This is a genomic window from [Flexibacter] sp. ATCC 35208 (genome assembly GCF_001975825.1).
Taxonomy (GTDB): Bacteria; Bacteroidota; Bacteroidia; order Chitinophagales; family Chitinophagaceae; genus Chitinophaga.
The window spans coordinates 1-57,671 of the sequence record NZ_MTKN01000020.1 but is presented as its reverse complement, the minus strand read 5'-3'; the positions used below and the strand labels follow the sequence as shown (position 1 = coordinate 57,671).

Annotated in this window: 52 protein-coding genes (1 of these 52 running past the window's edge); 30 read left to right on the top strand and 22 right to left on the bottom strand. The window is 43.7% G+C overall.

The window, feature by feature from the left end; all coding sequences use genetic code 11:
* Together BW716_RS14500 and BW716_RS14495 are read left to right on the top strand one after the other, a co-directional pair.
* Window positions 1–136, top strand: the 3' end of a protein-coding gene (locus tag BW716_RS14500) for an Rne/Rng family ribonuclease (RefSeq protein ID WP_083723289.1). Its footprint begins 1,415 nt before the window's first position; the window shows 136 of its 1,551 coding nt (coding positions 1,416–1,551); the start codon falls outside the window, past its left edge; its stop codon occupies window positions 134–136.
* Between the two features lie 119 nt (window positions 137–255).
* Complete coding sequence (locus BW716_RS14495) at window positions 256–1,908, top strand: murein L,D-transpeptidase (protein ID WP_179091136.1); 1,653 nt, start codon at window positions 256–258, stop codon at window positions 1,906–1,908.
* 99 nt (window positions 1,909–2,007) lie between these two features.
* Here the strand turns inward: BW716_RS14495 and BW716_RS14490 are convergent, their stop codons facing one another.
* Entirely contained in the window at window positions 2,008–2,388 is a 381-nt protein-coding gene (locus BW716_RS14490; protein ID WP_083723287.1) for a RidA family protein, read from the bottom strand.
* 50 nt (window positions 2,389–2,438) lie between these two features.
* Here BW716_RS14490 and BW716_RS14485 point away from each other — a divergent pair, with 50 nt between their 5' ends.
* From BW716_RS14485 to BW716_RS14460, 6 genes are all read left to right on the top strand, one after another.
* Window positions 2,439–3,092, top strand: coding sequence for a 3-hydroxyacyl-CoA dehydrogenase family protein (locus tag BW716_RS14485; protein ID WP_083723286.1), 654 nt, complete (start codon window positions 2,439–2,441; stop codon window positions 3,090–3,092).
* Window positions 3,093–3,095: 3 nt separating this feature from the next.
* Window positions 3,096–3,773, top strand: a complete 678-nt coding sequence (gene tsaB / locus BW716_RS14480) for a tRNA (adenosine(37)-N6)-threonylcarbamoyltransferase complex dimerization subunit type 1 TsaB (RefSeq protein WP_083723285.1) — start codon at window positions 3,096–3,098, stop codon at window positions 3,771–3,773.
* A gap of 290 nt (window positions 3,774–4,063) precedes the next feature.
* The gene (locus BW716_RS14475) at window positions 4,064–4,423 is read left to right on the top strand and encodes a helix-turn-helix transcriptional regulator (RefSeq protein ID WP_012788619.1); all 360 of its coding nucleotides are present in this window, start codon (window positions 4,064–4,066) and stop codon (window positions 4,421–4,423) included.
* Between the two features lie 293 nt (window positions 4,424–4,716).
* On the top strand, window positions 4,717–6,120 hold the full coding sequence (locus BW716_RS14470) for a rhodanese-like domain-containing protein (protein ID WP_083723284.1): 1,404 nt from the start codon (window positions 4,717–4,719) through the stop codon (window positions 6,118–6,120).
* 108 nt (window positions 6,121–6,228) lie between these two features.
* The gene (locus tag BW716_RS14465; RefSeq protein WP_083723357.1) at window positions 6,229–7,038 is read left to right on the top strand and encodes an SDR family oxidoreductase; all 810 of its coding nucleotides are present in this window, start codon (window positions 6,229–6,231) and stop codon (window positions 7,036–7,038) included.
* Window positions 7,039–7,066: 28 nt separating this feature from the next.
* Window positions 7,067–7,378: a BON domain-containing protein gene (locus BW716_RS14460; protein ID WP_083723283.1), complete on the top strand. Its 312-nt coding sequence runs from the start codon at window positions 7,067–7,069 to the stop codon at window positions 7,376–7,378.
* Between the two features lie 154 nt (window positions 7,379–7,532).
* Here BW716_RS14460 and BW716_RS14455 read toward each other — a convergent pair whose 3' ends face one another.
* The 5 genes from BW716_RS14455 to BW716_RS14435 are packed head-to-tail and all read right to left on the bottom strand — an operon-like array spanning window position 7,533 to window position 13,386.
* On the bottom strand, window positions 7,533–8,393 hold the full coding sequence (locus BW716_RS14455; RefSeq protein ID WP_083723282.1) for a lysophospholipid acyltransferase family protein: 861 nt from the start codon (window positions 8,391–8,393) through the stop codon (window positions 7,533–7,535).
* A gap of 19 nt (window positions 8,394–8,412) precedes the next feature.
* Window positions 8,413–10,011: an L-aspartate oxidase gene (gene nadB, locus BW716_RS14450; protein WP_083723281.1), complete on the bottom strand. Its 1,599-nt coding sequence runs from the start codon at window positions 10,009–10,011 to the stop codon at window positions 8,413–8,415.
* Between the two features lie 34 nt (window positions 10,012–10,045).
* Complete coding sequence (locus tag BW716_RS14445) at window positions 10,046–10,636, bottom strand: hypothetical protein (protein ID WP_083723280.1); 591 nt, start codon at window positions 10,634–10,636, stop codon at window positions 10,046–10,048.
* Between the two features lie 56 nt (window positions 10,637–10,692).
* Window positions 10,693–12,030 (bottom strand): PAS domain-containing sensor histidine kinase, encoded by a 1,338-nt coding sequence (locus tag BW716_RS14440; protein WP_083723279.1) that lies wholly within the window; start codon window positions 12,028–12,030, stop codon window positions 10,693–10,695.
* Window positions 12,031–13,386: a sigma-54 dependent transcriptional regulator gene (locus BW716_RS14435; protein ID WP_083723278.1), complete on the bottom strand. Its 1,356-nt coding sequence runs from the start codon at window positions 13,384–13,386 to the stop codon at window positions 12,031–12,033. It lies immediately after the preceding gene.
* Window positions 13,387–13,676: 290 nt separating this feature from the next.
* Here BW716_RS14435 and BW716_RS14430 point away from each other — a divergent pair, with 290 nt between their 5' ends.
* The 12 genes from BW716_RS14430 (at window position 13,677) to BW716_RS14375 (ending at window position 32,740) form a co-directional block, all read left to right on the top strand.
* Window positions 13,677–14,924, top strand: coding sequence for an efflux RND transporter periplasmic adaptor subunit (locus tag BW716_RS14430; RefSeq protein WP_083723277.1), 1,248 nt, complete (start codon window positions 13,677–13,679; stop codon window positions 14,922–14,924).
* A 19-nt stretch (window positions 14,925–14,943) separates the two neighbouring features.
* Window positions 14,944–15,633: an ABC transporter ATP-binding protein gene (locus BW716_RS14425; protein WP_083723276.1), complete on the top strand. Its 690-nt coding sequence runs from the start codon at window positions 14,944–14,946 to the stop codon at window positions 15,631–15,633.
* 15 nt (window positions 15,634–15,648) lie between these two features.
* Complete coding sequence (locus tag BW716_RS14420; RefSeq protein WP_083723275.1) at window positions 15,649–18,051, top strand: ABC transporter permease; 2,403 nt, start codon at window positions 15,649–15,651, stop codon at window positions 18,049–18,051.
* A gap of 99 nt (window positions 18,052–18,150) precedes the next feature.
* Complete coding sequence (locus BW716_RS14415) at window positions 18,151–20,490, top strand: ABC transporter permease (protein ID WP_083723274.1); 2,340 nt, start codon at window positions 18,151–18,153, stop codon at window positions 20,488–20,490.
* Complete coding sequence (locus BW716_RS14410; RefSeq protein ID WP_083723273.1) at window positions 20,487–22,850, top strand: ABC transporter permease; 2,364 nt, start codon at window positions 20,487–20,489, stop codon at window positions 22,848–22,850. The genes BW716_RS14415 and BW716_RS14410 overlap by 4 nt, the downstream gene beginning before the upstream one ends.
* A 9-nt stretch (window positions 22,851–22,859) precedes the next feature.
* Window positions 22,860–25,274, top strand: a complete 2,415-nt coding sequence (locus tag BW716_RS14405) for an ABC transporter permease (RefSeq protein ID WP_083723272.1) — start codon at window positions 22,860–22,862, stop codon at window positions 25,272–25,274.
* Between the two features lie 4 nt (window positions 25,275–25,278).
* The gene (locus BW716_RS14400) at window positions 25,279–25,941 is read left to right on the top strand and encodes an ABC transporter ATP-binding protein (RefSeq protein WP_083723271.1); all 663 of its coding nucleotides are present in this window, start codon (window positions 25,279–25,281) and stop codon (window positions 25,939–25,941) included.
* 178 nt (window positions 25,942–26,119) lie between these two features.
* Window positions 26,120–27,577 (top strand): TolC family protein, encoded by a 1,458-nt coding sequence (locus tag BW716_RS14395; RefSeq protein ID WP_179091135.1) that lies wholly within the window; start codon window positions 26,120–26,122, stop codon window positions 27,575–27,577.
* 33 nt (window positions 27,578–27,610) lie between these two features.
* Entirely contained in the window at window positions 27,611–28,921 is a 1,311-nt protein-coding gene (locus BW716_RS14390; protein ID WP_083723269.1) for an efflux RND transporter periplasmic adaptor subunit, read from the top strand.
* Between the two features lie 326 nt (window positions 28,922–29,247).
* Window positions 29,248–29,517, top strand: coding sequence for a hypothetical protein (locus BW716_RS14385; protein ID WP_083723268.1), 270 nt, complete (start codon window positions 29,248–29,250; stop codon window positions 29,515–29,517).
* Window positions 29,518–29,602: 85 nt separating this feature from the next.
* The gene (locus BW716_RS14380) at window positions 29,603–31,639 is read left to right on the top strand and encodes a glycoside hydrolase domain-containing protein (protein WP_083723267.1); all 2,037 of its coding nucleotides are present in this window, start codon (window positions 29,603–29,605) and stop codon (window positions 31,637–31,639) included.
* A 96-nt stretch (window positions 31,640–31,735) separates the two neighbouring features.
* Window positions 31,736–32,740: an NAD(P)H-dependent glycerol-3-phosphate dehydrogenase gene (locus tag BW716_RS14375; protein ID WP_083723356.1), complete on the top strand. Its 1,005-nt coding sequence runs from the start codon at window positions 31,736–31,738 to the stop codon at window positions 32,738–32,740.
* On the opposite strand, the gene BW716_RS14370 is transcribed toward BW716_RS14375, so the two are convergent.
* Complete coding sequence (locus tag BW716_RS14370; RefSeq protein ID WP_083723266.1) at window positions 32,733–34,046, bottom strand: DEAD/DEAH box helicase; 1,314 nt, start codon at window positions 34,044–34,046, stop codon at window positions 32,733–32,735. The two genes, BW716_RS14375 and BW716_RS14370, sit on opposite strands and share 8 nt — an antisense overlap.
* A 33-nt stretch (window positions 34,047–34,079) precedes the next feature.
* Complete coding sequence (locus BW716_RS14365; RefSeq protein ID WP_083723265.1) at window positions 34,080–34,319, bottom strand: hypothetical protein; 240 nt, start codon at window positions 34,317–34,319, stop codon at window positions 34,080–34,082.
* A gap of 751 nt (window positions 34,320–35,070) precedes the next feature.
* Between BW716_RS14365 and BW716_RS14360 the strand changes: the two genes are divergently transcribed.
* The 3 genes from BW716_RS14360 to BW716_RS14350 all read left to right on the top strand — a co-directional run bounded on the left by BW716_RS14360 (window position 35,071) and on the right by BW716_RS14350 (window position 37,608).
* Window positions 35,071–35,499, top strand: coding sequence for a response regulator (locus BW716_RS14360; RefSeq protein WP_083723264.1), 429 nt, complete (start codon window positions 35,071–35,073; stop codon window positions 35,497–35,499).
* 70 nt (window positions 35,500–35,569) lie between these two features.
* On the top strand, window positions 35,570–37,039 hold the full coding sequence (locus BW716_RS14355; protein ID WP_083723263.1) for a sigma-54 dependent transcriptional regulator: 1,470 nt from the start codon (window positions 35,570–35,572) through the stop codon (window positions 37,037–37,039).
* A gap of 107 nt (window positions 37,040–37,146) precedes the next feature.
* Window positions 37,147–37,608 (top strand): low affinity iron permease family protein, encoded by a 462-nt coding sequence (locus BW716_RS14350; RefSeq protein ID WP_083723262.1) that lies wholly within the window; start codon window positions 37,147–37,149, stop codon window positions 37,606–37,608.
* A 38-nt stretch (window positions 37,609–37,646) separates the two neighbouring features.
* Here the strand turns inward: BW716_RS14350 and BW716_RS14345 are convergent, their stop codons facing one another.
* The 3 genes from BW716_RS14345 to BW716_RS14335 are packed head-to-tail and all read right to left on the bottom strand — an operon-like array spanning window position 37,647 to window position 40,844.
* Window positions 37,647–39,080, bottom strand: coding sequence for a hybrid sensor histidine kinase/response regulator (locus BW716_RS14345; RefSeq protein ID WP_083723261.1), 1,434 nt, complete (start codon window positions 39,078–39,080; stop codon window positions 37,647–37,649).
* 2 nt (window positions 39,081–39,082) lie between these two features.
* Window positions 39,083–39,538, bottom strand: coding sequence for a response regulator (locus tag BW716_RS14340; RefSeq protein WP_083723260.1), 456 nt, complete (start codon window positions 39,536–39,538; stop codon window positions 39,083–39,085).
* Entirely contained in the window at window positions 39,525–40,844 is a 1,320-nt protein-coding gene (locus BW716_RS14335) for an ATP-binding protein (RefSeq protein WP_179091134.1), read from the bottom strand. Before BW716_RS14335 ends, BW716_RS14340 begins: the two co-directional genes overlap by 14 nt.
* 380 nt (window positions 40,845–41,224) lie before the next feature.
* On the opposite strand from BW716_RS14335, the gene BW716_RS14330 reads away from it, so the two are divergent.
* The 3 genes from BW716_RS14330 (at window position 41,225) to BW716_RS14320 (ending at window position 43,114) form a co-directional block, all read left to right on the top strand.
* Window positions 41,225–41,434: a hypothetical protein gene (locus BW716_RS14330; RefSeq protein WP_083723258.1), complete on the top strand. Its 210-nt coding sequence runs from the start codon at window positions 41,225–41,227 to the stop codon at window positions 41,432–41,434.
* A 14-nt stretch (window positions 41,435–41,448) separates the two neighbouring features.
* Window positions 41,449–41,988 carry a ferritin-like domain-containing protein gene (locus tag BW716_RS14325; RefSeq protein ID WP_083723257.1) on the top strand — a complete coding sequence of 180 codons (540 nt, stop codon included), beginning with the start codon at window positions 41,449–41,451 and terminating at the stop codon, window positions 41,986–41,988.
* 76 nt (window positions 41,989–42,064) lie between these two features.
* Window positions 42,065–43,114: a DNA topoisomerase IB gene (locus BW716_RS14320; protein WP_083723256.1), complete on the top strand. Its 1,050-nt coding sequence runs from the start codon at window positions 42,065–42,067 to the stop codon at window positions 43,112–43,114.
* 43 nt (window positions 43,115–43,157) lie between these two features.
* Here BW716_RS14320 and BW716_RS14315 read toward each other — a convergent pair whose 3' ends face one another.
* A complete protein-coding gene (locus BW716_RS14315) occupies window positions 43,158–43,505 on the bottom strand; it encodes a hypothetical protein (RefSeq protein WP_083723255.1) in 348 nt (115 codons plus the stop codon).
* Between the two features lie 85 nt (window positions 43,506–43,590).
* Here BW716_RS14315 and BW716_RS14310 point away from each other — a divergent pair, with 85 nt between their 5' ends.
* Complete coding sequence (locus BW716_RS14310; protein ID WP_083723254.1) at window positions 43,591–44,364, top strand: Ku protein; 774 nt, start codon at window positions 43,591–43,593, stop codon at window positions 44,362–44,364.
* 7 nt (window positions 44,365–44,371) lie between these two features.
* On the opposite strand, the gene chrA is transcribed toward BW716_RS14310, so the two are convergent.
* The 4 genes from chrA to asnS form a co-directional block, all read right to left on the bottom strand.
* The gene (gene chrA, locus BW716_RS14305; RefSeq protein WP_083723253.1) at window positions 44,372–45,565 is read right to left on the bottom strand and encodes a chromate efflux transporter; all 1,194 of its coding nucleotides are present in this window, start codon (window positions 45,563–45,565) and stop codon (window positions 44,372–44,374) included.
* A gap of 147 nt (window positions 45,566–45,712) precedes the next feature.
* The gene (locus tag BW716_RS14300) at window positions 45,713–46,669 is read right to left on the bottom strand and encodes an isopenicillin N synthase family oxygenase (RefSeq protein ID WP_083723252.1); all 957 of its coding nucleotides are present in this window, start codon (window positions 46,667–46,669) and stop codon (window positions 45,713–45,715) included.
* A gap of 38 nt (window positions 46,670–46,707) precedes the next feature.
* The gene (locus tag BW716_RS14295) at window positions 46,708–47,214 is read right to left on the bottom strand and encodes a biopolymer transporter ExbD (RefSeq protein WP_083723355.1); all 507 of its coding nucleotides are present in this window, start codon (window positions 47,212–47,214) and stop codon (window positions 46,708–46,710) included.
* Window positions 47,215–47,316: 102 nt separating this feature from the next.
* Window positions 47,317–48,756 carry an asparagine--tRNA ligase gene (gene asnS, locus BW716_RS14290; RefSeq protein ID WP_083723251.1) on the bottom strand — a complete coding sequence of 480 codons (1,440 nt, stop codon included), beginning with the start codon at window positions 48,754–48,756 and terminating at the stop codon, window positions 47,317–47,319.
* Window positions 48,757–49,207: 451 nt separating this feature from the next.
* Between asnS and rho the strand changes: the two genes are divergently transcribed.
* Window positions 49,208–50,953, top strand: a complete 1,746-nt coding sequence (rho, locus tag BW716_RS14285; RefSeq protein WP_306460912.1) for a transcription termination factor Rho — start codon at window positions 49,208–49,210, stop codon at window positions 50,951–50,953.
* A gap of 47 nt (window positions 50,954–51,000) precedes the next feature.
* Here the strand turns inward: rho and BW716_RS14280 are convergent, their stop codons facing one another.
* The 6 genes from BW716_RS14280 to trmB all read right to left on the bottom strand — a co-directional run bounded on the left by BW716_RS14280 (window position 51,001) and on the right by trmB (window position 55,668).
* A complete protein-coding gene (locus BW716_RS14280; protein WP_083723249.1) occupies window positions 51,001–51,756 on the bottom strand; it encodes a LytTR family DNA-binding domain-containing protein in 756 nt (251 codons plus the stop codon).
* A 24-nt stretch (window positions 51,757–51,780) separates the two neighbouring features.
* The gene (locus BW716_RS14275; protein WP_143708854.1) at window positions 51,781–53,856 is read right to left on the bottom strand and encodes a histidine kinase; all 2,076 of its coding nucleotides are present in this window, start codon (window positions 53,854–53,856) and stop codon (window positions 51,781–51,783) included.
* Between the two features lie 16 nt (window positions 53,857–53,872).
* A complete protein-coding gene (locus BW716_RS14270; RefSeq protein WP_083723247.1) occupies window positions 53,873–54,103 on the bottom strand; it encodes a 4a-hydroxytetrahydrobiopterin dehydratase in 231 nt (76 codons plus the stop codon).
* Between the two features lie 80 nt (window positions 54,104–54,183).
* Window positions 54,184–54,627, bottom strand: coding sequence for an IPExxxVDY family protein (locus BW716_RS14265; RefSeq protein ID WP_083723246.1), 444 nt, complete (start codon window positions 54,625–54,627; stop codon window positions 54,184–54,186).
* 158 nt (window positions 54,628–54,785) lie between these two features.
* Window positions 54,786–54,989 (bottom strand): DUF5522 domain-containing protein, encoded by a 204-nt coding sequence (locus BW716_RS14260; protein ID WP_083723245.1) that lies wholly within the window; start codon window positions 54,987–54,989, stop codon window positions 54,786–54,788.
* Window positions 54,961–55,668: a tRNA (guanosine(46)-N7)-methyltransferase TrmB gene (trmB, locus tag BW716_RS14255; RefSeq protein ID WP_083723244.1), complete on the bottom strand. Its 708-nt coding sequence runs from the start codon at window positions 55,666–55,668 to the stop codon at window positions 54,961–54,963. Before trmB ends, BW716_RS14260 begins: the two co-directional genes overlap by 29 nt.
* 482 nt (window positions 55,669–56,150) lie before the next feature.
* On the opposite strand from trmB, the gene BW716_RS14250 reads away from it, so the two are divergent.
* Complete coding sequence (locus BW716_RS14250; RefSeq protein ID WP_012788686.1) at window positions 56,151–56,618, top strand: Lrp/AsnC ligand binding domain-containing protein; 468 nt, start codon at window positions 56,151–56,153, stop codon at window positions 56,616–56,618.
* A gap of 77 nt (window positions 56,619–56,695) precedes the next feature.
* Window positions 56,696–57,616 carry a tryptophan 2,3-dioxygenase family protein gene (locus BW716_RS14245; protein ID WP_083723243.1) on the top strand — a complete coding sequence of 307 codons (921 nt, stop codon included), beginning with the start codon at window positions 56,696–56,698 and terminating at the stop codon, window positions 57,614–57,616.
* The last annotated feature ends 55 nt before the right edge of the window (window positions 57,617–57,671 follow it).

The following is a 57,671-nucleotide window of genomic DNA, read 5'->3' as shown; positions in this document are numbered from 1 at the left end:
ACAAGGATTCCTTACCTCTCGTCAATGGAAATGGTATTTCCTGTATAAGAAATGGATCAAAATTAAAGCTGACTCTAACTACCACCTGACAGAGTATCGCTTTTTTGATGTCAATGATGAAGAAATAAAACTCTAGAACTGAATCAGCACAATATTGCAAAATGCTTAATGCCGTAACCGCATTAAGCATTTTGCTTTTAAATGGGTATCAACTTTTTCCTTTACTTTTATACAATACCACATTAAATCATGATCATGCGCAATGTTCCCCTATTTCTGCTTGCATTGGCAGCTGTTTTCGCATCCTGTAACCACGAAGGTAAACGTAAACGACAGCGCGCAAGAGATACCAGTCACTATACCCAGAAGGACTATATTGACCTGACGCTTGATAGTAATGCTGTAAATACTTTTTTACAGCACGATTCCAGCAATGCTTCTTATATCCGTAGCTTCTACAGACAACGTAACTATCACTTTGCATGGATTGGCAATGATGGACAACTGACCGAACAGGCAGGTAACTTTATCAACCTGATGAAATCTGATGCCGCCTTTGGTTTGAATGATACTAGTATCATCAGCCGTCCGCTGCGGGACGTGTACGATACCCTCATGATGGAAGGAGGTAAACTGAAACCAGGTGATAAATCTGTTTCCCAGATTGAACTGTCGCTCACTGCCCAGTTTTTTGTTTATGGCAATAAAGTATGGGGTGGTCTGACTTCTGATACTGCCAAAGACCTGGAATGGTTCATTCCTCGCAAACAGATCAATATGGAAGGCCTGCTGGACTCTATGATCACCCGTTCAGCAAATGCATTTGAAGAACCAGTAAACATACAGTATAAACTGTTGCGCAATAAACTCAAACAACTGGCTGCACTGGAAAAAGAGCCATGGGATTCCCTGCGTGCAGCAGAGAAATTATATAAACAAGGAGCCTCTGCACCAGTGGTTGCAAGTGTAAAACATCGCCTTTATCTGTTAGGCGATCTGGTGGCAGATGATACTACTGCTTTGTTTACACCAGCATTGGATTCAGCTATCCGCAACTTCCAGGATAGAACCGGTCTAAAAACGGATGGAACTATTCAGTTACCTTTACTGCGTGCACTGAATGTAACACCTAAACAACGTATTACACAAATCCTGATCAACATGGAGCGTCTGCGTTGGGTACCTGCTTCACCACCATCTACTTATTTGCTGGTAAATATTCCTGCATTTAAACTGTATGTATACGATAGCAGTAAACTGGATTGGAGTTGCAATGTAGTAGTAGGAAAACCAGGTGCGAATACCGTTATCTTCAGCAATGAAGTAAAGTATGTAGTGTTTGCCCCATATTGGAATGTACCGCCTGGTATCCTGCAAAAAGAAGTGCTACCTGCTATGCGTCGCAACAGTGGCTATCTGGCCAGAAACCATATGGAAGTGGTGACAGGAAATGGCAAACCAGTAAGTGCCCAATCTATTAATTGGGCTAAAGCTTCTGCTTCTAATTTCCCATATATTATTCGTCAATTACCGGGTGGATCCAATTCTTTGGGTAAGGTGAAATTTCTCTTCCCGAATGAATATAATATCTATCTGCACGATACGCCATCCAAAGGTTTATTTGGTGAGAACAAACGTACTTTCAGCCATGGCTGTATCAGGGTTTCCGAACCTCAGCACCTGGCAGAATGGTTGCTGCGCAAAGATTCCAGCTGGACGAAGTCAAAGATTGTAGATGCGATGAATGCGAGTAAGGAAAAGTTTGTAACGCTGAAACAACGGGTGCCGGTGTTTATCGGATATTTCACTGCGTTTGTGGACAGTGAGGGCAGATTGAATTTCAGAGATGATGTATATGGCCATGATGCGAAACTGGCTACCACCTTATTTGGAACAGGGGCTGACTAAAAAGTAAAATGAAGGTGTTCAGAATTGCGGAAAAGCAATTTCGGCTCCATCACCTACCCGAGAGGGGGGCCCCTTTTTGGTCAGCCCCTGGCTTTCATATTATTTGCTGGCGATCACAGAGATCTCCACGTGTACGTTCTTGGGCAAAGCCGCTACCTGCACCGTTTCGCGGGCAGGGAAATAACCGCTGAAGTAACTACCGTAAGCTTCATTGATCTTGCCGAAATCGTTCATGTCGGTGATGAAGATGGTGCTCTTCAGTACATCGCTGAAATCCATACCTGCAGCATTCAGAATCGCTTTTACATTCTGCATTACCTGGTGTGTTTCTGCAACGATATCTTCAGTTACCAGCTGATTGGTGGCTGGATTGATAGCAATCTGTCCGGAAGCAAAAAGCATATTACCTGTCAGGATTGCCTGGTTATATGGGCCAATTGGAGCAGGCGCATTCGGAGTATTGATGATCTGTTTTTCCATAGTGTAAAAATAATTAGTTATTAATTAATAGGTTTGCGAAAATTTAGCCCATGAATATCCTTATTATCGGAGATGAGCAAAATTTTATATCGTTACAGCGCAAAGGTGGTCTGGTTGCACATACAGTGGAGCGGACCGATAGCCTGAAAGGAGCGGAAGCACTGCAAAACAGGGACCTCGTCATTGACTTACAGTTTGATGCGCATCCGGAAAATGCCTCTGTTTACGCGCAATATCCGGCTATTCCGGTGCTGGCAGGTGTGGTGAAAACCTCTCTGCAGACTGTTAAGAAAACATATGGTTGTACGCTGATCGGTTGCAACTGGTTACCGGGGTTTATTGATATGCCGGTGACAGAAATCTCCCTGCTGGAAGCAATTCAACAACCTGTTTTAGCAGCTATTATGCAGCAACTGGGTTGGGAGTATGAACTGGTGCAGGATGCGGTAGGTATGGTCACTCCCCGGGTGGTATGTATGATCATCAATGAGGCCTACATGGCGGCTGAAACAAACACAGCATCCAGGGAAGACATTGATGTCGCTATGAAACTGGGCACCAATTATCCCATGGGGCCTTTTGAATGGAGTAAAAAAATCGGGATCAAAGAAGTATACGAAGTACTTGCTGCTGTATACACAGCTACTGGCAATGAACGATATGCTATCAGTGAATTATTGGAAAAGGAAGCTAGAAAAAATTAAATAATGGCATTAATACTCAATATCGATACGGCTACGAATATAGGTTCAGTATGTCTTTCTAAAGATGGACAGGTAATACAAACCCTGGTCAATGATCAGCAGCAGGATCATGCTGCGATTATGACTTTGTTTATTCAGCAGTTAATGCAGGAACACCATGTGAAGCCTGCACAACTGGATGCCATCGCTGTGAGTGCCGGACCTGGTTCCTATACCGGATTGAGGGTAGGAGTGGCTACTGCCAAAGGGTTATGTTATGCCTGGGAAAAACCGTTGATAGCGATTTCTACGCTACAACAGATGACACAGGGGATCCTAAGTGTCGTTAATGATGAAAATGCCTTGTACGCGCCAATGCTGGATGCACGTCGTATGGAAGTATATACCGCCATATACACTGCACAGCTGGATGAAATCCTTGCTCCACAGGCATTGATTCTAACTCCTGAGGCTTACGCTGCTCAACTGGCTGACAAGAAAGTTTTCTTCTTCGGAAATGGTAGTGACAAGTGGCAGCAATTAATTGGACAGCACGCCCATGCTACATTTTTACCATATACATTGAATGCTGCACATATGGTACAATTAGCAGAAAAAGCTTTTGAAAAGGGTACATTTGAAGATGTGGCATATTTCAGTCCATTCTACCTCAAACCTTTTCACTCAACTATGAAGAAATAAGTCCCATACTGCCACAAATACACCTTTTGCCCCCAAATACTTCTTATTCGCTCTCAAAAAGAAGCGTATTCTTAACATTTATGAAAAATACTGTCATAGAACTGTCAAATTACGTTTAATTGGCAAGTAAACCCCGTCTATATATTAAAAAATAAGGTATAGAAGTTTTTTTTATTACGACTAATATTATATTTTTGTATAAATCGATACCCGGTTATTGTTTTCTAACAAGTTATGGGTTTACTGTCCGTTGATCCCTTTCATTTCATCATTTTTAAAACTATTATGCGATGGAAAAAACATTATTAACGACCTCTTCTAATACTCTTATTATTTCTAGAGGTACCAATGAAAAAGACCAAATTAAATTGGATTACATTGCCGTTAAGAAGGCAGCTATGGTATTGCGTGCAATAAATCATAAGCTGCGCCAGCAAATGATTAAGCTGCTGGAAGATCACAAAAAAATGACAGTGACTGAAATCTACGTTAAGCTGCGTCTTGAGCAGTCAGTAGCTTCACAGCACCTGGCTATTCTTCGTCGTGCCGGCATTGTGATTACCGAAAGAGATGGTAAATTCATTCACTATACGATTAACAAACAACGTATAGCAGAAGTTGCCAAATTCGTAGAAGAGCTGGTAGGCTAATATGGTTTTGGTTATTGCTCAGCTGAGTACAAAAAATATTGGGGCCTAACTAAGAGTGCAATAAGCTGAGAACTTTTAGTTAGGTTCAAATTTTTGCGGGGGAAGCATTTGCTAGTAGTAATAACTCAGTAGCATTGTAAAATCTTTTAACATCATTCCGGTTATGAACAACATAACGGGTTGATGTTTTTTTGCTATACATATCTGTTTAGCATTCTTAATATATTCTCTCCTCATACCCATGGTAGCTTCCTGCTTTAATTATCCGTAAATTTGCAGGAAATCAAAGATCAATGTTTGTAAAGCAACTGTATACTAATTGCTTATCGGAGGCTGCCTACTTTATAGAGTCGGAAGGTGAAGCTGTTGTGATAGATCCCCTGCGGGATATCGATGCATACCTTGACCTCGCTAAAGAGCGCAATGCCACTATAAAGTATATTTTCGAAACACATTTTCATGCTGATTTCGTATCAGGTCACCTGGATCTGGCTGCCGCTACGCAGGCGCCTATCGTATATGGTCCTGAAGCCGTAACCAGCTTTCCTATCTATAAAGCAAAAGACGAAGAAATATTCAATATCGGAAAACTGCGTTTGCAGGTGATCCATACTCCCGGTCATACGCTGGAATCTACCTGTTACCTGCTGCTGAACGAACAGGGTCAACCTGCCAGCCTGTTTACAGGTGATACCCTCTTTGTAGGTGATGTAGGCCGTCCGGACCTCTTCAGTGGTAACCTGACTAAAGAAGAACTGGCGGGTCTGCTGTTCGACTCCCTGAATAATAAGATCAAAACTTTGCCAGATAACGTAATCGTTTATCCTGCTCATGGTCCAGGTTCTTCCTGTGGTAAGAATCTGGGTCCGAATACTTTCAGTACGCTGGGTGAGGAAAAGGCGACTAACTATGCACTGCTGGCTAACGATAAAGCATCTTTCATTGCTGAAGTAACCGATGGTCTGACTACACCTCCATCCTACTTCCCAATCAATGCAAGAATTAACAAGGAAGGTTACGATACGCTGCAGGCGGTAATGGAAAAGAGTAACCAGCCCCTGAGCGTTGAGGAATTCAAAGCCAAATTGAAAGAAGGCATCCTGATCCTGGATACACGTCCTGCTACTGAATTTGCAGAAGGTTTTGTACCTGGATCCCTCAGCATCGGATTGGAAGGCCGTTTTGCAGAGTGGGCGGGCAGTCTCCTGAACTTTGAGCAGGAAATCGTACTGGTTACTACCCCCGGTCAGGAAGCAGAAACGATCGTTCGTCTGGCACGTGTAGGTTTCGACCATGTAGTAGGTTACCTGAAAGGTGGCTATGAAGCATGGGTTGCTGCTGGTCAAAAACTTGATATGATCATTAACGTAGAGCCTGATGAACTGGCAATGGACATTCCTCATGACCCTAACCTGGTGATTGTGGATGTACGCAAACCAGCTGAGTACGCAGACGGTCACATCAAGGATGCCATTAACCTGACCCTGAGTGATATGACAGATCCGGGCACCCTGGGTGATTTCGATGAATTACATAACCTGTATGTTCATTGCCAGGGTGGTTACAGAAGTATCATTGCCTGCTCCATTCTGAAGAGAGAAGGTATTCACAACCTGCGCAATGTGGAAGGTGGTTTCAACAACATGAAAGGCATACAAGGGCTGGAAGTGGTGAAAGAAAATAACGTATTGAATTAATACACTTATTACCAAATAGTTAAAAAAGGATCGTGCCAGGTGCACGGTCCTTTTTGATTTTGCGGGAGGTATGCTTTTTGACAAACAATGTGGAAAATAGTATTTTCTATGGGCAAACAATTACGAGGACAGATTGCACTGGTCACCGGTAGTAGTACGGGTATCGGAGCCGCTATAGCACTGGCAATGGCCGAAGCAGGCGCTGCCGTGATCATTAACTTTCACAGTGACAAGAGCAGGCCAGATGCGGAGAAAATCCTGGACGATATTAAATCTGCCGGTGGGGATGGTTTCGTACATCAATGTGACATCAGTCAGGAAGCGGAGGTGCTGACCATGTATTCAGCCATCTTATCCCGTTATGGTACGCTTGATATAGCAGTGACCAATGCAGGCATTCAGCAGGATGCGCCATTCCTTGAAATGACCCTGGACCAGTGGAATGTGGTAATTGGGACCAATCTTACAGGACAATTTCTATGTGCCCGTGAAGCCGCAAAGGAATTCAAAAGAAGGGGGGTACAGCCCTCCCGCTCCAAAGCCGCCGGGAAAATAATTTGTATGAGTAGTGTGCACGAAGTAATACCCTGGGCCGGCCATGTGAATTATGCAGCCAGCAAGGGTGGGGTGAAATTACTCATGCAATCTATGGCACAGGAATTGGCTCCATATAAGATAAGAGTAAACAGTCTGGGGCCTGGTGCAATCAAAACACGCATTAACAAAGATGCATGGGATACGCCAGCGGATGAGCAGAAATTATTGGAACTGATACCATATGGCAGGGTCGGGGTTCCTGAAGATATCGCGAAAGCTGCCGTGTGGCTGGCGAGTGATGAGAGTGATTATGTCACAGGTACTACTTTGTTTATTGATGGAGGAATGACCCTTTATCCCGGCTTTGCCGACAATGGATAGAGCATTATAGGATTTTAAAATTTTAACCATGGATTGCAAATCTTTATTGATGGCCGCCAGCACACTGGTGGTTACCAGCCTGTACTCGTGCCGGCCCGGAGATGATACTCTAAAGTTGGCCGTAATTGATAAATTGAATAATTCCCCCGGCATCACTGCCGAGGTGAAAGATGGAATAGTAGACCTAAATGGGGAGGTCCCTAATGACAGTGCGAAAGTAGCAGCAGAAGATGCAGTAAAGAATATAAATGGAGTGAAAGCTGTCAACAATAATATCATGGTGGAACCAGTAATTCCACCGCTACCGCCAATGCCGGAAGATACTGTCAATCAGCAATAAAGGGGCTGACTAAAAAGTAAAATGAAGGTGTTCAGAATTGCGGAAAAGCAATTTCGGCTCCATCACCTACCCGAGAGGGGGGCCCCTTTTTGGTCAGCCCCTCTGAAAACAGGGTTCATTCCCGTTGGTAAATTTCCTCTTTTCATGAATGGTTTTATTGCTGATTATAGCGATGTTTCCACCTTCTGTGGCTCCATACCCACACATCTGGCTGTTCCAATATATTGTTCTCAAGATATCGTACAAAAGTTTCTGTGACCTTGCCTTCCGGTTCCTGCTGGGGATGTTCAAATGCCAGCTTTAGCTTAGCATCGTAGTAGCCTCTCTTTACTTTTCGTATGTCTACAAATACTACAGGTGTATCATTCCTTCTGGCGCTCATTTCCGGTCCTTTATAGAAAGCAGTCATTCTGTTCAGGAAAGGGAACCAGTAGCTACGCCGTGGATTGCCAGGATTCTGATCTGCCACCAGTGCAATGAGGTGTTGTTTATGCTGCCAGGGTGCCATCGCCTCCCTGATATCATTCGCAGGGATCAGTACTGTGCCTGATTTCTCACGAAAGTGACGGAAGAAGCGATCAGCAGATTTGTTGGTGAGCGGCATGTATACTACCAGGAAAGGGAAGCCGACTCTCTGCATGCAAAATACATTGGCCCATTCCCAGTTGAAATTATGGCCTAAATGCAACTGACAACTTTTGCCCTGTGCATAGAGTTCATGTAATACTGTTAAATCACATTTAAAACGTTTTTCCAACGACTTTTTGCTCATGGTCAGCAGTTTGGCGGTCTCCACGATCATATCCGTCAGATTGCGGTAATAACTCCTTGCCAGCCTGGTGATTTCAGCAGGAGATTTTTCCGGAAATGACTTGCGGAGATTGTCAAATACAATCTTTTTCCGGTAGCCTACCAGGTAGTAAATAATGAGGTATAACCCATCGCTGATGAAGTATAACAGCCACAACGGCAATATTGAAATGGCGTATGTAAAAGCCAGAATTAAATAGTACATCTCTACTTAGCAACAAATTCTATAACACAATGTTTTGTACCAGTTCGCTCTTGTTTGGATAATCGGTATTGAAATGAAGACCTCTGCTTTCCTTGCGGAAGGAAGCGCTTTTTACGATCAAATAACCTACGGTGATCAGGTTGCGCAGCTCACACAATTGCGGAGAGACTTCTGTCTTCTCATAGAGGTTTTCTGTTTCTTCGTGCAGAATGTCCAGTCTGCGTATTGCTCTCTGGATACGTTCATTGGTACGCACGATACCAAGATAATCACTCATAATCTGCTTCAGTTCCTTCAGGCTCTGGGTAATGAGGATCATTTCCTTGGGAGCCGTGGTTCCTGCTGCATTCCAGTCAGGTACGTTTCCTTTGAATGGAATTGCATCGATCCTGTTTACGGCCGTCTGGTAACAACGGTGTGCAAACACCATGGCTTCCAGCAGTGAATTGGACGCAAGGCGGTTGGCGCCGTGTAATCCTGTGCTGGAGCACTCGCCGCATGCATACAGGTTCTGAATGCTGGTACAACCATGTTCATTTACTTTGATACCTCCGCAGCTATAGTGAGCAGCCGGAGCTACCGGAATCATGTCCTTCTTCACATCGATACCAGATGTCAGGCATTTCTCATAGATGTTGGGGAAGTGGTGAATGAACTTCTCCATATCCATATGCCGGCAATCGAGGTATACATGTTCTGTACCGGTGATCTTCATCTCACTGTCTATTGCTCTGGCCACGATATCTCGGGGAGCGAGGGAGAGACGGGGATCGTATTTATGCATGAAGTCTTCGCCGTGTATATTGCGCAGAATACCACCATCGCCACGTACAGCTTCTGTAATCAGGAAGGCGTTGTTCACACCCGGCTGATAGAGCGCGGTAGGGTGAAACTGGATGAATTCCATATTTTCAATTCTACCTTTGGCGCGGTACACCATAGCCACACCATCGCCAGAGGCGATAGAAGGGTTAGTGGTGCTACGATACACCTGCCCATTGCCACCAGTGGCGATGAGGGTGATGCGGCTCAGTATCTTTTCTATCTTGTTTGTGAGAAGGTTCAATACGTATACACCATAACATTCAATGTCAGGCGTGGATTTGGTTACCAGGTAACCCAGGTGGTGCTGGGTGATGAGGTCTACCACAAAGCAGTGAGTGACCAGTTCGATATTTGGATGCTGGCGAACGGCTGCCAGCAAGGCTCTTTCTATTTCATAACCCGTGATGTCTTTGTAGTGGATCACCCTGAATTCCGAATGTCCGCCTTCTCTTCCAAGGGCAAAGTCTCCGTCAGGATTCTTATCAAAGTTGGCGCCCCATTCAATGATCTCATTTACCCGCTCGGGGCCTTCCTTTACCACGATCTCTACTATTTTCTCATTGCATAGGCCATCGCCGGCAATCAGGGTGTCTTCAATGTGCTTGGCAAAGCTGTCGTTCTCAAGATCATTCACTACGGCTACACCACCCTGTGCATACTTCGTATTCGTTTCGTCTTCCTGGGTCTTAGTGATGATGGTGATCTTTTTATCTGGACAGGCACCTGCTATTTTGAGCGCATAGGTTAATCCTGCGATGCCGGAACCAATCACTAAAAAATCTGTCTGTTGCATAATAACTCATCTAGCGAATCAAATGTACGGTATATTACCGGATTGCGTAGGGGATACCCTGCTTTTGCCATATATAACGGGTAGCACCGTAGACGAGGCCGTAATTGGCTAATGCGTAGCAGATCAAGCTGATAGTTGGTGGAAGTGCGCCACCGGCAATGAGGAAGGAGATGCCTGCCAGGCAATACCAGCCAGCTGGCTGATCACTGAGGCGAAAGGCATGCATAACGGATTGGAGGGCTATAGAAGCAGTGAAAAGACAAAGGACCACAGGCCAGACCGTTTCCAGTGTAGGCAGGAAATAGAAGAAGATCGCCAGACCCAGCGCTTCTGTCAGAAAGATAAATGCCCACTTACAGGTAGGTAGTGGATAATTCGTATACCGGATCTTTAAAAAGAAAGCAATATAGACGATGTGAACCAGCGGTATAGAAGCACCGGCGAGAAGGTGGACTAAAGGTGGACTTGTAATAGCTAAGCCTATGATTAACAGCACTCTGATAAGTGTTGGTGTGTAGCGGGTGCCGGATATGAAAAATACGGCCGCATAAACAATTAAAAGAACCATTGACAGCTCCTTCAGCCATGCGGAATTCACAAAACAGCCCCAAAGCAGTATAGGCATTGTGCCCCAATAAAGACTGTTAAAGACAACCGGTTTCATGTTACTAAAATAAGGATTTACACCGTAGCAAGGATCACTTTAAATGTAGTACCATTACTACTGGTACTATCTACTTTCAATTGCCCGCCATGCAGCTGGATGATTTGCTGAGAGAGGCTAAGACCGATACCGCTGCCTTTGCGCTTAGTGGTATAGAAAGGGATAAAGATCTTATTGATTGCATCCGCATCTATACCCGGACCATTGTCGGCAATGGAGATGCAAACCTGGTTAGGCGTGGTCATCGTTGCGGTGAGTTTGATTTCCGGGTGAGCGGTGTGTTCCAGTGCATCCATGGCATTTTTGACCAGGTTGATCAGCACCATCTGCAACTGGGCACTGTCTGCATGAATTTCTGCACCGGCAGAATCTACTTCAAACTGGTAATAGATGCCTGCCTGTTTAAGATCCGATTGCAACAGGTTACTCACTACTGTGATCAGTTCCTTGATATTAACATCCGTGAATTGTGGCTTGGGAAGAGCGGTATAATCCCTGTAGGCGTTGACGAAGTTCATGATGCCTTTACTCCGGCTTTTGATCGTTTCCAGCGCTTCTATCAGGTCGGTAATCGCCTCGGGCTGGTGGCTATCCGGTGCAATGTCCTGCTCTATAATATCCTGCATGGTGCTTATGAGGGATACGATCGGGGTGACAGAGTTCATGATTTCATGACGAAGGATCTTGGTCAGGTTCTGCCAGGCTTCCAGCTCTTTTTGTTGCAGCTCTGCATGAATGTTTTGCAGGGAGATCAATTTGACCAGGCGGCCCTGTAAACGTACAGTTGCTGCCTGAATCGAGAGTTGTTGTTCAGTACGGGTACGATACAGGATCTTATTGCCGGAGTGCACCTGTAGCAATAATTCAGGCAGATCGGGGTGAGCTGATTTTAACTCTGCTATGTTGCGTAGGCGATAGATGCCCAGTAACTTGAAAGCTGCAGGGTTGATGAGTTCTATTCTACCCTCCGCATCAAAAGACAGTACGCCGATGCTGATATGCTGTACGATCGTATCGATGTATTTCAGGTTCGCTTCCTTTTCGGCCCTGGTTTGCCGAAAGGCTTCCAGTACTTCGTTGAACTGGTAATTGAGTGCCTGAAAGCTTTTCCCCATTTTATTATCGGCGCTGAACCGGATGGAAAAGTCTTCGTAACGGATGGACTCCAAAAAAAGTGTGAGCTTTCTGTTAATCCTGTTCATGTAGTAATACATTCCATAGATCTGCAGGCAGATCAGGGCGGCGATAGCTAACCCGGGAATCGGCCCCAGTATCCTCCATACTTCTACGCCGGCAATGGTGCTGGCGGTGAGCAGGAGTATTCGCAGGAATATATTGACGCTGAACCGGTTCATTTAGATATTATATTTTTCCAGTCTTCTATAGAGTGCTGCTCTGCTGAGGCCCAGTTCCCTGGCGGCTTCAGTGATGTTGCCATTACATTTCTTCATGGCCTGGGTGATGATGTTGCGCTCCATTTCTTCCAGGTTATAGCCGGTATTCAGCTGGGTTTCCTGTACAGGGTTTTTCACAAATACATCTTTAGCCTGCAATACCTTGCCCTGGGAGAGAATGACCGCTCTCTCCATAGCGTGTTGCAGTTCACGGATATTCCCTGGCCAGTCATATTGTAGCAACTGCTGTACGAGTGATTCGTGCAGACTATTCACCGGGCGTTTATATTTACTGCTATACAATTGGAGGAAATGTTCTGCCAGGGCTATGATGTCTTCCTGTCTTTCTCTGAGAGGAGGAAGGTGTATTTCAATTGTATTGATCCGGTAGAGTAAATCCTGGCGAAACAGGTATTGTGCCGCCATCTGCTGAATGTTGCGGTTAGTGGCGCAGATAAGACGTACATCTACAGGATGGGCTTTGTTACTACCTACTTTGGTCACCGACCTGTTTTGCAATACGGTGAGCAGTTTTGCCTGTAACGGAAGGGAAATGTTTCCCAGTTCATCGAGGAAGATGGTGCCTTTGTTGGCTTCTTCAAACCGACCGATCCTGTCTTCGCGGGCATCTGTAAAGGCGCCTTTCACATGGCCAAACAGTTCACTTTCAAACAGACTTTCACTGATGGCCCCAAGGTCTACGCTCACAAAAGGGTGGGAGGTACGATGGGAGAGCTGGTGAATATGTCTGGCCAGCATATCCTTGCCAGTGCCATTTTCACCTAGAATGAGTACGTTGGCATCTGTGCCGGCTACCCTTTCAGCTGTATCCAATACTGCCATCATGGACGGACTATTGCCAATGATTGAACTATTATTGTTAGTCGCTGGGGTAGGTGGGGCTACCTTGTCCTTGTGTTGGTGTTTTTTGTTGTAAGCTCCCTGCATAGTGGCCAGGAGCTTTTCATTTTCCCAGGGTTTCAGCACAAAATCAGCTGCTCCTGCTTTGATGGCCCTTACTGCCATTTCCACGTCGCCATAGGCCGTGAACATAACTACTGCTGCAGTGGGTTGAATGTCCAGTATCCTGTCCAGCCATTCAAATCCTTCCTTACCACTGCTCAGGTCACGGGTAAAGTTCATGTCCAGCAGGATCACGTCGTATTCAAAATTAGATACCAGGTAAGGGATCTTCTGGGGATTGCGCTCAAAGTCTACCTGGCCAAAATGGCGTTTCAACAGGAGGCGTGCTGCGCGCAATACGTCCATATCATCATCTACTATCAGTATTTTACCAGGCAGTGTAGTCGTAGTCATAACCAATTCAAATAAATATATTGTTGATAGAGCACCGCAAACAATGTTCCCGACAATGATTGACCTGGGCAAACGAATGCGGATGTGGCTACTGGCAATATTATAAAAAGATTTCGGTTTTTGGCAGTACTGGCAACGGATTGGGGGAAAGTGTCCGGAATTGGACGTACAGTGTGCGGTACAGGACGTTTTGAAAGGATGCTGTGCTTTGAAATGCTTTACTGGTAAAGGATTCCCGGCTTTGGCATGCCGGTTGTCTTATCCGGTATGCAAGTTTAGCACATTCACCTATGGATAGAAAAATAGAAAAGAAATACTGGTCAAAGAAAAGGATCACCCTGGTAAGTGGAGGCGCAGTCGTAGCACTGTTGCTGATCTATAACCTGATCTTTGCCGATCACCGCTCGAAATTAAATGTAGAGAAGGACAAGATTACTATTTCTAAAGTTACCCGGGGTACTTTCGATACATATATTGCTGTTACAGCAGTCGTATTACCTTTGAAGACCATACGCCTCGATGCAATCGTAGGTGGGTACGTGAGTCAGAAATACCTGGAAGGAGGTAGTATGGTGAAAAGGGGAGATAGTATTCTCCGCCTGCAAAACCAGAATATGGAAATGGAGTTTGTGAACCATGAAACTGAAATATATCGCCTGATCAATGAGCTGCAGAATACCCGGCAGACCCTGAAACAGAACCGGTTTACTATGCAGCAGACACTCAATGAACTGGACTTTCAGATAGATCAGGCCAAGGATCTGTATGACAGAAATAAGCAGCTGGTAGATGAAAAAATCGTGGCCCGCCAGGATTATATTAAGTATAAACTTGATTACGAAAGGCTGGTGAAACAAAAGCAGATTGAAATTGAAAGCCAGAAATTTCAGGAAGAGAATGCCAAAATCCAGATTGAAAGATTGGAATCTACAATCTCCCGCACCCAGCGTAATCTTCAGCTGATGAAAGATAATATGAACAACCTGGTATTGAAAGCACCGATTGACGGACAGTTATCCTCAGTAGATGCTGAAGTAGGGGGTAGCATACAAGCTGGCCAGAACATCGGGCAGATTGACGATCTGAATGGTTTCAAAATGAGAGCCGAGGTCGATGAACACTATATTTCAAGGGTATTCCCTGGTCTGAAAGCCAGCTTTGAATTTAATAGCAAGAACTATGAACTTGTTATCATCAAAGTATATCCTGAGGTAAAAAACGGCCGATTCAATGTAGACATGAAATTTGACAAAGAAACTCCCGATGGCATCCGCAGGGGACAATCCTCTCCTATCCGCCTCGAATTAGGTAAATCTTCTGCAGCCCTGTTGCTGCCTGTAGGTGGTTTCTTCTCTGACACTGGTGGTAACTGGGTGTACGTTGTGGATAAAAGCGGTAAACGTGCTGTAAAGCGCAATATCTCCCTGGGTCAGAAAAATCCGCAGTTCTTTGAAATTCTCGAAGGATTGGAGGAAGGCGAACAGGTGATCACTTCATCCTATGAGAATTTTGGAGACAAAGAAGTATTAGTATTTTAATATAATCAAAATAACATCAATGATACGTACCGTTAATCTGCAAAAAATATTTACCACTGAAGAGATCGAAACTTCTGCGCTCAATGGAATCAACATGGAAGTAAAAGACGGTGAGTTTGTTGCTATCATGGGTCCATCAGGTTGTGGTAAATCTACATTATTGAATATCCTGGGGCTGCTGGATAATCCATCCGGTGGAGAGTATCACTTCTGGGATCATGAAGTAGCAAGAATGAGTGAAAGACAACGTGCCCAGTTGAGAAAAGGGTCTATTGGATTCGTATTTCAGAGCTTTAACCTCATCGACGAGCTGACTGTTTTTGAAAATGTGGAATTGCCACTCCTATACCTGAAAGTACCTGCCAGCGATCGTAAAAAGAAAGTGGAAGAAGTACTGGAACGTATGAACATCATGCACCGCCGTAACCACTTTCCGCAGCAGTTATCAGGTGGTCAGCAACAGCGTGTGGCGATAGCGCGTGCCGTAGTGGCAAAGCCCAAAATGATATTGGCGGATGAGCCTACCGGTAACCTCGATTCTACAAATGGTGAAGAGGTCATGAAACTATTGCAGGAATTGAATGATGGGGGTACTACCATGATCATGGTAACGCACAGCCCTTATGATGCCGGATTTGCACATCGCGTGGTTAACCTGTTTGATGGTAAGGTCGTGACTGAAAACATCAAGGAGCAGTTTCACGTATAATAAACCATAATTGCCATGCTTAAACATTATTTCAGAATAGCACTCCGCCATCTCAGGCGGCAACAGATCATCACTGTGATTAACATACTGGGATTGGCGATTGGGATGGCATGTTGTATGTTGATTGTATTGTTTGTCAGGAACGAATACGGGTTTGATAATTTTCATCCTGATGGGAAGAATATTTATCGGGTGACCAACAGCTTTACAAAAGCAGGGGAAACCGACTATGGGGGTAATACCCAGTGGCCTGTTGGACCATATCTGAAAAATGAAGTAAGCGATATAAAAGAGTCAGTACGTATGATGAACGCTGGCACTGCATTGTATACTTTTCAGGATAAGCAATATGTAGATCCTTTAGCATATGCAGATGCCGGTTTTTTCACTTTGTTTAACTTCCCACTGGTAAAAGGTAATGCCAAAACAGCATTACAGGAGCCATATACTATGGTCGTTACTGAAAAAATTGCAAAGAAGTATTTCGGTAATGATGATCCTATAGGTAAAATACTGAAGGTAGATAACCAGTTTGATTGTAGAATAACTGCTGTGTCAAAAGATCTGCCTCTCAATACAGACATTGGAGGAGATATCATTTTATCTTATAGCACGTTTGAACAGCTGGTGAAAAAGGATGGGGGTTCAATGGAGCAATGGTATAATTTTAATGATAACACCACGTTCGTACAATTGCCTGAAGGCGTAAGCCTGATTAAGATGGAATCTCAACTACTGGCATTTACAGACAGGCATGTCAAAGCGATTGCCAGTTCGCTTGGAGAAGTATTTGGATTGCACCTGCAACCATTGGCCAATATACATTTGCATCCACAGGGGGATAAAAACAAGCAGGATAACACCCATTTACTCTATATCTATATTGCTATTGCCATCTTTATCATAATGATCGCCTGCTTCAATTTTATGAACCTTATTACTGCCCGGGCCGATGAAAGAGCGGTTGAAGTAGGTGTAAGAAAAGTAATGGGTAGCGAGCGCCGTCAGCTGATTGTACAATTTATGTCAGAAGCGGTGTTGTTAACCACGATCTCATTTGTACTGGCTATCTTCCTTGCTCTGCTTTTCATGCCATGGTTTAATAAAATCACGGGTAAGGAATTCCAGCTCTTTACGTTGAGCAATCTTCCCTTCCTCGGATACCTTTTTACTATGTCAGTAGTAGTAGGATTGTTGTCTGGCAGTTATCCTGCGCTGTACCTTTCCGGTTTTCTGCCGGTGGCTGTGCTGAAAGGAGGATTCAAAACATCCGGTTCCCGGGTATGGATCAGAAAGGCATTGGTGATCGCACAGTTTTCAATCGCTATTATTTTGATTGTAGCTACGATTGTTGTATACAGTCAGTTGCGCTTCTGGCAGAACAAATACCTGGGGTTTGATAAGGATAGATTAGTGAATATAAATATTGCTTCGGAAAGTGCGAGAAAGAATATCAAAGTGATAAAAGAAGATTTACTAAGACTGCCAGGTGTTCAAAATGTAACTGTTTCCAATACAGCCATGGGCCGGTATGTTGGTGCTGTGAACCCGGTAGTAAAGGATGGAGATAGTGAAGATAAATCAATCGTGACCAGTGTAATTATCGGCGACTTTGATCTGCTGAAAACATTGGATATAAAATTGACAAAGGGACGTGACTTTTCTACAGGTTTTGCAACAGATAGTAATAATGCTTTTATTGTCAATGAAGCAATGGTAAAGGCGATGAACCTGCATGACCCCATTGGCCAGCGTATCAAATGGCTTCCCGGGTTTACCGAACGAAAAGGAGAAATTATCGGTGTAGCAAAGGATTTTAATTACTCTAACCTTACGATTCCGGTATCGCCGGCTATTTATATCGTTAGGAAAGAGGGATTTAGTGTGATGAGTATCCGGTTGGCAAAAGGGGGAGATCTCACAAAGGAGGTAGCTGCTGTAGAAAAAGTGTGGAAGAAATATGTGCCTGACTACCCTTTAACTTATTCATTTGTAGCTGATGATCTGGCGCATCAGTATATCAATCAGGACCGCCTGGCATCCCTCTTTGGTACATTCTCTATGCTCGCAATTATTATCGCTTGTATGGGCTTGTTTGGACTTAGCATTTTGATCGCGAGACAGCGTACCAAGGAAATTGGTATCCGAAAAGTACTGGGGGCTTCTACTGCAAATATTACCAGATTGCTCTCACAGGATTTTATGCAGCTTGTACTGATATCCCTACTGGTCGCCGTCCCTATATCCTGGTTCCTGATGAACACATGGTTGCAGGACTTTGCCTATCGCATTAATGTAGAGTGGTGGATGTTTGTATTCGCAGGCGTCATGGCCATGATCATTTCATTGTTCACCATTAGTTTCCAGTCAGTAAGAGCGGCACTGACTAACCCCGTAAAATCATTGAGAACTGAGTAAAGATATTTAAGTCGTTACGTTTTAAAATGACAAGTTCAAAATGAAACCTGGGCCGGTATTGACCAGCCCTTCCTTTTTACAAATTTTAAACCGTTTGTTATGATTAGGAGTTACATCAGGATCGCGTTGCGCAACCTATGGCGTAATAAGTTATTCTCTGCGATCAACATTGGTGGGTTGGCAATTGGTATGGCGATTAGCTTTATGCTGATGCTTTATGTGCTCTTCCAGTTTAGTTTCGACCAATTTCATAAGAATGTAAATAATATATACCAGGTAGTGACTGAGGATGCAGGTGTATGGACTACACCAGTTCCGCTGGCGTCTACGCTGGAGAAAACAATACCCGGAATCAAAACAACCTCCCGTGCAAGTTATTTCTACGCTCACCTACTACAGGCAGGTGAAAACAGTATTAAGTTGACTGGCGGTTATGTTGATCCTCAATACCTGAATATTTTTAGTTTTCCTGTCATCAATGGAAATGTAAAACCATTGAATGAGAAGAATGAAATTGTAGTTACCACGAGTACCGCACATAAGTTATTCGGAGACACGAATCCCATTGGCCAGTTAGTAAAGCTGGATGCGCAGGATCCTCTGGTAGTGAGTGCTGTAGTGAATGATCCCCCTGCAAATTCTTCTATTCAGTTTGACTATTTGTGTAGCTGGTCGTTGTATGCTGCAAAAGAACAATGGATTAAAGATAACACCTGGGGCAACTTTGGTATTATGACTTTTGTATTGCTGCAACCAAATGCATCGATCGCGACTGTTCAGGGCAAAGTAAAGCATGTGCTGCAAGATGCAGGGAACAATAATATTAATACGACCCTTATGCTGCATGCGGCAAAGGATTGGAAATTATATAATACGATCAAAGATGGGAAAATCATTGGTGGTAACATTGAAACAGTACGTCTGTTCTTATTGCTCGCACTGGGTATTTTGCTGATTGCCTGTGTGAATTTTATGAACCTGAGTACCGCACAGGCAGAGCGTAGGGCTCGCGAAGTAGGGGTGCGGAAAGCGATTGGTGCTAACAGGAGATTACTGATCTTTCAGTTTTTCGGGGAGTCTTTAATATTGGTAACACTGTCTACTGTATTGGCGTTATTGCTGTTGTGGATACTGTTGCCGGCATTCAATACTTTTGCAAATAGTGCGCTGAAATTAAGTAAAGCACCCCTGGTCTTTTGGAGCTCATTGCCTTGTTTACTGCTGGTAACGGGATTACTGGCTGGTAGCTATCCGGCATTGTATCTTTCTTCCTTCAAACCGATCAAAGTATTGAAAGGTGGTGTTACCAAAATGAAAGGTAATTTCTTATCCAGACAGGCTTTAGTCGTATTCCAGTTTGGATTGGCAGTGGTACTCATTATTACGACAATTGTCATTTATCGTCAGCTCTATTTTATCCAGCACAAACCTATTGGTTACGATCCCAAAGGGCTTGTGGATATAGAACTGGAAGGTAGATTATATGACGGGTATGATGCTTTTAGAAATGCAGTGATTGCTTCAGGTGGTGCTGTAGAGGGCACTATTGTGAGTAACCAGATCACTAATGCAGGCAGTACAACCTGGGGCCTTAAATGGCCGGGACAGGAGGCAGGAGAAGATCAGCAATCATTTGGTGTGATTGCTACTGCCGCAAATTTTGCCAGTACATTTAGTATCCCTGTCTTACAGGGCAGAGACTTTTTATCCACTGCAGATTCTATGTCTATCATGGTGAATGAAACTGCATTGAAAGCAATGCACCTGAAGGACCCAATGGGACAGGTGATCACTTACAATGGACAGCGCCGTACGATTACGGGTGTAGTCAAAGATTTTGTATGGGAGACGTCTTATAAGCCTGCAACACCCATGATCTTCACATATAATCCTGACTGGCGTGGTGTGATGACCTTTAAATTGAATCCAGCGCTTTCCGTAAAGGCATCTATGGACAGACTGGAAAAAGTGTATCATGAGATGAATCCTGACTATCCTTTCAATTATACTTTTGTAGATGACAGTTACCAGAAGAAATATGATAATGAAAGATTCCTGAGCAGGGCGATCAACATCTTTGCTTCGCTGGCTGTCATCATCAGTTGTCTTGGGTTGTTAGGCTTGTCAGTATTTGCGGCGGAACAGCGTAAGAAAGAAATTGGTATTCGCAAGGTAATGGGAGCAGGCGTGCAGCAAGTGATGTTGCTGTTGTCAAAAGAGTTCCTGAAACCTGTATTAATCGCCATTCTCATCGCATCACCAATCTCAGCTTATATCATGAATAACTGGCTACAGCATTACACTTACCGTGTTGACATTGAGTGGTGGATGTTTGGCATAGCTGGATTGCTCGCTGTATTGATTGCATTGGCGACAGTAAGTATACAATCCTTCAGAGCTGCTAATATGAACCCTGTTAAAGCATTGAGAACAGAATGAGTACTTATTTCAAAATAGCATTCCGTAACCTGGTTCGTCATAAAACCTATGCAGGTATCAATATCGCCGGTCTGGCATTAGCTATGGCCGCATGTCTGCTTATTTACAGGATAGTGCATTTTGAAATGAGTTTTGACATGTTTCATGCTGGTCAGGAGAGAATATACAGAGTCGTATCTGTGACGCAGCAATCAAATGGAACGGAATATTTCATGGGTGTGCCTTTCCCTGTGCCGGGTGCATTGCGAAAAGATTTTCCGCAGTTGGAAAATATAGGCGCCATCCGTCAGACCGATGGGGTGATCATCGTAGATGATAAGAAATTCAGAGAGCGGGATCGGGTGTATTATACCGAACCGTCTGTATTTGAAATATTAGGTTTCAAATGGCTGTATGGCAACCCTCGCGAGTCATTGTCAGCACCGGGTGCAGGTGTAATAACCAAAAGTATTGCGGTGAAATATTTTGGTAACTGGGAAGCCGCAATTGGTAAAACCTTCAATCATAATAACGAGAGAATAATAAGAGTAACTGGCATTCTGGATGATATGCCTGCAAATACAGATTTCCCATTTAGTGTGGCGATATCTTATGCCACTTTGCTGCCACAACTGAAACAGGATGATTGGCTGACGGTAAATGAAGCACATAGCGTGTTGGTAAAACTGCCTGCCGGTATGGATATGGCACATGGTAACACCATGTTGTCCGATATGATCAATAGATATAAGCCGAAAGAAAACCGCAATGAACAATTGCAGTTACAGCCATTGTCGACTGTACATACAGACACACGCTTTCGCAATTATAATGCTGTTTTTAGCCTGCGCATGATCAGTGGATTGATGTTGGTGGGTCTGTTTTTATTGATTATAGGTAGTGTCAACTTTATAAATATTGCTACTGCACAGGCAGTGACCCGTTCGCGGGAAGTGGGTGTGCGCAAAGCATTGGGGGGTGGCAGAAAACAATTAATAGGACAATTTCTGGCAGAGACATTTGTCATTACTTTTTTTGCATTGTTGTTAGGATTGTTAATTGGTAAATTATGTCTGCCTGAAGTATGCAGCATTATGCGGTTGCCAATGCTGGAATTATTTGATACAGATTTGTTCTTCTTTATTGTTGGGTTATTAATAGCAGTAACGCTATTAGCAGGTGGTTATCCTGCATTCATCATGTCAGGATTTAATCCTGTCACCGCACTAAAAGGTATTAAAATATCTGGTAGTCTTTCTCTCAGAAGAGTATTAGTGGTGTTGCAGTTTGCAGTAGCACAGATACTGCTCATCTGTATGATGGTCGTGATGAGTCAGATGAGAAAAGTATTGCATGCGCCATTGGGGTTTGATCAGAAAGCAGTGGTAACGGTATCTATACCAAAGGATAGTGCTTCTGTACAGCAATTTGGGTTTATCCGCAATCAACTGTTGCAATCACAGGGAATTAAAAATGTAAGCTTCAGTTTTACACCTGCATCCAGTTATGGTGGTTGGTTTGGCAGATTACGATTCGAGGGGCGTACGATGAATGATTTAAGTGTGGATTTAAAATTTGCTGACCAGTCATACGTCAATACTTATGGTATGCAACTGATAGCAGGTAATAATTATACACCCGCAGATACGACCAATGGTTTTGTCGTGAACGAAACACTTGCTAAAACATTGGGATATCGTGAGCCTGCTGATATTGTTGGTAAGCGAATGGCATTCTTTGACGACCAGGTATCCGGGCTGATTATAGGAGTAGTAAAGGACTTCAGGGCAAATAGTCTGAAAGAACCAGTCTCCCCGTTAGTATTGATGAATAATACTTCCTGGTATCGAACACTGAATGTAAAGATCGATCCGGATCAGATGCCGGAAGCGCTGGCAGCAATAGAAAAAACGTGTAAGACGGCATGGCCAACTTACCTGTATGAATATGAATTCATGGATGATCTGTTGAAAGACTTTTACCAGGAAGAGATACAGTTGTCTGCTTTGTATAAATTGTTTGCTTTTGTAGCGATGTTCATTTCATGTTTGGGTTTGTATGGACTGGTATCTTTGATGGTGGTACAGCGTAGAAAGGAAGTAGGCATTCGCAAAGTATTAGGAGCTTCTGTAATGGATGTACTGGTATTATTATCTAAGGAATTCACGCTACTGGTGATCATTGGTTTTATCATTGCTGCACCGCTGGCCGCTTATTTCATGCAGGGGTGGTTAGCTACTTTCAATGTAAGGATCGCTTTACAGGCGAATCTGTTTTTACTCACTATAGGAGGGGCTTTAGTCATTGCATGGATGACTGTGGGGATTCGCACTATCAAAGCAGCACTGGCCAATCCGGCAAAAGCTATCAGAACTGAATAAAATATTGGTATGTTCTATAACTATATAAAAATAGGATGGCGCAACCTGATGCGTCAGAAGGTTTTTTCCGTGATCAATATCACGGGAATGACGGTGGCGTTTTGTGTTGCTTTCCTCCTGGGTATTGCGGCTTATTTTGAATGGTCTTACGATCAGTTTCATACAAATAAAAACAGCGTTTTACAGATCTATACTGCTGAACGGATGGCGGATGGGAGTATACAGAACAACAGTAGCCAGGCCGCTCCATTTGGCCCAGCCATTGAGAAAGAATGTTCTGCTGTACAATCGGCTACCCGTTTTGGATGGGACTATGAAGCAGTTTCTTATAAAGAAAGATCCCTGGACCTGCATGTTACTTTTGTAGATCCTTCTTTCCTGTCTATGTTTAGTTTTCCCCAGCTGGAAGGAGACAAAAATGCATTGCAGAAACCCAGTCAGATCCTTATTACGAAAAAGGCGGCAGACAAGTTGTTCCAGGGTGAATCACCCATCGGTAAGCTGGTGCAGATCAACATGAATAATCATCTGAAGCCATTTACCATTGCCGGTGTGATGGCTGATGTACCACGCAACAGCAGCATCGGTTTTGAAGTGCTTTGCAGTTTTCAGAATGTAATTGCAGGGCTGGATGATCCTGATACCTGGGACAATCAATCCTACCAGGTATTTGCGCAACTGCGTCCTCATGCTACACCTGCTATGCTGGAACAGCAAATGAAAGCAGTGATCCATAAGTACAGGAACAATAAGCTGAGTAGCATGAAAGAGAATGGTGTAACACCTGGTCCTGATGGGGAAATGTTGACGATGCGTACCTTTCTATTATCAGATATGCATTTCAGAGAAGAGAGTAATACGGGAGGAGACATTAACCCATTTTATCCCTGGATGTTACTGATCATGGCGCTGTTGATTGTAGCAACTGCCAGCATCAATTTTATCAACCTGAGTATGGGCAGATCCTTTACGAGGGCAGGGGAGATTGGTTTGAGAAAAGCATTGGGCGCTGTACGTACACAACTCATCATGCAGTTTTGGTGTGAAGCTCTGATCGTTTGCTTCATTGCTTTTATGGCCAGTCTTGCATTGGGCTTATTAGTTCTGCCATCTTTCAATCGTCTATTCAGCTATCATCTTGACTTCTCTATTTTACTAAATGTAAGATTGATTAGCTGGACCATTATTACTTTCTTCTTTGTAACTATACTGGCAGGTGGTTATCCTGCCTGGTTAATAGCCCGCACCAACCTGATTGAAGTGCTGAAAGGCAAGATGAGTTTAGGTAAAAGTGGTTTTCTGAGAAATACACTCATCGTGGTTCAATTTGTAGTAGCGGTATTGCTCATTAGTTCTACCGCAGTGCTCTGGCAACAGCTGCATTACCTCCGTACCCGGCCTATGGGTTTTGATACAGAGCAGGTGATCAGTATCCCTATGACGGGCAATGTAGATGCTACGAAGGTGCTTGCGCGCATGCAACAGCAATTAAATGGAGATCCACATGTTATTTCCAGCACGGCATCCTACATGAATCTGGGGGCCGGGTTGGCAGGTGGTGAATCTACATGGAAAGTTGGTTTTAATTTCAAGGGGCATGATGCAAAGACGGTATGGGTACCCGTGGAGTATGATTATTTGCAAACGTTAGGCTTGCAACTGGTATCCGGAAGGGATTTCTCCAGGTCGTTTGGTGCTGACTCCAATACGGTTATTGTAAATGAAAAACTGGCGGCAGCATTGGGAGGAGGGAAAGATGTAGTAGGAGAGCACTTCGAATTTGACGGGCAACAAATACAGATCATCGGAATCATAAAAGATTTTAACTTTAAATCTCTGCGTCAGGGAATAGGACCATTGGCATTGAAACTAACGCCATCATTACAGGCAGCTGCTATATTTGTGAAGGTGAAACCCACAGACCTGCCTGGCGCTATGGCTGCCGTGGAAAGGGGCTGGAAGGAGGTAGTGCCGCAAGGGGACTTTAAAGGCTCCTTCCTGAATGACAATGTAAACCGTATGTACGAGGCAGAAGCCAGGTTGGCTACCATCATTGTTTGTAGCGCCATATTGGCTATTCTCATCTCATGTATGGGCCTGTTTGCAGTAGCCGTACTGGTAATAGGGCAGCGGAACAAGGAGATTGGTATCCGCAAAGTAATGGGGGCTTCCGTAGGCAGCATCGTTGCCCTGCTGTCAGGAGGATTTTTAAAACTGGTGGCTATAGCCATCATGATTGCCACACCCATGGCCTGGTATATAATGAGTACCTGGTTACAGCATTTTGCTTACCGCATTCAGATTCAATGGTGGTTATTTGCCCTCGTTGGAATGGCGGCACTCATTATTGCATTTTTTACTATCAGTATACAAACGATCAGAACAGCATTCATGAATCCCGTAAAATCGATCAAAACAGTTTAAAATAATGATACAGCTAAAGCACATTTCAAAATATTATTCCGTAGGATTTGGCAAAAATGAAATATTGAAAGATATTGACCTCACAATATTTGAAGGAGAGTTTGTATCCATTATGGGGCCTTCTGGTTCTGGGAAGTCTACATTACTGCATATCTTGGGACTGTTGGAAGAGCCTTCACAGGGAGAATACCTATTCGAAGGTGAACCGGTACATAAGATGAATGAAAAGAAGCGTACCCAATTGCACCGGGGATCCATCGGGTTTGTGTTCCAGGCATATCACCTGATAGACGAATTGACCGTTTATGAAAACATAGAAACACCTCTTTTATATAAAAATATTCCATCGGCAGAAAGGAAGAGCCGTGTAGCAGACGTACTTGACAGGTTTAATATTGTAGCGAAGAAGGATCTTTTCCCAAACCAGTTATCTGGAGGACAGCAGCAACTGGTAGGTATTGCCCGCGCCATTGTAGCTGAACCCAGGGTAATACTGGCGGACGAACCAACCGGTAATTTGCATTCTGATCAGGCCAAAGAAATCATGGAACTCTTCAAACAATTAAACCAAAGAGACAAGATCACCATTATACAGGTTACACACTCCGAGTTAAACGCAACCTACGGTCAGCGAATTATACAAATCCGCGACGGGAAAATCGCATAATTGGGAGTTAATAATTTAATAATCCGGTGTTGAAAGTCTCTTTGATTCAGCAGAATAGCCGTTTTGCCAGCTGCAGACTTTGAACGCCGGTTTTTTGTACCGTAACGGGATCGTTTTTCAGGCTTTTATAAAGAAAATGTTTATGTTATCATTACAATTAGTATATTTTTGGAATGTCATGAAATTATCCAAGTACCCGGGATGTATCCTGGCAATTTGTTTATTCTTTGCTAACACTGTAGCAACTAAAGCACAGGATACCTGGAGCCTTCAGCGTTCCGTAGATTATGCCCTGGCTAATAACATAGATATCAGGCAGCAGGTCGTGCAGAAAAGACTGGCGGAACTGACGCTTCATCAAAGCAAGATGGCACAGATTCCTACGCTGAATGGATCGTTGAATGGCAGCTATGCCAACGGTCGTAATATTGACCCAAATACCAACACATTCATCACTTCAGCTGTTACTTCTTATAGCGGGGTTTTATCTGCAGGGGCTAACCTCTTTAATTTCTTCTACCAGCAGAATACAATTGCCGCTAATAAATATCAATATCAGGCACAGGATAAGTTGCTGGAGAAAGCAAGGAACGATGTCGCCTTTAATATTGCCACCTCATTTTTACAGATCCTGCTGAATACAGAGCAGGTACATATAAGTGAAGTACAGGTAAAACTCACCGTGGATCAGTTGGAGAATACCAAGAAACTGGTAATAGCGGGGTCCGTACCTGAAAGTAATCAGGCAGACCTTGAATCGCAGCTGGCTTCGGATAGTGTGACCCTGGTGAATGCCCAGAACCAGGTGATTCAATCTACCTTACAGATGAAGGCCCTGTTGAATCTGAGTTTTGATCAGCCATACGTACCACAGATACCGGATAATATTACTGAAATTCCGCTACCAAGACTGGATGAAGTAGATCCGGAGATGGTGTATAGTGCCGCCACTTCCAATAACCCACAGATAAAGGCCGATCAGCTGCTGGTTAAATCTTATGAAAGATCCTATGCTGCTTACAGAGCACAGATGTATCCGACGTTATCTGCTTCAGGACAAGCTTATAGCAGCTATGCTAACAGTGCAAAGGATGGAGAAATTGTCTCAATTAAATCTGTTGAGGATGTGAATGTCGGTACGGTAGCGGTAAATGGAACAACTTATGACGTAACGACTAAGTCATACACCTATAATACGAAATACACTACAATCCCATTGGGTACCCAGGTTAGCAATAACTTTAAGCAAACGATTGGCTTGTCTCTCAACATTCCTATTTTAAATGGATGGACCTACCGCACTAATGCGCAGAAGGCAAGACTCAATATTGAAACGCAGAAACTGACCATGGAAAAGGATAACCAGAAACTTCGTCAGGATATCTACACTGCTCATGCAAATGCTGTTACCTCTTTGCAGAAGTTCTATGCAGCATCCAGAGGAGTAGACGCATCCCAGAAGGCATTTGATTTTGCCACTAAACGATTTGATCTGGGTTTAATGAATACGATTGATTATATTACTACACAAAGCAAATTGTTCAATGCGCAGATCAACAAGGTATCCGCGCAGTACGACTATATATTTAAAATGAAGCTTCTGGAGTTTTACAGGGACCAAAAAATAGCGCTGTAGCAAGTCCAACTCCTTTTTGAAATACACCGGCATATGAAGAAAAAAAGAAAGACACTTTATAGAGTGATCATACCTCTTATTGTACTTGTCATTATTATTTGGGTCCTGCTGGCAAGCAGAAGATCTGAAGGTATCAAAGTTGCAACAGAACAAGCTGGTTATAAAGACATTATAGAAGTAGTGTCGGCCAGTGGCAAGATTTATCCAGAAACTGAAGTAAAGGTAAGCTCCGATGTATCCGGTGAAATTGTTGACCTGCCGGTCATAGAAGGAGACTCCGTTAGAAAAGGCCAGGTGCTGGTGAAGATCTATGCAGATGTATACGGCTCTATGAGGGACAAAGCGAATGCTGCCCTGAGTCAGGCGCAGGCGCAACAAGCCAATAGTGCTGCATCACTGGCTGCATACAAAGCCAAACTGGATCAGAACAAACTGGCTTATGATCGTAATAAAGAACTGTTGACACAGAAAGTAGTATCCCGCAGCGAGTTTGAAACTGCTGAAGGTACTTATCGCTCCGCCCTCGCAGATTACAATGCTGCTGTGGAGGCTGTAAATAGTAACCGCTTTGCGGTAGCCAGTGCCCGCGCTAGTTTAACAGAAGCAAATACCAACCTGAACAGAACTACGATCGTTGCTCCCATGAATGGTATCGTATCCCTGCTGCCAATGAAGAAAGGCGAGCGTGTGGTAGGTACCGCACAGATGACGGGTACTGAAATCATGCGTATTGCAGATCTGAATACCATGGAAGTACAGGTAGATGTGGGAGAGAACGATATTCCCCGTGTAAAATATAATGATACAGCTATCATAGAAGTTGATGCCTATAATAACCGTAAGTTCAAAGGTATCGTAACCCAGATTGCCAGTTCCAGCAAAAATGCTGCGACCAGTACTGCTACCACCACATCCTCTGCTGACCAGGTGACGAATTATGTAGTACATATTCGCATCCTGCAGGAAAGTTACCAGGATCTGATTTCTGGTAAAAAGCCTTATCCTTTCCGCCCGGGTATGAGTGCTTCTGTAGATATTCAGACCCAGCGTAAAAATCATGTATTGTCTGTACCTATCAATGCTGTGACGACAAGAGAAAAGGATAGTACCAGCAGGAATGATAATAGCGAAATTGTCTTCATGCTGAAACCTGATAAGACAGTAAAGCAGGTATCTGTAACAACCGGTGTACAGGATGATAGTTATATTGAAGTGCTGACAGGTATTAAACTGGGAGATACGGTTGTGACTGCCCCTTATTCAGCTATTTCGAAAGATCTGGCAAACGATAAGAAAGTGAAGGTGGTACAGAAGAAAGACCTGTTTGAAACGACAAATAAATAACTACCGATAACTCTTTTTACGTAAAACGCTTCTGCCCTTTGAGCAGAAGCGTTTTTGTTTTATTAACAAATACTGGTCAGATCTTTGCATATTTGTTATAACATATAAATTATCTGAGCTTATCAGCGGAACTGTCAATATCATTGATGGTGGCTCATAGGTTATCTAATTATATTTTAGACGGAAACTACAACATTGGGCATATTCACTTGTTGGATATGCCCATTTACATTATTAAGTGATGATATCATGAAAAACTTAACATTGCCCAATGTTAATTTAATATTAATTTTATGTTATCACATTAAGCAAATATTTAAGAGGTTATGTCAAGTACCAAAACACCCAAAGCTGGTAAATCTACCAGCAAAGATGCCCGTCATGATATTGAGAAGAAGTTAGATCTACTGCTCATTGATTTAAAAAAAGACCTGGGAGACACAAAGTTCAAAAGTAGAATCAAGAAGGCTGCAAAGTTGTTGAGTAAAGGTGTTGAGAAAGCAAAGAAAAAGGCTATCACCGCTAAAAAGAAAACCAAGCCAGCAAAAGCTGTTAAGGCCAAAAAAGCGACAGCTGCCCCTGCAACAGCTGAATAAGTAACATTCATTTGTTACGACGCCCACTTATACAGTACGGACTGGTATATGTGGGCGTTCTAGTATATATTTAGGCCTTTTAAGTATGAAAAGGCTTGTCATATATTTCTTAAGCCTCCTGCCGTTGGCGGCAGCAGGTCAGCAAAGCAGTCAGGTGAATGTATTCCTTGGCTCATCCGGAGACCATGGGCAAATGTCCCCCGCAGCATCCTATCCTTTTAGTATGCTTAGCATAGGTCCGGAAACCTATCCATCTACCCACACCGGGTATGAGTATCTCGCAAAAGAATTTCTGGGGTTTACCCACAACCGTATGGAGGGCGTAGGCTGTCAGGGTTGTGGTGGTAACCTGCTGGTGCGCCCTTTCCTGGGTGATGCTCCTGCAAAAGCAGACCTGATTAAGGCTGCGGAAAAAGCGTCGCCTGGGTATTATTCTGTGGCATTCAAAAATGGTATCGGTGCCTCATTTACCGTTTATAAAAATGCCGGCTTGCATCAGTACCAGTTTCCGACAGGTAAAAAAGGGTTGTTCATTGATCTCGGTTTTGCACACGTAGGCCGCTTTGTGGCTGAGCAGCATACCATCAATGGCAATGCTGTAAGTGGATGGATTGAATCCCGTACTACCTGTAGCGCAGGCGTCTATCGCATTTACTACTACCTGGAAACAGAACAGCGAGTAACCTGGGACTCTACCGGCAATCACCAGCTAATCGCACGCGTGGGTAACGACACAAAGTTGCTCAATGTACGTGTGGCGCTTTCGGCCGTAGGCGAATCTTATGCAAAGGCATCGATCAACAATGGAGACTTTGAAACCCTGAAATCAGCCAGTGACAAAGACTGGAATGCCATGCTGGGACATATCAAAGTGAAAGGTGATGCTGCCCGTGAGAAACTCTTCTATTCTTTATTCTATCGTTCTATTCAATCTCCTTATGTAGTATCAGAACCAGATGGTAGTTATGTAGCTACTGATGGTACTTTGCAGAAGACAACCAGCAAGATTTACAATGGCTGGGCAATCTGGGATAACTATCGTGCACAATTACCTTTGTTGTCTATCGCATTTCCAGGTGAGTACCAGGATATGATGACTTCTATTGCAGGCTTGTATGCACATGGTAAAAAAGATATGGCGACCCTGCATGAACCAAGCATCACGGTTCGTACCGAACATGCAGAAGTGGTGCTGCTGGATGCATATCGCAAAGGCTATAAAGTAGACTTTAAAACCATCGCTGATTCACTGGAAAAAGAAGCGGCGAATTTGGATTTTGCACATCCGGATAAAGCGCTGGAATCTTCTTATGATCTCTGGGCGATGTCAGGCATCTTCAATGTGTTGAAGAACTCCCTGAAAGCAACTTCCTATCGTGAGCAGGCTGCTAATTACAAACAATACTGGACGAAAGATTTTCAGGACCTGACCCGTCGCGATGTAGATCAGATGCAGGCGAGAGGTTTGTACCAGGGCACTATCTGGCAGTATCGCTGGTTTGTACCTTTTGATATCAAGGGATTGATTGAGTTATGTGGTGGCGAAGCAAATTACATTGCACAGCTGGATGAATTCTTTGGTCATGATTATTACAACCATACCAATCAGCCGGATCTGCAGGCCCCTTTCCAGTACAATATGACTACACAGCCATGGAAGTCACAGGCACTTGTACATAAGATTGCCGTGGATACTATGATCCAGCATTACTTCAATGATAATAGCAGAGGCATCGGATCTGAAATCGATGTGATTTACAAGAACCAGCCTGCGGCTTATGCAAGAACGATGGACGATGATGCAGGAACAATGTCCAGCTGGTTTGTACTGGTATCTGCAGGTATTTTCCCGGCTTGTATTGGTGAACCAGTGTATTACCTGAATGTGCCTTTGTTCGAATCAGTAGAGTGGGAATGGAATGGTGGAAAGAAATTTCATGTACAGGTAAAGAATTTTGGAGAGAAGAACGTGTACATCCAACAGGTGTTGCTAAACGGAAAGCAGATAGATCGAAACTGGATTACGCAGGAGGAGATCACAAAAGGAGGGGAGCTCACCATTGTAGCCGGTGATAAACCCAATGAGAAACAGGGAATCGCCAATATTTACCTCACGAAATAATGAATAAAAAACGCTTTTGCCACCTGCAAAAGCGTTTTTTTATTGAAGTTCCTTTACTTTGCAGGATATTGGAGTACAGACCAAAAAGATACAGAGATGAAAGCAGGAATTATTGGTAGCGGCAGCTGGGCTACAGCCATGGCCAAAATATTAACTGACAATGGCAGACAGATCAACTGGTGGATCAGAAGTGAAGAGACGATCCGTTATATGCAGCAACGCCACCACAATAAACATTATCTCACATCTGTATACTTTGATACCAATCTGATACAGTTGAGCAATGACCTTGAAGCCGTAGTGGCGGCCAGCGATGTACTTGTACTGGCAGTACCTTCCGCCTTCCTGGAAGAAGTGCTTTTGCAATTACCGACGGATGCCCTGCAAGGGAAAAAGGTGATCAACGCTATCAAAGGTCTGGTGCCTGGCGCTAACCAACTTATCAACGAATACCTGGAAGATATCTTCAATCTTCCTTTAGATCAATACTTTACCATCACGGGTCCCTGCCATGCAGAAGAGGTTGCCAATGAAAAGCTTTCTTATCTTACCTTCTCTGGTCTGGAAGAAGATGCTGCTCAGCAAATGGCGGATCTTTTTACAAATAGTTATTTACAGACCATTGTCAACAAAGACGTGATTGGGGTTCAATTGGCTGCTGTATTAAAGAATATCTATGCATTGGGTGCCGGTATTGCCCATGGCCTGGACTATGGAGACAACTTCCTCAGTGTATATATCACCAACTGCTTCAGAGAGATGCAGCAGTTCCTGGAAACTTATAGTCAGGACCATACAGAACCTGTAACAGAGCATAACTACAATGCCAGCGCCTACCTGGGCGATCTGTTGGTGACCTGCTATAGCCTCCATAGCCGTAATCGTACCTTTGGCAATATGATTGGTAAAGGATATAGCGTGAAGTCTGCACAGCTGGAGCAGAACATGATTGCCGAAGGGTACTATGCCAGTAAGTGTCTGAAAGAAATGAATGAGCAGGTGGGGGCATATATGCCTGTGGCACAGGCGGTATTTTCCATATTATGGCAGCACCAGAATGCTGCGGAAGCATTTCTGGCGCTGGAAAAAGGTTTTATTTAGCGATAGCTATTTTCACTTTCTTATTCTTGATCTTTTGGTTTTGTATGAGGTTCAGCACATGACTGGCCTTGCTCTTTCGCACTGCTACAAAAGAATAGTAATCTTTCACTTCAATTAAGCCGATATCTTCTTTCTTCAGTTCACCCCTGTTGCTCAGGAAGCCTACGATATCTATCTTATTCACCTTGTCCTTCTTGCCGGCGCCTATAAAAAAGGTCGTCCATTTTGGCTTTTCAGGAATTTCATAATCACCTTCTACAGAGATCAGGGTCACCTCTTCGGAGATATAATCCGGCAGGTGCTCATCAGGGCCGATGATCAGGATGGCGGTGCCACTGGCATCCATTCTGGCTGTACGACCGTTTCTGTGGGTAAAGATCGCTTCTGTGGTAGGCAGGTGATAATGAATGATGTAACGGATGTTAGGAATATCCAATCCTCTTGCTGCCAGGTCGGTAGTGACGAGGAGGTTGGAGGAGCCATTTCTGAATTTGGCGAGCGCCGCTTCTCTTTCGTGCTGCTCCATGGCGCCATGGTAGAATACGCTTACCAGACCTTTATCCTTGAGCAGGGAGTTGGTACGTTCTACAGCATCACGGTGGTTACAGAAGATGATGGTAGAGCGGTTACCCAGTTTGCAGACAAGCTCGAAGAGGGTGTCGAGTTTATCTTTTTCAGGGCTCTCCAGGTACTGAATAGCCAGGGCAGGAGCGGGTTCTCCACTCAGGAAATCCAGCGTTACCGGATTTTCCATGTTTACAAATTCAGGTATTTCTACAGTGTCGGTAGCAGAGGTGAGCAGGCGCTTTTTCAGTCCGGTGAGTCCGGTGAGTATGAATTCCAGTTCATCTACAAAACCCAGTTCCAGCGACTTGTCAAACTCGTCCAGTACCAGCATTTTGATAGTCTCAGGTTTGATATTCTCCCTACGGATATGGTCTCCCAGTCTGCCAGGGGTACCAACTATGAGGGCAGGTGCTTCCTGGAGGTTATTTTCTTCCGTCTCTCTCTTATGGCCACCATAGCAGCAGGTGATTTTTACACCTGTACGCATGTTTTTCCACACATTTTCGATCTGAAGGGCTAGTTCTCTGGAAGGCACGACGATCAGGGCCTGGGTACCGGATACTGTTTTGTCCAGTGATTCCAGTATAGGTATTAAGAAGCCCAGGGTCTTACCAGAGCCGGTGTCTGAGAGCAGGATGACATTGTCTGCTTCCTGATTTGCCTTGATAGATGCCTCTTGCATCTCATTTAGCGCATCGATCTGGAGCGCAGAGAGGATATTTTCGTATACATTTTGCATTGCGGGGCAAAAGTACGGTAAGTTATTCAAACGCTATTGAGCGGAAGGCTCGGGGCCGAAATAGTTCCGGATCATCCATTCAATATGTTCAGAAAGACCGGCCTCAGTAATAGCCGGACCCGCCGACTGAGAAAGTATATTGTCTTTGTCAAAGGTGTATTCCAGCACTTCTCCTTTCATAACTACAAGATATTTTTTCTCTTTGGCTTTTTTACGCAGGGATATTTTCCTGCTGACCCCGTTGACTGTAATACTACAAGCAAGCGTGCGCATGTGAAGATTGAGGTTTTAGATGAATAAAGAATAGCGGTTTTCACAGAATAACTGATAGCGCTAGCCTGGCTATTATTTTAGCCAGGCAGTCGCCTCAAGAACCTGTTAATAAAATGTATAATTAAATGATGATGAGCCTGCTCACAGGCAAGGCGTCTGAATTAGCTTTTCGTCGTCTGAGTCAAATGTAGCGTCTTGATCTCAGAATATTGTGAACGCCATGTTAATGAAAAAAAATAGTTGATCGCCTAAAAAGTCTGGTTGACTATAACCAAGCTATATCATAAACAGGTCATTATAAGGACACCAAAAGGGCACCTCATTATCTTCGGGATAATGAGGTGCCCTTTTGGTGCCCTGTTAGTACCCTTATCGTACTAAGGATATGCTATAGGAATGGGCATAAAAAAGATTGTCCCGGGTTCGCACCCAGGACAATAAACTAAAACAACAGCTATGAATGAAAAAAATGTTATGCTTCATAGATAACGTTTTCAATTACCATACCACGGGGTCCAACCCTTGATTCCACACTTCTGCCCCGGGAATTGGGGTAACAGGGATCATGAATTGTGGAAATAATTCCACACATTTGTATGGAATATCTTGCAGAAGCTGCCACAGGCATAATGGATTGATATTTGGAACTACTATACTGAAAAAGGAGCGGGAAATAGGTGAAGTGCGAGTTGAAGCCAAAGGATCCTCCTATTTTTTTGATAATCAATTTATTAATGGAACAAGTGTAAGCATGGTACAGCATATTAAACCGGATGTGGGACCCACATCCGACACAGTATATACGCACGAGGGGATGAACAAGTCATTTATTCTGATTATTGACGATGAACCGGATATCTGTAAACTATTACAGTTGAGTCTTGTTAAACATGGATATAATGTAAAATATGTGCATTCACTCACGGAGGGAACGCAGTATTTGCAGCAGCAACAACCGGATTTGCTCTTCCTGGATATCCATCTGCCAGATGGGTCGGGATTGGAAGCATTACCTGGTATTAAGAAAAAATGTCCAGCCCTGCCAGTCGTTACCATTAGCGCTTATGATAATGGTATGGAAAAACAGAAAGCACTCAAGGCCGGCGCCAGTTACTTCCTCGCCAAGCCATTCAATGTAAAAAGCCTGGATGAGCTGATGCTTAACGTGTTAAGCAGATAATGCGTAGCAATGAAAGGTATTAATTAGTAAATTTAAAAAAGCTGTTGTTCTAACACCACATATAACTTTTATGAGAAATATTCTGATTATAGACGATGAGATCAATATTTGTACACTGCTTAGTAAGTTTCTGGGCAAACACGGTTTCAAAGTAGATACTACTATGAGCGGTGCCACTGCGCTGAAAATGATGAAGGAGAAAGCATTTGATCTGGTGTTGTGTGACTATCGTTTAAAGGATACAGATGGTGCTCAGTTATTACAGGACATATTGCAAATCAATCCCCGTACAATCGTGATCATCATCACCGGTTATACCGATGTAAGGGTCGCAGTAGATATGGTGAAGAATGGTGCTTATGATTACTTATCAAAACCATTGTATCCGGACGAAATCCTCAACCTTGTACATAAAGCCTTCGCGCACATGGATTCCGAACGCGAAAGGGAAAATTCTATGCCTGCCAGAACTTACAATGGCAGTGTAGGAGAAAGACCTGCCGCTGCTGCGCTTGCAGATGTACAAAATGGCGAGATGCTCGATAAGAGTAATAAATATGTATATGGAGAAAGTGCTGGTGCACGCGAACTAATCCGTCAGATTAAGCTCGTAGCACCTACCGATTATAGTACTATCATATTTGGTGAAACAGGTACGGGTAAAGAATCTGTTGCCCACCTCATTCACCACCATAGTAAACGTCATTCCCAACCTTTTGTAGCACTGGACTGCGGAAGCCTTTCGAAAGAACTGGCTGCAAGTGAATTGTTCGGCCACGAAAAAGGAGCTTTCACCGGTGCGATCAATACCAAGATCGGCGCCTTTGAACAGGCACATGGCGGTACGCTCTTCCTTGATGAAGTGGCAAATCTTTCTTACGATATACAGGTAGCCCTGCTGCGTGTGATCCAGGAAAAAGTGATCCGTCGTGTAGGTAACCTCAAGGAAATTCCGATTGATGTGCGCATCATCGTAGCGAGCAACGAGAAGCTGTCTGAATCTGTACAGAAAGGCCGTTTCCGTGAAGACCTTTTCCATCGCTTCAATGAGTTCACCATTTATATTCCGCCATTGCGTGAGAGAGTAGAAGATCTGTCTTTATTTGTAGATGCTTTCATGCGTCAGGTAGAAAGAGAACTGCAAAAGAACTGTGGTAAGATTACTCATGAAGTATGGGATTGCTTCAACCGTTACAACTGGCCAGGTAATATCCGCGAACTGAAAAACGTGATTCGCCGCGCCTGCCTGTTAACACCGGAACATGAAGATATCACGCTGTCTACATTGCCGCTGGAAATGAAAGAATCATTCTCCCAACAACCATCTTATGAAGAAGATCATCAGGTGAATATGTCAGGTGAACTGATTTCTATTACCAACGAAAATGATCTGAAAACAGTCGCATTGCAGGCTGAATACAATAAGATCATCAATGTACTCAAAGAGGTAAAATACAATAAAACGAAGGCCGCACAGCTGTTGAATATTGACAGGAAAACCCTGTACAACAAGCTCCGGTTACTGAATATAAATTATTGATCAATATAGTGTTTGTTTATAGTTTATTGTGGGGCGCTTTATAGCGCCCCTTTTTTGTTTTTTCAACAGGTATATTATTTGCCTTACTAAAGTACAAATACAACATCATGAAAGCGCAACAAGGGAATGGAGATTTTTTCGAGAAATTTTCAAGCAAAGTCAGTCATATCACAGGTTCGCCGGGAGCGTTCTTCCTGGCCCTGTTAGCAATAGTTATCTGGGGAATTACGGGACCGGTATTTCATTATTCCGATACATGGCAGCTGGTCATCAATACGGGTACTACTATCATCACATTTCTAATGGTGTTCGTAATACAAAAGTCACAGAATAAAGATTCCAAATCATTACAGTTAAAACTGAATGAATTAATCGCAGCCAATAAAATGGCTAGTAATCGCCTTATTGTGGTCGAAGATTTATCAGAAGAAGAACTGGATACCCTGCATAAATATTATTGTAAGCTGGCGGAGGAAACGAAGAAGAAGATGTCGATGAAAGAGTCACACTCTGTAGAAGAGGCAATCGAAAATGCAGATGAAAAGATAGACGTGGAAGAAAAAAAATAAGGCCGGATCACTATAAAGTCTCCGGCCTTTTTATGTGATTAGTTAGCGGGCAAAACGACCGTAAATACGCTGCCTTTATCAATCTCACTTTCTACATGTACGGTTCCTTTGTGGTTCATTATAATATTTTGTGTACTTGTTAACCCCAGGCCGGTACCTTTCGGTTTGTTAGTAAAGAAGGGGTCAAACAGCCTCATTTTCGTCTCTTCAGGTATGCCTGGACCATTATCACTGATCATGATAATCGCCTTGTCTTTCAGGCGCTCTGTATTAATTGTGAGCACGCCCTTACCTGGTGTCATCGCCTCAATAGCATTAATGATGATGTTGAGTAATGCAATGATTACTTTTTCTTCATCAGCAGGAACCATGATGTCGGGGTAAATGTATTCCTTATTGACTTTTATTTCATTCAGTTGCAACCTGTCTTTCGCCAGCAGCAATGCTTTTTCTGTTAGTTCATTTGCACCATGTGCATGGATGTTCAGCTCTATCATACGGGTAGAACTGAGCAGTTCGGTAATAAGCTGATTGATGCGGGTACAGTTGCGCTCAATGATATCTACATATACCTGGCTTTCTTCCACACTCACCGGTTCACCTTTGAACTGGCTTACGGCAAGCAGGATATTGGTGAGCGGATTTCTTACCTCATGAGCAATCACGCGGGCAATACGGCCGGTGACGATGAACTTCTGTTGCTGCTGCTTTTCAAGTTCTTCTCTTTTTCGCTCGGTGATATCCTGTGCAATACAGAGGAAGATCTGTTCTGCTTCGTCCAGCATCACTGCGCTGACCATTACATCCAGTTTTTTACCTTCCTTGGTCACGAAGTTATACTCTGTTTGCAGACTACTGTCTTCTCCACAGATTTGGTCGAAGAAGTGGCGGCTTTGTTCTTCCTGGAAAAATAGTTTTTTCAAATTCATCTGCAGGAATTCTTCCTTGCTATACAGCAGGGTCCTGATGGCTGCGGGGTTTGCATCGATAACGTTCTTGTCACAATCTGCGAGTATGATGAGGTCGTGTGCTTTTTCAAACACACTAAAGTATTTTTTTTCTTTTTCCTCAATGGTGCGCAGGTGGCGGGCCTCATCCAGGGCATAGCGGATGGAGCGTTCCAGCAGGTCAGCACTGATTTCTCCTTTTACGAGGTAGTCAGAGGCACCTGCCTGCATCGCCTCCTTATCTATACTGTAATCCCCTTTACCCGTGAGCATAATCACAGGTGCCTTGTATTGCAGCTGTTGGAAGTGATGGAGGATGTCGATACCTGTATATGGTCCCAGGCGATAATCTACGAGGTAGATATCATGCTTTTTCCGCTCTACTTCCTCTACTGCTTTTGAGTAAGTAGGTGCCCAGGCCAGATCGTACTGACCCGGAGAGATGTCCTGCAATAACTGGCTTACCAGATAAAAGTCATCTTCGTCATCATCGATCATCAATATGTGAACAGGTTGATCAGTCATTCTTAAATGTTTGGCAGTTCTGCAATTTCGAACCAATATTTACTTAATATACTGGTAAATTCTACGAGACCTGAAAAAGTTACCGGTTTGATGATATAACTATTTACACCCAGCTCGTAGCTCTTAGCAATATCCTTTTCTTCCATGGAGGTAGTAAGAATGATAACAGGTATACATTTTAATAAGGGATCAGCCTTTACCTCTTTTAATGCCTCACGACCATCCTTCTTGGGCATATTGAGGTCCAGCAGTATGATGTGTGGAAGTGGGTGTAGCGTTTCATCCGCATACCGCCCACTCCGCTTCAGGTAGAGCAACAGCTCTTCCCCGTTTTCCACGAAGCTAATCTGATGATCTGTACTGTTTTCTTCAAAAGCGGCCTTGATCAGTTCCCGGTCGTCTGCATCATCATCAGCAATAAGGATGCTAATTTTTCCGGCAGGCTTAATACTGCTCATCCTGATGGGTTTGGGTAAGTGGTAATATAACTATAAACCTGGCGCCCTTGCCTGCTTCTCCATAAGCTTTGATGTAACCATGATGACTGTCTGTGATTTTTTTACAGATAGCCAGGCCAATACCAGTCCCTGAGTATTCGCTCATGCCATGTAACCGCTGAAAAAGCAAAAAGATGCGCTCGGCATAGGCCGGTTCAAATCCTATACCATTATCTTCAAATGAAAGTCGGCAGAAGGTATCTTCCAGTTGATTTTCTCTTATGGGGACGTCCAGTGCAGCACCTTTTAGGAGCTGACAACTGATATTGATTGCCAGTTGCCGCTCTGGGCTGGCGAACTTAATTGCATTTGTCAGAATGTTCTGAATAAGCTGTTGCAAAGAGGTGGGGTTGCCTTCTATTGCAGGCAGCACTTCTGAATGAATAGTCCCTTTCTTTTCCTGGAGGCTTTCTTCCAGGTCACTGCTTACTTGTTGAAGCAGGGTATTCAGGTCTGTTTTTACAATATTCTCAGGGGTAATGCGGCCAGCTCTTGAAAAAAGCAGCAGGTCATTGATCAATACCCGCATCCGGGCCACAGCGCCTCCCATTCGTTCCAATAGCTCATTGGCTTCAGTGGGGAGTTGAGAGCCGTATTTCATTTGCAACCGGTCGCTGAAGGTAGAGATCTTGCGCAAAGGTTCCTGCAGGTCATGACTGGCTACATAGGCGAATTGTTCCAGTTCTTCGTTGGATTTATTTAACAGACTGATGTTTTGTTGCAGGTCCCGCTGGTAAGATTTTAATCTTGATTCAATGTGTAATTGCAAGCGATATTCCCGTGTAAGGGTCAAATAGGAATAGATACCTATGAAGATGGCAATGAGTGAAGAAATAAATATAGCAGGTACCCATATCATAGAATAGAATCGCTGCATCTCTGATTTTTCGGGCAGGTGTTGTTCTTCGATCTTCATCATATCCTGTACTTTCCGGTCTATCTTATCCATTGATTTTTCACCTTCCTGTACAGAGGAAGTGTCTTTCCGGAAAGAACGCAATTTGGTTTCGCCGGCGGCGAGTTGTTTGTATTTATTATCCAGGAGTTGTTTCAGGGTATCAAGGTGTAGCTGTTGTTGCGGCGAACCTTTTGTCACCTGGCGCAGATGCAGGTATTCTTCTTCAATCTTGATGCTACGTTCCTGCATACTGGGACGCAGGAAGGCAGTGTCCCTGGTGATGCTAAAACCGCGGATTGCAGCTTCCGCATCTTTTACCTGCTTGGTGATTACTTCCAGCCTTTTGGATACTTCAATGGTGTGGTTCATCCATCTAGCATTATCAAGCAGGTTCTTAGTAACAATATAAGAGCAAACAGAAGCAATGATCATTACAGTAGCAGCTATAAAAAATCCTGCTCGTAGCTTTTTCTGAACCGGGATATGCATAGTAGTTTATTCGACAGCATTCGAATGTACTAAAAAGTTCCGGGTTACGAAGCGGAAACAAATTCTACAATATGAAATCACTTGTCTACACCATGTGCAGCCGTGGCTGCTGTATGAAAAAATATAGCTGTGAACGTTGGTGATATGCCTATGAAACTATTTGTGGTGAAGGATTATGGGTAAATCAGTATTGAGTTTTATGCATCAAAATCTGGCACCGGGAATGAACTTTGTTTTTATTTCTGTAAAAACTGATCATCATGATACACGATACAATATTCGCAGGTGATCCGCCTCCTGGAGGCGTACCTGAAAAACAACCCATACAAACACCTCCAACGAACCCAAACCCCGCTCCCGGTCCGGAGATCACACCTCCGCCATCACCCCAGGGGCCAGAAAGAAATCCGGTTCCGAACGAGGTGCCTGATCATGACACACATCGTACTCCACCTAATCCTAAAGCATAAAACTCTAAAAAGTTATGGCAACGACTACCAAAAAAAAGGCAGCATCAAAAAGCGCCATGCCTGAATCAAAATTCCATAAGCTCTTCATGGATGAGCTGAAAGATATTTATTGGGCTGAAAAAAATCTTGTAAAGGCACTGGGCAAAATGGCTAAAGCAGCCACTTCCCAGGAACTGATCAATGCTATTATTGATCACCAGGAGCAAACTAAAGGACATGTCGAAAGACTGGAACAGGTATTCGAAATGCTCGGACAAGCACCAAGAGCCAAGAAATGCGAAGCCATGGAAGGCCTGATCGCAGAAGGTCAGGAAGTAGTAGAAGATACAGAAGAAGATACAGCAGTAAGAGATGCAGGTATCATCATCTGTTCCCAGAAAATTGAACACTACGAAATCTCAGCTTATGGTAGCCTGCGTACACTCGCACATATCATGGGACATGATGATGTAGCATCTGTGCTGGAGCAGACACTGGGCGAAGAAAAAGAAGCAGACAGTCTGCTCACACAAATAGCAGAATCTTCTATCAATGAAGAAGCTGCAGCAGAATAGTTTTTCTTACTAATCATTGAAAACCCTCAGGCTCCTGCATTGTAAAATGTATGGAGCCTTTTTAAAAGGTTAAATTATGGATGTAGTAGCAGAAGCAATGGCTACCGCAAAAGCAGTGAAATTGAGATATGTAAGATCTGGTACCGCCGGTTATTCCCGTGTAAAAACAAGAAGTGGTTTTTACTACCAGGATCAGTATGGTGCGAAAATTACTGATGATGATATATTGCATCGCATCAGGGGATTAGTAATTCCACCCGCCTGGCAGGAAGTATGGATCTCTCCTTATCCGAATGGTCACTTGCAGGCTACTGGCATCGATGCCATGGGCAGAAGACAATACCGCTATCATTCTACCTGGGCTAAGGTGCGCAACGAAACCAAGTACGACCGCCTGCTACATTTTGGGGAGAAACTACCGCAATTGCGCCACCATATGGATGAGGCACTGAAAAAGAAAACACTCGACAAGGAAAAAGTGATCGCCATTGCCCTCAGTGTTATGCAGGAAACACTGATCCGTGTAGGCAATGTAGCTTACGAAAAATTGTATGGCTCCTATGGCCTGACCACATTGCGTGATCAACATGTGAAAATAAGTGGCGGAATGGCTTTCTTCAAGTTTAAAGGCAAAAAAGGTGTAATGCATCAGATCACACTTAAGCATCGCCAACTTGCCAGATTGCTGCAGAAAGTAAGAGATATTCCCGGCCAGGAATTGTTTCAATACTATGAAGCAGGAGAACATAAATCCCTCGACTCCGGCGATATTAACGAATACCTGAAGCTCTGGACAGGACAAGACTTTACCTGCAAGGATTTTCGTACCTGGTCAGGTACCCTGCATGCATTAAACCTCCTGGCAGATCTGACGCCTTTTGAGTCGCAACATGAGTGCAAACAAAACCTGGTGAGTATTATCGATAGTGTAGCGGGAAAACTGGGGAATACCAGGGCCGTGTGTAAGAAATATTACATCCATCCACGTCTTGCAGAAGCTTATGAACAATGTAAGCTTCGTCCGTATCTGGATGCCTTGAAAGCCGGCCGGGAAAAGGTTCCTAAAGGTGGGTTACACAATGATGAGAGAGTGCTGTTGAAATTTATGAAAGACGGACGATCGTAAATAACAATCGTCCGCCAGTCAATAAGTTTTAGTAGTTATTAATTTAAGCAAAGATCATTTGATCTTCTCTGTCCTCTACCGGTATTTTCTGGATAAATTCATCAAACCCTGATTCTTCGTGCGTACTATAAGCCCCATAAGCGTCCAGAACATACCCAATTTCTCCTTCCTTGTCTTCTATGAGATACAATACCGACATATCACCGGGATCTGACTCCCCTTCAAATCGGTAGGTTTTTATGATCTTCAACTCATCAGGGTTGTAGATCTTTTGTTTTTCTTTATTCTGCAAGCGGCCATGGTCACTCATTACCAACTCATGATCCAGACCCTTAGTGTGCAATTTTTCTAACACTCTGGTAAGTGTTGTCATTTCACCTGGCTTTTCCATAAACAAAGGTTTTTATAGATTAAAAATCCAAAAGCCGTGCCATGGCATATCCTTTGGATGCCAATACAAGTATAAATCAATTATTATGAGAGCAATATGGTCAGGAACTATTGGCTTCGGGCTGGTCAATATTCCGGTGAAACTGTACAGCGCAGTCAAAGACAGCAGGCTCGACCTTGATATGCTTGACAAGCGTGATCAGGCACACATAAAATTTCACCGGGTAAATGAAGACACAGGTAAAGAAGTACCATGGGACAAAATAGTAAAAGGATACCTGTACAATGATGAATACATTATACTGGAAGATGAAGATTTCGAGGCGGCAAGTCCTGAAAAAACAAAGATGATCACCATTGAATCTTTTGTAGAGGAAACTGAGATTGATGATATTTATTTCGAGACACCCTACTTTATAGAACCGGAAAAATCAGGTACGAAAGCATATGCATTATTGCTGAAAACGCTGGAACAAACAGGAAAAGCCGGTATCGGCAGATTTGTGTTGCGCACCAGTGAGCATATTGTAGTGATCCGCCCACGGGATAATTATTTACTATTGCATCAACTCCGTTTCCAGGAAGAAATTCGCACACCTGAGGAGCTGACATTACCTGCTACCAGGATTCAGAAGAAAGAGCTGGATATGGCTGTAAAGCTGGTTGAAAGTTATACGACAGAATTTGACATCAGTCAGTTCAAAGACGAATACCATGCAGAGCTGCTGAAAATTATCAAACAAAAAGCGAGTGGTAAGAAGCGTGCGGTGAAGAAAATGAAAGTGGTGCATACAAAGAGTACAGACCTGTTTAGTCAGCTGAAAGCCAGTCTGGGTAGTGGAGGTAAGCGGGCATCATGATGATTGATTACAGTAACCAACCCAGTACCAGACAGGCAAGTACGATAAATGGAGAGGGGAGACGTGAGAATGCCAATATTGCCAGTGTGCTCAGGGCGATCGCAATATTGTACCATGTGTGCGGTATGGCCATAAATAACATGAAGGTCGCAGCCCACATGATACCTACCACAGCGGCATTGATACCTTCCAATGCACGATAGATGACTACATATTTCTTCAGATTGGTCCAGATTGGAAAGAAGAATAAAACCAGCAGCAAGCTGGGTAAAAAGATAGCGATTGGCGCCAGCATACATCCCAGCAACTGATACCCCGGTCCCAGGTTGCGCATTACCATTCCCCCCACATAAGCAGTGATAGAGAATGTAGGTCCTGGCAAGGCCCGCATAATACCTGCACCTGTCAGTAACTCCTCAGCACTCATAAATGCCGATTTTGCACGGGTTACATATTGTTCCAGCATCATTGCAATCAATATATCGCCACCACCAAATACAAGGCTGCCGAAACGATAAAAGTTTTCAAACAGGTTGAACGGACGACGGGTAATCCAGTTGTGCGTACGGGCCACTTCAGAGAATAGACCTGCGAGTATAAAGAGAGTGGCAAACAACCAGATATTGGTCCATTGGATTTTTTTAGGCTGGTCAGGAATATCAGGAATACGCTTGTTACTGAAGTTAGAGACAATACCACCAAGGATGATCAGTGCGGGGAATGTCCATGGAGACTTCAGGTAGATGGCCGTGAGTAAGGCTACCACCATGATGATGAAAGTAGCCAGGTTACGGATACTGATACTGAAAGCCCGGAAACTGCCATAAATGAGGAAGCCTACCGCCATGGGTTGTACATACTTAAAAATGTCTGTATGCAGGGCTTTCTGATCAAAGTATTGTAAAAGGAAACTAAGAGATCCCATCAGGAAACAGGCTGGTGCAATCCATATGAGCAGGGTGACGACTGCCAGTGATACCCCTCCACGTTTGTAGCCGATGAGGGTGAGGGTCTGGGAAGAAGAAGCTCCGGGGAGCAGCTGACAGAACGCATTATATTCCATCAACTCCTGCTCTGTCACATCTTTTCTTTGCTGCACGAATGTCTTCAACATCATAGCCAGGTGACCTTGCGGGCCACCATAGGCTGTTAAACTGTGTAAAAAAACAGCCCGCAGGAACGGAATATGACGAAGAAACACTATGCGGGAAATTACGGCTGCCCGAATTTCATTAAAATATTGAAGATATCAAACATTTATGCGACAAAAGGTTGATTTTGTGGGTTAACTATGATAATTATCATAAAATAAGCCGGCCAGAGGTGGTCGGCTTATTTTAAAAGGGAATTATTTCTTCAATCCTATTTCTCTCAATCGTTCATCCAGGTACTCACCGGCGGTAATTGGTTCATACTCCCTGGGATGCGCTGCATCTATTGTGCTTTCAAGACAATTCAGCGGCATCTCTGACTTAGGATGCAGGAAGAATGGAATAGAGAACCTGCTGGTACCCCACAGTTCACGAGGTGGATTTACTACGCGGTGTGTAGTAGACTTTAATTTATTGTTCGTCAATCTTTGCAGCATATCGCCCACATTTACTACGATTTGCTCAGGCAGTGAAGTCACCGGCACCCAGTTATTCTGTTTATCCAGGATCTGCAGACCATCCGCAGAAGCTCCTACCAGCAGGGTGATCAGGTTGATATCCTCATGCTGTTCTGCGCGGATGGCAGACTTAGGTTCATCTTTAATAGGAGGGTAATGGATCGCTCTCAGGATAGAATTACCATTATGAACAAACTGATCGAAGTAATGCTCATCCAGACCCAGGTACAGTGCAATAGCCTGTAATAGAGATATACCTGAAGTTTCAAAAGCTTTATAAGCAGCTGTGCAGGTAGGGGTGAAAGCAGGCAATTCCTTAACTGCTACGTTATCCGGATATTCTTTGCCAATCGGATCACCATCTGTTACAGTTTGTCCAAACTGGAAAAACTCTTTCAGATCAGGCGCGTCAAATCCTTTTGCATGTTCTTTACCAAATGAAGTATAACCACGCTGGCCTGCCAGTTCGGGAATTTCGTAACTGCGCTTTACATCAGCTGGTAGTGCGAAGAACTGTTGTACATACTTATACAGGTCTTCAATCAGCTTGTCGGGAATACCGTGATTTTTTACTGCTACAAATCCTACTTCCTCATAAGCTTTACCCAGCTGCTGCACAAAGGCTGCTTTGCTGGTGTCGTCGCCCTTTGTAAAGGCGGCGAGGTCTACAACAGGGATGGAATGTGTCGTTGCCATAGTTAATGCGATTTACATCACTAAGGTATAGAAAATGACTATTTCAGTAATGCTTTTTCTTCGTCCGTAATGTCTACCATGGCATAACGGTCTACGCGGTTGATGAGCATTTCGTCCATGATATCTACTACATTTTTATAGTTGGCGTCGTTGTTGGCTTTGATCAGTACCATCAGTTTATTGTCCCCGGTTCTCTTCATGATCTCTTCTTTCTTTTTGATGATTGCATCCCTGATATCCGCATAGGTAATGGTTTTTACGTCTTCGGGATGATACATGCCTTCATAATATTTTACAGTATTGTTGGCGCCAAGCAATACGGTCATAGCATTACTTTCGGCCAGTGGCTGTGGTTTACCGTCGTCACGGGGCATGATCAGGTCCATGGTTTTTGGTTGCAGGAGGGTAGTGGTCAACATAAAAAAAGTGATCAACAGGAATCCCAGGTCTACCATAGGGGTCATATCTACCCGGGTACTCAGTTTCTTAGCGCGCTGGCCACCTCTTTGTTTGCCAGGGTGGGATTGGGTGTTCATTTCAGCCATAACAAAAGATTTATAATATAGACGCGGGCGTAACAATATTCCATAAAAAAATGGCTCCGGATTTTCACCCGGAGCCATTTTAAATATTGTGTATATTAAAAATTAAAACTCTGCACTCTTTGGTGTTCTTGGGAAAGGAATCACGTCCCTGATATTTCCCATACCTGTTACAAACAGTACCAGTCTTTCAAAACCTAAGCCGAAACCTGCATGCGGAGCACTACCATAGCGTCTTGTATCCAGGTACCAGCTCATTTCTTCTACTGGCAGTTTCATTTCTTCCATACGTCTTACCAGCTTGTCGTAGTTTTCTTCACGCTGAGAGCCACCTACGATTTCGCCGATACCCGGGAAGAGAATATCCATTGCTCTAACGGTTTTGCCGTCATCGTTCTGCTTCATGTAGAAAGCCTTGATAGCCGCAGGATAATCTGTGAGTATCACAGGTTTCTTAAAGTGTTTTTCTACCAGGTAACGTTCGTGCTCACTCTGCAGATCTGCACCCCATTCTTCGATCAGGTAGTTGAACTTCTTTGATTTATTTGGCTTACTGTTTTTCAGAATGTCAATTGCTCCTGTGTAAGTGAGACGCTGGAATTCATTGTTCAGTACAAACTCCAGTTTTTCGATCAGTCCCATTTCACTTCTTTCCTGCTGTGGTTTCTGTTTTTCTTCCTCAGCAAGGCGTGCAGCCAGGAATTCCAGGTCTTCCCTGTTATTTTCCAGCACATAGCCAATTACGGATTTGATGAAAGCCTCTGCCAGGTTCATGTTGTCTTCCAGGTCATAGAAAGCCATTTCTGGTTCGATCATCCAGAACTCAGCAAGGTGGCGGGCTGTATTGGAATTCTCTGCACGGAAGGTAGGGCCAAAGGTGTAGATATCACCGAATGCCATTGCTCCCAGTTCGCCTTCCAGCTGACCAGATACGGTCAGATTGGTCGCTCTGCCAAAGAAGTCTTCTTTATAATCAATGTTACCATCTTCAGTCAGTGGTGGATTTTTAGGATCCAGGGTACTTACGTGAAACATTTCGCCGGCACCTTCAGCGTCAGATGCAGTGATGATAGGCGTGTGCAGGTATACAAAGCCTTTTTCGTTAAAGAATTTGTGGACAGCAAAAGCCAGTGCATGACGCAGGCGGAATACAGACCCGAAAGTGTTGGTGCGGAAACGCAGGTGTGCAATTTCACGCAGGTATTCCAGGCTCGGGCGGTTTTTCAGCTGCAGGGGATATTTCTCACCATCACAGTCACCCAGAATTTCCAGTTCTACAGCTTTGATCTCTACGCGCTGGCCTTTACCCAGAGATGGAATTACAGTACCTGATACGCTGATGGCAGCACCTGTGGTCAGGCGCTTGATTAGTTCAGCAGAAACAGAATTCTGATCCAATACAATCTGGATATTATTATTGGTAGAGCCATCGTTCAAAGCTATAAACTGATTGTTACGGAAAGACCGTATCCAGCCTTTTACCACTACGTTGTAGTCTGTTTTGTCGTCAAGCAGGATTTGCTTAACCTTCGTTCTTTGGCTCATATTAATGTAAATTTTAGGATTGCAAATTTAAGTGATAAGGGTGATTCTGCGCCCTTTTCCAAATAAAATGTTAAATGTGGAAAAATACTGTTATCCCCGATTTGGCAGGAAAGTTGCGGGCAATAAGTGGGACCATATCCGAAGACAGGCTGTGGGCCGGTGTTTTCCTCCCTGAAACTGCTCTCCAAGGGGCCTCAGGGCCGGATTACAGGCATTTTGGAACCTGCTTTTTTTTTGGATAATAGCGAAAGTTGTTTTAATCTTGCGTTACAATCTGTCTGATTAAGTTCAAATTCACATCTTCATCAGCAGTCCTAAACTCAACATTCCCTATCAGATTTAATAACCAGATTAAATTTATTGGACTCAAAAAACAATTATTTTGTAATTGGTGTATGTTGGTATGTAGTGGTACCCACCTTGCAACACTTCTAAAATTTGACAACACACGATGATGTACGACATCTTACAACTGAACGACATGCTCGTTCCTGAGCTGCTTGACATTGCAGAGAAACTGGATGTGCCAAACGCCAAAAAACTGAGCAAACAGGATCTTATCTACAAAATTCTCGACAAGCAGGCAGTAATGGCCTCAGAAAGTAACCCGGCCAATGGAGAAGAAAAGAAGACACGTAAACGGAAATCAACAAAAAAGGAAGACGAACACGAAGAACCAGTAGCAGAAGCCGCATCAGATGAAAAACCAAAACGCGGTAGAAAACCTGGAGCACTCAATAAAGCTAAAGAAGTTGAAGAACCTAAGGCATCCGAAACCAAACCCAAAAAGAAAGACTTCGATATAGACCTGGATAGTATTCCTTCCCTTACATTTGACGACGACGACGATGAAATCATCCCTCAGTTTACTGAAGACGAAGAGGATGAAGAGGAAGAAGTAATTACTAATACCAAGGCGCCTGTTGCTGCTCCTGCAAAAAAGGTAGTAGTAGAAGAGGATGAAGAAGACGACGAGGAAGAAGAGGATGACGACGACGACTTCGTAATGCCGGAAGAGCCTATCGTGCCGCAGAAACAACGTTTCAACAACAAGCAGAAAGAACCTGTTTTCAATATAGAATTTGATGGTATTATCCTCAGCGAAGGTGTACTGGAAATGATGCCTGATGGCTATGGTTTCCTCCGCTCCTCTGATTATAACTATCTCAGCTCTCCTGATGATATTTACGTGTCTCCTTCCCAGATCAAATTATTCGGTCTCAAAACAGGCGATACCGTTAAAGGTTCCGTTAGACCTCCGAAAGAAGGTGAGAAATACTTCGCTCTCCTGAAAGTAGAAACAATCAATGGTAAATCACCTGAAGAAGTACGTGACCGCGTACCATTCGATTACCTGACACCTCTGTTTCCTTTCGAGAAATTAAGATTGACTACTACTTCTAATAACTACTCTACCCGCATCATGGACATGTTTACCCCTATAGGTAAAGGTCAGCGTGGTCTGATCGTAGCACAGCCTAAGGTGGGTAAAACCATGTTGCTGAAAGAAGTAGCAAATGCTATCGCAACTAATCACCCTGAAGTTTACCTGATGGTAGTGCTCATCGATGAGCGTCCGGAAGAGGTAACCGATATGGAACGTAGCGTAAAAGCAGAAGTCATCGCTTCTACTTTCGATGAACCAGCTGAAAAGCACGTGAAAGTTTCTGCCATCGCACTGCAAAAAGCAAAACGCCTGGTAGAATGCGGACATGATGTAGTGATCCTGCTGGATTCCATCACCCGTCTCGCCCGTGCGCACAACACCGTAGCTCCTGCTTCAGGTAAAGTACTGAGTGGTGGTGTGGAAGCAAACGCTATGCAGAAACCAAAACAATTTTTCGGTGCAGCCCGTAAGATCGAAAATGGTGGTTCATTGACCATCCTCGCAACTGCACTGATCGATACGGGTTCTAAAATGGACGAAGTGATCTTCGAAGAATTCAAAGGTACCGGTAACATGGAATTACAACTGGATCGTAAACTGGCGAACAGACGTATCTTCCCTGCTATCGATGTATCAGCTTCCTCTACCCGCCGTGATGATCTGCTCCTTGATAAGGATCATCTGAAACGCCTTCACATTCTCCGCAATCATCTCGCGGATATGAATACAGAAGAATCCATGCACTTCATGTTACAGCACATGAGGGGGACTAAAAATAATGATGAGTTCCTGATCTCTATGAACGGATAAGTAACTCCCAACCATAAATAAAAAAGCATCCCAACCGGGATGCTTTTTTATTTATACTGTTTTAAGTGTAAGAGTAGATCTTTTTTTCGTCGTTCTGCTACTTCCAGTGTCACACCATTTCTCATCATTACATTTCCACCTTCTGTACTTACATGGCTGATCTGACTCATCTGCGCTATCTGTAGATTATTGACCTGGTAAAATCGTAAGGTGCTGAATAGATCTGCATAGTATCGGAATGGCCTGTTGGCCTGCACCTGGTGATGATCATCCAGGTAAAACAATGTCTTATCGCCTAGTGCTTCCAGGTAAGTAATGGCAGATAAAGCGATGGTGGTATCATCTCCTTCCGACTGTGGCAATACCAGTTCCAGACTTGTATTCCGGCCCTTGTTAAAATTAGCCAGCAGTACTTTGTATCTGTCTTTACTTTTGCCAGCTGCCAGTCGTGCACCGATAATAGCGATGGCTGTAGTGAGACTTTCCCGATCTATTGGTTTTAAAATAATTTCCACTTCGCTGAAACGGATCGTATGCAGGAATTTTTTTTCAAATGCAGTGACAAACACCGCTTCAAACAGTGGTACGTTCTGTGTGCCCAGTAATACATCAAACCCGGTTCCATCAGGCATTTCAAGGTCGAGAAAAACCAGCTCGGGCTGGAATTCCCGGATGGTAGCTATACCATCAGCACAGTCAGAAGCAGTAGCAACAATTTCTACATGAGGACAATACTTTTCCAGCATCAGGGAAATGATGTCCCGGCTATTGCGCTCGTCATCTATAATTACGGCCTTTATCATAAAGTCTAAAGCGTAGTAGTTGGCCTACAATTGGGGAATAAGTATCCGCACAATAGTACCACTTTCCAAAGAATTTTTATCCGATTTATCAATGATGTCTATGTGAATTCCCGTGTTGTACATCTTGTTGAGCAACTCTGCACGGTTAGAGCTGATCTCCATGCCGGAGGACTGATGATGCTTCGGCAATGTACGCATGGACTTAGACCTGTTTATACCAATACCGTTGTCATCAATCAGGCATTCCAGCATGTCCGGCGCTACCTGATTAAACTGTATCAATAAGTGGCCGATATGGTCACGGGAATTTGTCATCCCATATTTTACCGCATTTTCTACATACGGCTGTAGCAGCATAGCCGGTATTTCCAGTTCTGCTGTGGCGATGAGCGGATCTACCTGCAGCTCATATTCCATCTTATTTTCAAACCGCATCTTTTCAAGACCCAGGTAGGTATTCAGATACGCAATTTCATCTGCTAATGATATGAAATTGCGTCTTGAAAAATCTAATGTTTTCCTGATCAGGTAAGAAAAATCAGACAAATACTTCTGTGCATATTCATAATCCCGCTGCATGACAAACAGCTGTATGGAATTGAGACAATTGAAAATAAAGTGTGGATTGATCTGCGCGCGGATGGCCTTCAGTTCTATCTCCGTCAGTTTTTTATCGTACTCTGTTTCCAGGTGTATTTTCCGTTGTTCTTCCAGCTCCTGTTTCTTACGGAGAATTTCTGTCGTCTGTTCTTTTACCAGTTCTTCCAGTTGCTCATTCAGCTTATGCTGAAGTTCTTTGTTTTTATTCAGCTGTTTGATCAGCAGCTCCTGTGTACGGGTTCTTTCATGGTGCACCAGTTTATTGCGATAACTGAGGCCTGCCAGGAAGAACATAGATTGCAGCAATACCCCTACAATGATGAGCAGCGAAGGGGCAGACAGTTCCCCCAGTGCACTGAGCAGTCCCAGAGGACGTATCAGCATGAGGAAGGAGCCAAAGCTGGCCATATAAAAACAGAGGGATCCAAAGAGGAAAAACCGTACCAATGGATGATGGCGGGAGCGCTTGGCCAGTGCTGCGAATACCGCCAGCAAGGGGAGGAGAGTGGCTAGATATATATAGCTGTAGATCATGCCAGGCACCTGGTACAATCTCCTGGCGATACAGTAAAAACAAATGATAATAATACCTCCAATACAGGAGGCAAATATATTGAACAACCTTTCCATAAAGGGATACCGCTCCTGCAGGTTGAGGAAGGATTTTCCAAAGGCCAGGTACATGAGATAAAAACAGAATAATAGCGCCGGCACATCCCAGTAATATTTCAACATGGGCCAGCTGTAAAACACGGATAGCTGATAGGGTTTACTATCCAGCCGCAGGGCAAAAAATAAAATTAACCCCAGCATGTATGCAGCAAAATACAGATACGAGCGATCCGGTAATTGAATATAATTGATGATCGCAATGGTAAGACATACCAGCAACATGCCCAGCAGCATAAAGATCATGGCTGCTTCTTTATGGAAGTGTGCCACAGTAGCGTTCCGGAAGTTATTGTATTGCATAGCGTCGTACAATACAGGCATGAGTGGGTTCTCGTTAAAGAACTGGTTGTTGATATGTAAATAGAAAGTACGTGTTTGCCCGGGGGGCACATTCACAGGAAAAGCATAATGTTCCCAGCGGCGAATGTTGTCTTTGTCCAGCATCATACCGGTCTGAACCAGCAATTTTAGTTGCTGGCCTTCCTGTACGTACCAGTACATATGATCATGCCACCCTGCAAAGAGGGCCAATACAGAATCTTCACTACCGGTATTTTTTACGGATAGCCGAAGCCAGCAATCGTGACCTTTTCCATTGTTCTTTTTTGAGTCGTGGAAAAGAGAAACGTTGTGGTTGAAATGCAAATTAGGTATCTGTTGTGGTGTTACCTGCTCCCCCACATCTTCCATGCTCAGCAACCAGGGCCGCAGATCCAGAGCTGGCGGAAGATTATCAAAATCTGCTGCCAGTGTGTCTTTTGCTGTTAAACTGCCCAGGGCTTTATTGGAGTAACAAAACAACAGTAATAAGAAAAAGATCCGAATCACTGTTTAAGTATAAAATTTATAGGCAACCATCAATAGCTTTTGCCAGCGCATGGTCTTTGTCGGTGACGGTGTCTCCGGCATCATGCGTGCTCAGATAAATCTCCACCTTATTATAGACATTGTTCCAATTGGGGTGATGATCCATTTTTTCAGCTATCAGTGCCACTTTTGTCATAAATGAGAATGCTTCTGTAAAGTCTTTGAATGTAAAGGCACGATATAATTGATTGTTTTTCTCTTGCCACATAACAAAAAGATTTTAATCATGAAACAATTAAAGTGTTCATGCAATAGTGTGATTCGGTGAGGAAACCCGGCAATTTCCGGTTAAAAGATGAGGTTCATCTTATTTTCGAGCTTTCTAATATCCAATAAAGATACTAATTGTACTGGCTCTACATGACGTAATTGTCCGATTAATTTTTTGACATCCTGCAGCTGGTAGTAATCTCCTTTAATCAACCAGAGATAATCTACATTTTTTAGCTCAGGGAGCAGGAATTCAGCCTGGCAGTGATTATTATAAAAATAATGTGCCGCCGATTTGGTCGGTTCTTCAAATTCAAACACACTGAAGTAAAACGACCGCTGATTTTTAGTCAGGTTGATCTCCAGAGAATTGTTAACTCTGAAGTCGTAGTGCAGATCCCGATTTACCTGCCAGCACACCTGATAATCCCGCGCAGAAGACACGATGCCAATCAGATGGGTCGACTCGAAGAAATCTTCCACTAATTGGTCCTGATCCAGTTTTAATTTGAGTACTGACATGCTAGTAGGTTGACTAGTAGAAGGTTGATGTTCAACAGCGTCTCTCATTGTTATAAACCATTTTTCCCGGCGGACGCCAATGTACACCTTTTAAGGTTACGGATTTGTCACACTTATCGGGCACTTTCCGTGCCAATAAAAGAAAAAGACTGTCGAGGTCAGCCTTTTTCTTCATTATTTAACTTCCGGGCAGCGAGCAGATCATTTCTGCGGGGTTCCGGTACTTTTTCGTAATCGTATGGGCAGTGTCTGCATCCATTGCCGCAGCAATATCCTCTTTTTAGGAGGAAAGCGGCTGTAAGTACTACATACCCATCTTCATTATAGTAAAAATCAATTCCCTCCTTCAGCTGGGGTTGCATCAGATGGTAATTTTATAGACTTCCAGTCCATCGGTTGTTCCGGTAGTCTGAATTTGAGATAGCGGATGGTTCTGCCGTTCTCCAGGTGCATTTTTTCGTAATACGTCTGAATTTGTAAAAGGGCAGGTACTTCACCTAAAGAATAAATATCGGGAATGTCTTCTATTAAAGTACAGCCACTATGTTCGATCACTTCCTGGGTAAAGGCGTACAGCTCCGGGGAGTCTGTTTTCAGATTGATGGTGCCACCTGGCGCCAGGAGTGGTTGATATAATTGTAAAAACTTCGGATGGGTCAGTCTTTTCTTTGATTTGGACTGACGAAGAAATGGATCAGGGAAGGTGATCCAGATTTCACTGATTTCTCCCGGCACGAAATAATTGTTGAGCTTATCGATCTGGGTACGGAGGAAGGCGGTGTTATTGATATTCTCATCAATAGCAGTCTTGGCACCTCTCCATATGCGGTTACCTTTCAGGTCTACGCCCAGGAAGTTTCTTTCCGGGAAGCGTCTGGCGAGCCCAATAGTATAATCTCCCTTGCCACAGGCAAGTTCCAGTGTCAGGGGATTGGTATTCTTATAGAATGACTGCCACTGGCCCGGCATGCCTTCCGGATAGATCAGTACATTCGGGAATGTCTCAATTTCGGCGAAACGTTGTAATTTTTTTTGTCCCATTTGGGTGCAAAAATAATAGATTAACTGTATCTGCCTTCGGCAGAAGATATAAAAAGGAGTAGAAAGGCCAGCGGCTGGCTCTAAAGGGCCTAAAAACAAAAAAGCTGTCCCGCGTGAACGGAACAGCTTTAAACCAAGGCTGTAGGGGGAGGGCTCGAACCTCCACTGGGCAGTTAGCCGCAGCACAAATAAGATTAGTGGTCAACCCATTATGCTGTGTTTATCCTGGACTCCCAACCCCCGAGACAAGAGGGCATGTCTGCCAAATTTCATCACCCCACAATATTTAAGAACTTCTCACTCTCTTTTTTTCAATTCCGGCCCCGTTTATTTGACGTCGGTGTTGTTTTGAATGATTATTATGATGCAAATCTAAAGACATAACGGTTTTCTTGCAAATTTTTTAAGAAAAAATTTTGAAAATTCGATATTTTTCAAATATTTGCATGTAATTTTAATGCATTCAAAAACAAATTGTAAAAATGAGCCACAATTTGAATATTGACAAACTCGATTTGCAGATCATCAGTGAAATGATGCATAATGCAGAAATCTCCTACGCTGACCTCGGAAAGAAGCTTTTCGTTTCCGGTGGCACGATCCACGTTAGAATGAAGAAGCTACAAGAACTGGGTATCGTTAAAGGTACAAAATTACACGTAGATTTAAAAATGATCGGCTACGACGTAATTGCTTTTATCGGTATTTACCTTGAAAAAAGCTCCATGTACGACACTGTGGCCAAGGAATTGCGTAAGATACCTGAAATGGTACGCTTGAACTATACAACTGGTAGCTATAGCATGTTTGCAGAGATAATCTGTAAAGACATTACACAACTTCGCCGCATACTCCATGATGAATTACAGAAGATCAAAGGCATTGAACGCACCGAGACATTAATTTCTCTGGAAGAAAGCTTTTATAGAACGATCAACGTTGTGGAATAGGCAGCCCCATGATATTTTCCCCTTCCCGTCAGCTGTAAAAGGCAGGGGAGGGGACTTCTAAATTCATATACATATTTATGGTTACAACAGAAATTACTGACAAGATCAAGCGTCTTGAAGAGAAGTATGCTGCTATGGGCCAGGACCTGTCTTCCTATCTGGATGGGCTGCTCTATGCAGATTACCTCACCTATTGGGATTATATCCAGCTCGACGTTCTACTTAACCTTCAGCATCCCCGTACCCCCATCCCGGATGAGAACATCTTTATCATTTATCACCAGATCACTGAACTGTATTTTAAACTCGCGCTCCAGGCTATTGAGCAAATCAGCTTTGCACCAACGCTGACTGTAGCAGGCTTTCAAACACAACTCAAAAGGATCAACAATTACTTCCGTAACCTGATCAACTCTTTTGAGATCATGGTAGATGGTATGGACAAAGATCAGTTCCTGCAGTTCCGAATGGCCCTGTTACCGGCTTCCGGCTTCCAGAGTGGCCAATTCAGGAAAATTGAGATCTGCTCCACAAACCTGGTCAACCTGGTCTATCAACCACAGCGCGCGGACCTAAAAGAAACTGAGTTGGATCAGGTACTGGAAAAGATCTACTGGCGAAGTGGGGCTACTGAATTGTCTACAGGTAAGAAAACCCTTACCCTCAGGCAGTTTGAGTTGAAATACATGAACGAGTTCCTGCAACTGGCCACTCGTTACAAGGATAATAACATACAGGCACAGTATCGCCGGTTGTCTCCGGAAGACCAGCAGGAGCTCATACCGCTGTTGAAGGAGTATGATACGAATATCAATGTTCGCTGGCCACTCATGCACTATAAATCAGCTGTGCGCTACCTGAACCGCAAGCCGGAAGATATAGCTGCTACTGGTGGAACCAACTGGCAGAAATACCTGCCTCCCCGCAATAAACGTATTGTTTTCTTCCCGGAATTATTGACAGAAGAAGAAATGGACAACTGGGGAAAGGAATTATAAAAAAAGGCCGCAACTTATAATGAGGGCACTGAAGAATGAGGGCACTGAAGAAGTT

Bases quoted from the DNA above. Each gene is read 5' to 3' on its own strand.
- BW716_RS14300 (WP_083723252.1), bottom strand. From the start codon at position 46,669: ATGGCAACGACACATTCCATCCCTGTTGTAGACCTCGCCGCCTTTACA.
- BW716_RS14490 (WP_083723287.1), bottom strand. From the start codon at position 2,388: ATGGAAAAACAGATCATCAATACTCCGAATGCGCCTGCTCCAATTGGC.
- BW716_RS14260 (WP_083723245.1), bottom strand. From the start codon at position 54,989: ATGCAACCCCAGCTGAAGGAGGGAATTGATTTTTACTATAATGAAGAT.
- BW716_RS14415 (WP_083723274.1), top strand. From the start codon at position 18,151: ATGATTAGGAGTTACATCAGGATCGCGTTGCGCAACCTATGGCGTAAT.
- BW716_RS14395 (WP_179091135.1), top strand. From the start codon at position 26,120: ATGAAATTATCCAAGTACCCGGGATGTATCCTGGCAATTTGTTTATTC.
- BW716_RS14365 (WP_083723265.1), bottom strand. From the start codon at position 34,319: ATGCGCACGCTTGCTTGTAGTATTACAGTCAACGGGGTCAGCAGGAAA.
- BW716_RS14435 (WP_083723278.1), bottom strand. From the start codon at position 13,386: ATGACTACGACTACACTGCCTGGTAAAATACTGATAGTAGATGATGAT.
- BW716_RS14485 (WP_083723286.1), top strand. From the start codon at position 2,439: ATGAATATCCTTATTATCGGAGATGAGCAAAATTTTATATCGTTACAG.
- BW716_RS14460 (WP_083723283.1), top strand. From the start codon at position 7,067: ATGGATTGCAAATCTTTATTGATGGCCGCCAGCACACTGGTGGTTACC.
- BW716_RS14385 (WP_083723268.1), top strand. From the start codon at position 29,248: ATGTCAAGTACCAAAACACCCAAAGCTGGTAAATCTACCAGCAAAGAT.
- BW716_RS14295 (WP_083723355.1), bottom strand. From the start codon at position 47,214: ATGGCTGAAATGAACACCCAATCCCACCCTGGCAAACAAAGAGGTGGC.
- BW716_RS14445 (WP_083723280.1), bottom strand. From the start codon at position 10,636: ATGCCTATACTGCTTTGGGGCTGTTTTGTGAATTCCGCATGGCTGAAG.
- BW716_RS14495 (WP_179091136.1), top strand. From the start codon at position 256: ATGCGCAATGTTCCCCTATTTCTGCTTGCATTGGCAGCTGTTTTCGCA.
- tsaB (WP_083723285.1), top strand. From the start codon at position 3,096: ATGGCATTAATACTCAATATCGATACGGCTACGAATATAGGTTCAGTA.
- BW716_RS14250 (WP_012788686.1), top strand. From the start codon at position 56,151: ATGAGCCACAATTTGAATATTGACAAACTCGATTTGCAGATCATCAGT.
- BW716_RS14390 (WP_083723269.1), top strand. From the start codon at position 27,611: ATGAAGAAAAAAAGAAAGACACTTTATAGAGTGATCATACCTCTTATT.
- BW716_RS14375 (WP_083723356.1), top strand. From the start codon at position 31,736: ATGAAAGCAGGAATTATTGGTAGCGGCAGCTGGGCTACAGCCATGGCC.
- BW716_RS14325 (WP_083723257.1), top strand. From the start codon at position 41,449: ATGGCAACGACTACCAAAAAAAAGGCAGCATCAAAAAGCGCCATGCCT.
- BW716_RS14455 (WP_083723282.1), bottom strand. From the start codon at position 8,393: ATGTACTATTTAATTCTGGCTTTTACATACGCCATTTCAATATTGCCG.
- BW716_RS14310 (WP_083723254.1), top strand. From the start codon at position 43,591: ATGAGAGCAATATGGTCAGGAACTATTGGCTTCGGGCTGGTCAATATT.
- nadB (WP_083723281.1), bottom strand. From the start codon at position 10,011: ATGCAACAGACAGATTTTTTAGTGATTGGTTCCGGCATCGCAGGATTA.
- asnS (WP_083723251.1), bottom strand. From the start codon at position 48,756: ATGAGCCAAAGAACGAAGGTTAAGCAAATCCTGCTTGACGACAAAACA.
- BW716_RS14280 (WP_083723249.1), bottom strand. From the start codon at position 51,756: ATGATAAAGGCCGTAATTATAGATGACGAGCGCAATAGCCGGGACATC.
- BW716_RS14410 (WP_083723273.1), top strand. From the start codon at position 20,487: ATGAGTACTTATTTCAAAATAGCATTCCGTAACCTGGTTCGTCATAAA.
- BW716_RS14270 (WP_083723247.1), bottom strand. From the start codon at position 54,103: ATGTGGCAAGAGAAAAACAATCAATTATATCGTGCCTTTACATTCAAA.
- BW716_RS14335 (WP_179091134.1), bottom strand. From the start codon at position 40,844: ATGAACCACACCATTGAAGTATCCAAAAGGCTGGAAGTAATCACCAAG.
- BW716_RS14330 (WP_083723258.1), top strand. From the start codon at position 41,225: ATGATACACGATACAATATTCGCAGGTGATCCGCCTCCTGGAGGCGTA.
- rho (WP_306460912.1), top strand. From the start codon at position 49,208: ATGATGTACGACATCTTACAACTGAACGACATGCTCGTTCCTGAGCTG.
- BW716_RS14345 (WP_083723261.1), bottom strand. From the start codon at position 39,080: ATGACTGATCAACCTGTTCACATATTGATGATCGATGATGACGAAGAT.
- BW716_RS14340 (WP_083723260.1), bottom strand. From the start codon at position 39,538: ATGAGCAGTATTAAGCCTGCCGGAAAAATTAGCATCCTTATTGCTGAT.
- BW716_RS14320 (WP_083723256.1), top strand. From the start codon at position 42,065: ATGGATGTAGTAGCAGAAGCAATGGCTACCGCAAAAGCAGTGAAATTG.
- BW716_RS14420 (WP_083723275.1), top strand. From the start codon at position 15,649: ATGCTTAAACATTATTTCAGAATAGCACTCCGCCATCTCAGGCGGCAA.
- BW716_RS14440 (WP_083723279.1), bottom strand. From the start codon at position 12,030: ATGAACCGGTTCAGCGTCAATATATTCCTGCGAATACTCCTGCTCACC.
- BW716_RS14245 (WP_083723243.1), top strand. From the start codon at position 56,696: ATGGTTACAACAGAAATTACTGACAAGATCAAGCGTCTTGAAGAGAAG.
- BW716_RS14400 (WP_083723271.1), top strand. From the start codon at position 25,279: ATGATACAGCTAAAGCACATTTCAAAATATTATTCCGTAGGATTTGGC.
- BW716_RS14475 (WP_012788619.1), top strand. From the start codon at position 4,064: ATGGAAAAAACATTATTAACGACCTCTTCTAATACTCTTATTATTTCT.
- BW716_RS14405 (WP_083723272.1), top strand. From the start codon at position 22,860: ATGTTCTATAACTATATAAAAATAGGATGGCGCAACCTGATGCGTCAG.
- BW716_RS14315 (WP_083723255.1), bottom strand. From the start codon at position 43,505: ATGGAAAAGCCAGGTGAAATGACAACACTTACCAGAGTGTTAGAAAAA.
- BW716_RS14465 (WP_083723357.1), top strand. From the start codon at position 6,229: ATGGGCAAACAATTACGAGGACAGATTGCACTGGTCACCGGTAGTAGT.
- BW716_RS14380 (WP_083723267.1), top strand. From the start codon at position 29,603: ATGAAAAGGCTTGTCATATATTTCTTAAGCCTCCTGCCGTTGGCGGCA.
- trmB (WP_083723244.1), bottom strand. From the start codon at position 55,668: ATGGGACAAAAAAAATTACAACGTTTCGCCGAAATTGAGACATTCCCG.
- BW716_RS14430 (WP_083723277.1), top strand. From the start codon at position 13,677: ATGGATAGAAAAATAGAAAAGAAATACTGGTCAAAGAAAAGGATCACC.
- BW716_RS14355 (WP_083723263.1), top strand. From the start codon at position 35,570: ATGAGAAATATTCTGATTATAGACGATGAGATCAATATTTGTACACTG.
- BW716_RS14470 (WP_083723284.1), top strand. From the start codon at position 4,717: ATGTTTGTAAAGCAACTGTATACTAATTGCTTATCGGAGGCTGCCTAC.
- BW716_RS14265 (WP_083723246.1), bottom strand. From the start codon at position 54,627: ATGTCAGTACTCAAATTAAAACTGGATCAGGACCAATTAGTGGAAGAT.
- BW716_RS14425 (WP_083723276.1), top strand. From the start codon at position 14,944: ATGATACGTACCGTTAATCTGCAAAAAATATTTACCACTGAAGAGATC.
- BW716_RS14370 (WP_083723266.1), bottom strand. From the start codon at position 34,046: ATGCAAAATGTATACGAAAATATCCTCTCTGCGCTCCAGATCGATGCG.
- BW716_RS14360 (WP_083723264.1), top strand. From the start codon at position 35,071: ATGGTACAGCATATTAAACCGGATGTGGGACCCACATCCGACACAGTA.
- BW716_RS14350 (WP_083723262.1), top strand. From the start codon at position 37,147: ATGAAAGCGCAACAAGGGAATGGAGATTTTTTCGAGAAATTTTCAAGC.